This is a genomic window from Empedobacter falsenii (assembly GCF_019308355.1).
Classification (GTDB): domain Bacteria; phylum Bacteroidota; class Bacteroidia; order Flavobacteriales; family Weeksellaceae; genus Empedobacter; species Empedobacter falsenii_B.
In genome coordinates, this window is sequence record NZ_JAAGKM010000013.1 from 1 (window position 1) to 57,671 (window position 57,671).

At 32.0% G+C, this 57,671-nt stretch carries 55 protein-coding genes (1 of these 55 running past the window's edge); 24 read left to right on the plus strand and 31 right to left on the minus strand.

The features are described 5' to 3' along the window. Window positions 1-167: 167 nt before the first annotated feature. The gene (gene proS, locus G0Q09_RS07070) at window positions 168-1,646 is read right to left on the minus strand and encodes a proline--tRNA ligase (RefSeq protein WP_219034389.1); all 1,479 of its coding nucleotides are present in this window, start codon (window positions 1,644-1,646) and stop codon (window positions 168-170) included. 103 nt (window positions 1,647-1,749) lie between these two features. Between proS and G0Q09_RS07075 the strand changes: the two genes are divergently transcribed. Both G0Q09_RS07075 and G0Q09_RS07080 read left to right on the plus strand, forming a co-directional pair. Next, on the plus strand, window positions 1,750-2,952 hold the full coding sequence (locus G0Q09_RS07075) for a hypothetical protein (RefSeq protein ID WP_219034390.1): 1,203 nt from the start codon (window positions 1,750-1,752) through the stop codon (window positions 2,950-2,952). A 21-nt stretch (window positions 2,953-2,973) separates the two neighbouring features. Next, window positions 2,974-4,368 (plus strand): OmpP1/FadL family transporter, encoded by a 1,395-nt coding sequence (locus G0Q09_RS07080; RefSeq protein WP_219034391.1) that lies wholly within the window; start codon window positions 2,974-2,976, stop codon window positions 4,366-4,368. A 91-nt stretch (window positions 4,369-4,459) separates the two neighbouring features. On the opposite strand, the gene G0Q09_RS07085 is transcribed toward G0Q09_RS07080, so the two are convergent. Then, window positions 4,460-5,215, minus strand: a complete 756-nt coding sequence (locus tag G0Q09_RS07085) for a head GIN domain-containing protein (RefSeq protein ID WP_125349660.1) — start codon at window positions 5,213-5,215, stop codon at window positions 4,460-4,462. Between the two features lie 113 nt (window positions 5,216-5,328). Between G0Q09_RS07085 and G0Q09_RS07090 the strand changes: the two genes are divergently transcribed. The 3 genes from G0Q09_RS07090 to G0Q09_RS07100 all read left to right on the plus strand — a co-directional run bounded on the left by G0Q09_RS07090 (window position 5,329) and on the right by G0Q09_RS07100 (window position 7,191). Beyond that, a complete protein-coding gene (locus G0Q09_RS07090; protein WP_038332724.1) occupies window positions 5,329-6,093 on the plus strand; it encodes an exodeoxyribonuclease III in 765 nt (254 codons plus the stop codon). A 10-nt stretch (window positions 6,094-6,103) separates the two neighbouring features. Further along, on the plus strand, window positions 6,104-6,637 hold the full coding sequence (locus G0Q09_RS07095) for a hypothetical protein (RefSeq protein ID WP_038332722.1): 534 nt from the start codon (window positions 6,104-6,106) through the stop codon (window positions 6,635-6,637). Between the two features lie 80 nt (window positions 6,638-6,717). Continuing rightward, complete coding sequence (locus G0Q09_RS07100) at window positions 6,718-7,191, plus strand: GNAT family N-acetyltransferase (RefSeq protein ID WP_115001811.1); 474 nt, start codon at window positions 6,718-6,720, stop codon at window positions 7,189-7,191. 44 nt (window positions 7,192-7,235) lie between these two features. Here G0Q09_RS07100 and G0Q09_RS07105 read toward each other — a convergent pair whose 3' ends face one another. From G0Q09_RS07105 to kdsB, 9 genes are all read right to left on the minus strand, one after another. Continuing rightward, window positions 7,236-7,760: a DUF4136 domain-containing protein gene (locus tag G0Q09_RS07105; protein ID WP_219034392.1), complete on the minus strand. Its 525-nt coding sequence runs from the start codon at window positions 7,758-7,760 to the stop codon at window positions 7,236-7,238. 88 nt (window positions 7,761-7,848) lie between these two features. Next, complete coding sequence (locus tag G0Q09_RS07110; protein WP_125349765.1) at window positions 7,849-8,364, minus strand: NUDIX hydrolase; 516 nt, start codon at window positions 8,362-8,364, stop codon at window positions 7,849-7,851. A 19-nt stretch (window positions 8,365-8,383) separates the two neighbouring features. Beyond that, window positions 8,384-9,271 (minus strand): site-specific tyrosine recombinase XerD, encoded by an 888-nt coding sequence (xerD, locus tag G0Q09_RS07115; RefSeq protein ID WP_180905186.1) that lies wholly within the window; start codon window positions 9,269-9,271, stop codon window positions 8,384-8,386. Continuing rightward, a complete protein-coding gene (locus G0Q09_RS07120; RefSeq protein WP_115001817.1) occupies window positions 9,272-10,855 on the minus strand; it encodes a S41 family peptidase in 1,584 nt (527 codons plus the stop codon). A 7-nt stretch (window positions 10,856-10,862) separates the two neighbouring features. Beyond that, a complete protein-coding gene (locus G0Q09_RS07125) occupies window positions 10,863-11,306 on the minus strand; it encodes a deoxycytidylate deaminase (RefSeq protein ID WP_219034393.1) in 444 nt (147 codons plus the stop codon). A 6-nt stretch (window positions 11,307-11,312) separates the two neighbouring features. Then, the gene (locus G0Q09_RS07130; protein WP_219034394.1) at window positions 11,313-13,274 is read right to left on the minus strand and encodes a transporter-like protein; all 1,962 of its coding nucleotides are present in this window, start codon (window positions 13,272-13,274) and stop codon (window positions 11,313-11,315) included. 108 nt (window positions 13,275-13,382) lie between these two features. Further along, window positions 13,383-14,051, minus strand: coding sequence for a LolA family protein (locus tag G0Q09_RS07135; protein WP_221627915.1), 669 nt, complete (start codon window positions 14,049-14,051; stop codon window positions 13,383-13,385). Between the two features lie 79 nt (window positions 14,052-14,130). Then, entirely contained in the window at window positions 14,131-14,682 is a 552-nt protein-coding gene (locus G0Q09_RS07140; protein ID WP_038332702.1) for an HNH endonuclease, read from the minus strand. 144 nt (window positions 14,683-14,826) lie between these two features. After that, on the minus strand, window positions 14,827-15,570 hold the full coding sequence (gene kdsB / locus G0Q09_RS07145; protein ID WP_219034395.1) for a 3-deoxy-manno-octulosonate cytidylyltransferase: 744 nt from the start codon (window positions 15,568-15,570) through the stop codon (window positions 14,827-14,829). A gap of 200 nt (window positions 15,571-15,770) precedes the next feature. Here kdsB and G0Q09_RS07150 point away from each other — a divergent pair, with 200 nt between their 5' ends. From G0Q09_RS07150 to G0Q09_RS07165, 4 genes are all read left to right on the plus strand, one after another. Continuing rightward, window positions 15,771-16,562, plus strand: a complete 792-nt coding sequence (locus G0Q09_RS07150; RefSeq protein WP_219034396.1) for a DUF3822 family protein — start codon at window positions 15,771-15,773, stop codon at window positions 16,560-16,562. Further along, the gene (locus G0Q09_RS07155) at window positions 16,538-17,080 is read left to right on the plus strand and encodes an RsmD family RNA methyltransferase (RefSeq protein WP_219034397.1); all 543 of its coding nucleotides are present in this window, start codon (window positions 16,538-16,540) and stop codon (window positions 17,078-17,080) included. Before G0Q09_RS07150 ends, G0Q09_RS07155 begins: the two co-directional genes overlap by 25 nt. A 134-nt stretch (window positions 17,081-17,214) precedes the next feature. Continuing rightward, window positions 17,215-19,383: a TonB-dependent siderophore receptor gene (locus G0Q09_RS07160; RefSeq protein ID WP_219034398.1), complete on the plus strand. Its 2,169-nt coding sequence runs from the start codon at window positions 17,215-17,217 to the stop codon at window positions 19,381-19,383. A 118-nt stretch (window positions 19,384-19,501) separates the two neighbouring features. After that, the gene (locus G0Q09_RS07165; protein WP_219034399.1) at window positions 19,502-19,990 is read left to right on the plus strand and encodes a TlpA family protein disulfide reductase; all 489 of its coding nucleotides are present in this window, start codon (window positions 19,502-19,504) and stop codon (window positions 19,988-19,990) included. 68 nt (window positions 19,991-20,058) lie between these two features. Here G0Q09_RS07165 and G0Q09_RS07170 read toward each other — a convergent pair whose 3' ends face one another. The 5 genes from G0Q09_RS07170 to G0Q09_RS07190 form a co-directional block, all read right to left on the minus strand. Continuing rightward, window positions 20,059-21,009, minus strand: a complete 951-nt coding sequence (locus G0Q09_RS07170; RefSeq protein ID WP_125349774.1) for an FKBP-type peptidyl-prolyl cis-trans isomerase — start codon at window positions 21,007-21,009, stop codon at window positions 20,059-20,061. Window positions 21,010-21,050: 41 nt separating this feature from the next. Then, window positions 21,051-21,482 carry a DUF8439 domain-containing protein gene (locus tag G0Q09_RS07175; protein WP_115001825.1) on the minus strand — a complete coding sequence of 144 codons (432 nt, stop codon included), beginning with the start codon at window positions 21,480-21,482 and terminating at the stop codon, window positions 21,051-21,053. A 209-nt stretch (window positions 21,483-21,691) separates the two neighbouring features. Beyond that, the gene (gene dnaX, locus G0Q09_RS07180; protein WP_115001827.1) at window positions 21,692-22,780 is read right to left on the minus strand and encodes a DNA polymerase III subunit gamma/tau; all 1,089 of its coding nucleotides are present in this window, start codon (window positions 22,778-22,780) and stop codon (window positions 21,692-21,694) included. Between the two features lie 41 nt (window positions 22,781-22,821). Continuing rightward, window positions 22,822-23,175, minus strand: a complete 354-nt coding sequence (locus tag G0Q09_RS07185) for an SdpI family protein (protein WP_219034400.1) — start codon at window positions 23,173-23,175, stop codon at window positions 22,822-22,824. A 61-nt stretch (window positions 23,176-23,236) separates the two neighbouring features. Further along, window positions 23,237-24,115 carry an IS982 family transposase gene (locus tag G0Q09_RS07190; RefSeq protein ID WP_219034401.1) on the minus strand — a complete coding sequence of 293 codons (879 nt, stop codon included), beginning with the start codon at window positions 24,113-24,115 and terminating at the stop codon, window positions 23,237-23,239. 161 nt (window positions 24,116-24,276) lie between these two features. Between G0Q09_RS07190 and G0Q09_RS07195 the strand changes: the two genes are divergently transcribed. From G0Q09_RS07195 to G0Q09_RS07215, 5 genes are all read left to right on the plus strand, one after another. Continuing rightward, on the plus strand, window positions 24,277-26,841 hold the full coding sequence (locus tag G0Q09_RS07195; protein WP_219034402.1) for an FtsK/SpoIIIE family DNA translocase: 2,565 nt from the start codon (window positions 24,277-24,279) through the stop codon (window positions 26,839-26,841). Between the two features lie 33 nt (window positions 26,842-26,874). Further along, window positions 26,875-27,504, plus strand: a complete 630-nt coding sequence (gene lolA1, locus G0Q09_RS07200; protein WP_115001837.1) for an outer membrane lipoprotein periplasmic chaperone LolA1 — start codon at window positions 26,875-26,877, stop codon at window positions 27,502-27,504. 3 nt (window positions 27,505-27,507) lie between these two features. After that, entirely contained in the window at window positions 27,508-28,968 is a 1,461-nt protein-coding gene (locus G0Q09_RS07205; protein ID WP_219034403.1) for an LptF/LptG family permease, read from the plus strand. Window positions 28,969-28,977: 9 nt separating this feature from the next. Further along, the gene (ribB, locus tag G0Q09_RS07210) at window positions 28,978-30,102 is read left to right on the plus strand and encodes a 3,4-dihydroxy-2-butanone-4-phosphate synthase (protein ID WP_115001841.1); all 1,125 of its coding nucleotides are present in this window, start codon (window positions 28,978-28,980) and stop codon (window positions 30,100-30,102) included. Window positions 30,103-30,211: 109 nt separating this feature from the next. Then, entirely contained in the window at window positions 30,212-31,525 is a 1,314-nt protein-coding gene (locus G0Q09_RS07215; protein ID WP_219034404.1) for a gliding motility protein GldB-related protein, read from the plus strand. Window positions 31,526-31,581: 56 nt separating this feature from the next. Here the strand turns inward: G0Q09_RS07215 and G0Q09_RS07220 are convergent, their stop codons facing one another. The 3 genes from G0Q09_RS07220 to rpsA all read right to left on the minus strand — a co-directional run bounded on the left by G0Q09_RS07220 (window position 31,582) and on the right by rpsA (window position 35,103). Further along, window positions 31,582-32,541, minus strand: coding sequence for an EamA family transporter (locus G0Q09_RS07220; protein ID WP_291047227.1), 960 nt, complete (start codon window positions 32,539-32,541; stop codon window positions 31,582-31,584). A gap of 62 nt (window positions 32,542-32,603) precedes the next feature. Beyond that, window positions 32,604-33,080: an Lrp/AsnC family transcriptional regulator gene (locus tag G0Q09_RS07225; protein ID WP_038332665.1), complete on the minus strand. Its 477-nt coding sequence runs from the start codon at window positions 33,078-33,080 to the stop codon at window positions 32,604-32,606. Window positions 33,081-33,273: 193 nt separating this feature from the next. Next, entirely contained in the window at window positions 33,274-35,103 is a 1,830-nt protein-coding gene (gene rpsA, locus G0Q09_RS07230) for a 30S ribosomal protein S1 (RefSeq protein ID WP_219034405.1), read from the minus strand. Between the two features lie 241 nt (window positions 35,104-35,344). On the opposite strand from rpsA, the gene G0Q09_RS07235 reads away from it, so the two are divergent. Then, a complete protein-coding gene (locus G0Q09_RS07235; RefSeq protein ID WP_115001849.1) occupies window positions 35,345-36,976 on the plus strand; it encodes an ABC1 kinase family protein in 1,632 nt (543 codons plus the stop codon). Window positions 36,977-37,053: 77 nt separating this feature from the next. Here G0Q09_RS07235 and G0Q09_RS07240 read toward each other — a convergent pair whose 3' ends face one another. Continuing rightward, on the minus strand, window positions 37,054-38,535 hold the full coding sequence (locus tag G0Q09_RS07240; protein ID WP_219034406.1) for an OmpA family protein: 1,482 nt from the start codon (window positions 38,533-38,535) through the stop codon (window positions 37,054-37,056). A gap of 66 nt (window positions 38,536-38,601) precedes the next feature. Further along, window positions 38,602-39,054, minus strand: a complete 453-nt coding sequence (gene smpB / locus G0Q09_RS07245) for an SsrA-binding protein SmpB (RefSeq protein ID WP_038332657.1) — start codon at window positions 39,052-39,054, stop codon at window positions 38,602-38,604. A gap of 66 nt (window positions 39,055-39,120) precedes the next feature. On the opposite strand from smpB, the gene G0Q09_RS07250 reads away from it, so the two are divergent. From G0Q09_RS07250 to G0Q09_RS07265, 4 genes are all read left to right on the plus strand, one after another. Then, window positions 39,121-40,743, plus strand: coding sequence for an ABC-F family ATP-binding cassette domain-containing protein (locus tag G0Q09_RS07250; protein ID WP_038332655.1), 1,623 nt, complete (start codon window positions 39,121-39,123; stop codon window positions 40,741-40,743). A 159-nt stretch (window positions 40,744-40,902) separates the two neighbouring features. After that, on the plus strand, window positions 40,903-41,598 hold the full coding sequence (locus tag G0Q09_RS07255; RefSeq protein ID WP_084106856.1) for a sensor histidine kinase: 696 nt from the start codon (window positions 40,903-40,905) through the stop codon (window positions 41,596-41,598). A 31-nt stretch (window positions 41,599-41,629) separates the two neighbouring features. Beyond that, window positions 41,630-42,289: a LytR/AlgR family response regulator transcription factor gene (locus tag G0Q09_RS07260; RefSeq protein ID WP_257468105.1), complete on the plus strand. Its 660-nt coding sequence runs from the start codon at window positions 41,630-41,632 to the stop codon at window positions 42,287-42,289. A 98-nt stretch (window positions 42,290-42,387) separates the two neighbouring features. Further along, the gene (locus G0Q09_RS07265; RefSeq protein WP_219034408.1) at window positions 42,388-44,664 is read left to right on the plus strand and encodes a cation:proton antiporter; all 2,277 of its coding nucleotides are present in this window, start codon (window positions 42,388-42,390) and stop codon (window positions 44,662-44,664) included. A 90-nt stretch (window positions 44,665-44,754) separates the two neighbouring features. Here G0Q09_RS07265 and gyrB read toward each other — a convergent pair whose 3' ends face one another. From gyrB to G0Q09_RS07285, 4 genes are all read right to left on the minus strand, one after another. Then, window positions 44,755-46,698 (minus strand): DNA topoisomerase (ATP-hydrolyzing) subunit B, encoded by a 1,944-nt coding sequence (gene gyrB / locus G0Q09_RS07270; protein ID WP_125349786.1) that lies wholly within the window; start codon window positions 46,696-46,698, stop codon window positions 44,755-44,757. A gap of 228 nt (window positions 46,699-46,926) precedes the next feature. Then, window positions 46,927-47,193, minus strand: a complete 267-nt coding sequence (locus G0Q09_RS07275; protein WP_219034409.1) for a hypothetical protein — start codon at window positions 47,191-47,193, stop codon at window positions 46,927-46,929. A gap of 205 nt (window positions 47,194-47,398) precedes the next feature. Continuing rightward, window positions 47,399-48,025, minus strand: a complete 627-nt coding sequence (rsmG, locus tag G0Q09_RS07280; RefSeq protein WP_125349806.1) for a 16S rRNA (guanine(527)-N(7))-methyltransferase RsmG — start codon at window positions 48,023-48,025, stop codon at window positions 47,399-47,401. A 6-nt stretch (window positions 48,026-48,031) separates the two neighbouring features. Beyond that, entirely contained in the window at window positions 48,032-48,478 is a 447-nt protein-coding gene (locus tag G0Q09_RS07285; protein WP_038332644.1) for an XrtF-associated fRMsr-like GAF protein, read from the minus strand. A gap of 95 nt (window positions 48,479-48,573) precedes the next feature. Here G0Q09_RS07285 and xrtF point away from each other — a divergent pair, with 95 nt between their 5' ends. Together xrtF and G0Q09_RS07295 are read left to right on the plus strand one after the other, a co-directional pair. Beyond that, window positions 48,574-49,116: an exosortase family protein XrtF gene (gene xrtF, locus G0Q09_RS07290; RefSeq protein ID WP_219034410.1), complete on the plus strand. Its 543-nt coding sequence runs from the start codon at window positions 48,574-48,576 to the stop codon at window positions 49,114-49,116. After that, entirely contained in the window at window positions 49,106-49,552 is a 447-nt protein-coding gene (locus G0Q09_RS07295; protein WP_125349788.1) for an exosortase F system-associated membrane protein, read from the plus strand. Before xrtF ends, G0Q09_RS07295 begins: the two co-directional genes overlap by 11 nt. 14 nt (window positions 49,553-49,566) lie before the next feature. On the opposite strand, the gene G0Q09_RS07300 is transcribed toward G0Q09_RS07295, so the two are convergent. The 3 genes from G0Q09_RS07300 to rlmB all read right to left on the minus strand — a co-directional run bounded on the left by G0Q09_RS07300 (window position 49,567) and on the right by rlmB (window position 51,183). After that, entirely contained in the window at window positions 49,567-49,905 is a 339-nt protein-coding gene (locus G0Q09_RS07300) for a hypothetical protein (RefSeq protein WP_219034411.1), read from the minus strand. A 201-nt stretch (window positions 49,906-50,106) separates the two neighbouring features. Continuing rightward, a complete protein-coding gene (locus G0Q09_RS07305; RefSeq protein ID WP_219034412.1) occupies window positions 50,107-50,421 on the minus strand; it encodes a hypothetical protein in 315 nt (104 codons plus the stop codon). Window positions 50,422-50,433: 12 nt separating this feature from the next. Continuing rightward, the gene (rlmB, locus tag G0Q09_RS07310) at window positions 50,434-51,183 is read right to left on the minus strand and encodes a 23S rRNA (guanosine(2251)-2'-O)-methyltransferase RlmB (RefSeq protein ID WP_219034413.1); all 750 of its coding nucleotides are present in this window, start codon (window positions 51,181-51,183) and stop codon (window positions 50,434-50,436) included. Between the two features lie 335 nt (window positions 51,184-51,518). On the opposite strand from rlmB, the gene G0Q09_RS07315 reads away from it, so the two are divergent. From G0Q09_RS07315 to G0Q09_RS07325, 3 genes are all read left to right on the plus strand, one after another. Further along, window positions 51,519-52,313: a thymidylate synthase gene (locus tag G0Q09_RS07315; RefSeq protein ID WP_180905207.1), complete on the plus strand. Its 795-nt coding sequence runs from the start codon at window positions 51,519-51,521 to the stop codon at window positions 52,311-52,313. A gap of 89 nt (window positions 52,314-52,402) precedes the next feature. Next, window positions 52,403-54,937, plus strand: coding sequence for a M1 family metallopeptidase (locus tag G0Q09_RS07320; protein ID WP_219034414.1), 2,535 nt, complete (start codon window positions 52,403-52,405; stop codon window positions 54,935-54,937). Between the two features lie 67 nt (window positions 54,938-55,004). Next, window positions 55,005-55,493, plus strand: a complete 489-nt coding sequence (locus tag G0Q09_RS07325; protein ID WP_115001867.1) for a dihydrofolate reductase — start codon at window positions 55,005-55,007, stop codon at window positions 55,491-55,493. A 59-nt stretch (window positions 55,494-55,552) separates the two neighbouring features. On the opposite strand, the gene G0Q09_RS07330 is transcribed toward G0Q09_RS07325, so the two are convergent. From G0Q09_RS07330 to G0Q09_RS07340, 3 genes are all read right to left on the minus strand, one after another. Then, window positions 55,553-56,887 (minus strand): MFS transporter, encoded by a 1,335-nt coding sequence (locus G0Q09_RS07330; RefSeq protein ID WP_219034415.1) that lies wholly within the window; start codon window positions 56,885-56,887, stop codon window positions 55,553-55,555. A gap of 18 nt (window positions 56,888-56,905) precedes the next feature. Continuing rightward, the gene (locus G0Q09_RS07335; RefSeq protein WP_219034416.1) at window positions 56,906-57,538 is read right to left on the minus strand and encodes a bifunctional nuclease family protein; all 633 of its coding nucleotides are present in this window, start codon (window positions 57,536-57,538) and stop codon (window positions 56,906-56,908) included. A 108-nt stretch (window positions 57,539-57,646) separates the two neighbouring features. Next, window positions 57,647-57,671, minus strand: partial view of an electron transfer flavoprotein subunit alpha/FixB family protein gene (locus G0Q09_RS07340; RefSeq protein ID WP_115001872.1) — the 3' portion only. 932 nt of this gene lie beyond the right edge of the window; only the last 25 of its 957 coding nucleotides appear in the window; its start codon lies off the right edge, out of view — the gene reads right to left on this strand; its stop codon occupies window positions 57,647-57,649.

Consider the following 57,671-nt stretch of genomic DNA (forward strand, 5'->3'; position numbering starts at 1 on the left):
ACGCTTTAGCACACAATCTAAGAAAGAAAGTTGCCTAAAGAGGACAACTTTTTCTATTTTCCAAAATAATATACATTTTACCGAAATAAAAAATCCGCCTCAAATTTTGTTGTGAGACGGATTCTTTTATTTTGGAAAGTTTTTTTCACTAATTATTATTTAGCAAATTAATATGCTTTTGCATATAAAACTCTGTATTTTGCTGGTTTTCCAGAGAAAACATCTACTCCTTCAGTAGGCATTTCAAAAGCTTGAGGAATACAACGAATTGTTGCTTTCGTCGCATTTTTTATAGCTTCTTCTGTTTCTTCAGTTCCATCCCATAAAGCTGAAACAAAACCACCTTTATTTTCGATAATATCTTTGAATTCTTCAAAAGTTGTTGCTTCTGTTGTATGAGTATCTCTAAAATCTGACGCTTTTTGGAATAAATTTGTTTGAATATCTTCTAATAATTTCTCTACCTCAGTTGACACATTATCCAACGCAATAAATTGTTTTTCTAATGTATCACGACGAGCAACCTCAACATGACCTTTTTCTAAATCTTTTGGTCCAATTGCAATTCGTACAGGAACACCTTTCAATTCGTATTCAGCAAATTTCCAACCTGGTTTCGTTTTATCATCATCATCAAATTTGATCGAAATTCCTTTCGCTTTCAATTCAGACGAAAATTTATCCACCACTTGACGAATTTCTTCTAATTGTTCTTCTGTTTTATAAATTGGAACAACAACAACCTGAATTGGCGCTAACTTTGGAGGTAAAACTAATCCTAAATCGTCAGAATGCGTCATAATTAATGCACCCATCAAACGAGTAGAAACTCCCCAAGAAGTTGCCCAAACATATTCTTGTTTTCCTTCTTTGCTTGCGAATTTAACATCAAAAGCTTTTGCAAAGTTTTGCCCTAAAAAGTGAGAAGTTCCCGCTTGTAAAGCTTTACCATCTTGCATCAACGCTTCGATTGTATATGTATCATCAGCACCCGCAAAACGCTCAGAATCTGACTTTCTTCCTTTTACAACTGGAATTGCCATAAAATTCTCTACAACATCCGCATATACTTCTTGCATTTGTTGCGCTTCCGCAATTGCTTCTTCTTTTGTTTCGTGAGCTGTATGCCCTTCTTGCCATAAAAACTCGGCAGTTCTCAAAAACAAACGCGTACGCATTTCCCAACGCACAACATTTGCCCATTGATTAATCAAAATTGGTAAATCGCGGTACGACTGAATCCAACCTTTGTATGTACTCCAAATAATTGCTTCTGAAGTTGGACGAACAATTAATTCTTCTTCTAATTTTGCTTCTGGATCTACAATCAACTTTCCTTTGTTATCAGGATCATTTTTCAATCGATAATGCGTTACAACCGCACACTCTTTTGCAAAACCTTCTGCGTTTTTTTCTTCGGCTTCGAATAAACTTTTAGGAACAAATAAGGGGAAATAAGCATTTTGATGACCTGTTTCTTTAAATCTTTTGTCTAATTCTGCTTGTAGTTTTTCCCAAATAGCATAGCCATATGGTTTGATCACCATACACCCTCTAACCTTCGAATTCTCAGCTAAATTTGCTTTTACAACAAGCTCATTGTACCACTTAGAATAATCCTCAGCACGAGTTGTTAATTTTGCCATAATCTTTTATATTTGTTGATAAGTTTCGTATCTTTACTTGGCATAAAAATTGCATTTAAATTTATGCAAATTTAATTATTACAAACGATGTAAATTTATAATTATGAACAAAGTTTATAAAATTTCTAATAAAATTTCTGCAACTACATTAATTCTTGTGGCTGCATTAGGAATTTCATCTTGTTCGACTTATCAACCAAGTGGTTACGAAAGCGACGGAGTTTACTATAATCCGAAAACAGATAAAACCTATCAACAAGCTCAACTACAACATGGTAACGAGCAAGGAGAACAAGAAAATAAAGGGGAAATAAAAATTGGTAGTCCATACTTCGATGCAGAAGGAAATGGTGCTGAACAATTTTATTACCAAGATGATGTTGATAGCACAAATGATAATACTCAATCTAAATCAGCAACCAAAGTTAAAATTAACGGATATGGTTTAGGTGGTTACAATTATTTTGGAAACAACGACTATACATTAACTTATAACGGATCGAGTAATTATGACTGGGGACGTAATGATGGTGTAGAAATTAATATCTGGAACAACTATCCTTGGTACAGCTACGGATGGGGAGGTTTCTATAATCCATATCGTTGGGGATATTACAATCCTTGGTATGGTGGATATTACGGAGGTTACTACGGATGGAACAATTGGTACGGATATCCTGGTTATTATGGATATTATGGTTGGGGTTGGTATAGACCTTACTACGGAGGATATTACGGAGGTTACTACGGATGGAACAATTGGTACGGATATCCTGGTTATTATGGATATTATGGTTGGGGTTGGTATAGACCTTACTACGGAGGATATTACGGAGGTTACTACGGATGGTACAATTGGTACGGATATCCTGGTTATTATGGATATGGATATGGATACAATCGTCCAAGAGGAATTTATTCTCAACCAGGTTACAGAAATGGTGGTCGTTTAAATAACACGATTAATTCTACTCGTCCTGTTGGAAGTTTAAATGGTAGAAACAACCAAATCTCTACAGGTTTAAGACCAACTCGTGATAATACAATTAACAATACAACACGTCCAACTCGCGAAGTAAGACCGGCACAAACACAACAGCCTACTTACAACACAAGACCGACTCGAGAAGCGCAACAATATCAACAACCAACGAGAAGCTATGACAGAACAAATAGCATGAACAATTCTCGCCCATCATATTCTACACCTTCTCCAAGTAGAGGTAGTAGTATGAGTAGCGGAAGCATGGGAGGTGGTTCTCGAGGAAGTAGCACAGGAGGAGGCTCTCGTGGAGGAAGAAGATAACTAGATTTAGATCATATAAAAATGAAAAAAATATTATTAAGCCTTTGTACCTTAGCTGGTACATTGGCTTTTGCACAACAGAACAAAGGATACGAAACTCAGTATTCTACAAATGCTATAAATTTATATTCGCAAGATATTAACAGCGGAAATGCTAAATATATTGGTGTTGGTGGAGCTGTTGGTGCATTAGGAAGTGACATTACTTCTGTCGAGCAAAACCCTGCTGGATTAGGAGTAGCAATTAACTCTGATGTCCAAGTAACAGCTGGTGTTTCTACTTTTAGCAACAAAACTAATTTCGGAACAAATATCAAAGAATCTGAAAGCAATTTTGATTTCCAACAATTTGGAGGAACATTTGTTTTTGCAAATGAAGCTTCAAAATGGAATCGTTTCACAGTTGGTGTCGCTTATCTTAATCAGCGTTTAGACAATTATTCATCAATTGGAACAAATGAAGGAATTAAATTTGATAATCCAAATGGAACTTTCAATGGTTACATTAAAGATATAGATGGATACAAATCTAAATTCTCTGTTAATTTAGGAACTAGCTATGACGACAAAGTCTACTTAGGATTTGGATTAAACTTCCACGAAACTAACTATTCGGGATACGAACAATATGCAGAGCGTGATGACGACAATGGAAAAACTTATGTATACAATGCAGATGGAGCTCCATATAGTGAAATTGGGCAAGGATTTTCTTTCTCTTTAGGTGCTATTTACAAAGTGAATCACAATGTACGTTTAGGAGCGGCTTATCATTCTCCTGTTTGGTACAATGTTTCGGAAGATTATTATGCAGCAAACTTCATCAATAACGGAACTGCTGTAGTTTCTTATTATATGTATTCTTCTGATTACGATATGACACGTGGTGGTCGCCTTGTAGGAAGTTTAGGTTTTGTTGTTGGTAAAAATTTATCACTTGGTGCTGATTATACGTACCACATGAACAATGATACAAAATTAAAACCATCACAATATTTTAATTCTTCTAATAATTTTATCAATGATTTTGTAAAAAATTCAAGTGAAGTTAGAGTTGGTGCAGAATACCGTGTAGATCGTTTCAAAGTAAGAGCGGGTTATAATTATGTAACTTCTCCTTACAAAGATTTTACAATGGATATTGCAAACGAAAACAATGTTGTAACAAATGCAGCTGTTTTATCGAAAGCATTTCAAGGAGATATTAATCGTGCAAGTTTTGGTTTAGGATATGATTTTGGTGGATTCTATATAGATGCGGCTTATCAATATCAAACTCAAAAATATCAACAATTGATTGGTGGAACAGATTATATTAATACTAATAATGAATTTGTTTCTTTACCTAACACTTATGCTCCAAAAGTTAAATTAAACAACAATTTATTCTTATTGACATTAGGTTGGCAATTCTAATAAAGAAAATAGATATAAAAAATCGGATGAAATTCATCCGATTTTTTTGTAGTACTAAATATTAACTTATCATAGTTTTAAACAAAAACTATTAGTTTATTCTTTTGATAGAAGACATTCCAGAAGTGCTCACTTTCGTTTTCAAACTATTTTCGTCTACATAACGAACAGAACTCGCTCCAGAACTATCAGCAGTCAAATTATTCACAGCCCAAACTGTTGTAGAACTTGCTCCTGAACAATCAACAACTACATTCGCAGCTTTCAATTCTTTTCCAACAAATGAAGAAGCTCCCGAAACTGAAATGTTTAAATCCTGTACATTTCCAGAAATTTTCATACTTGATGCACCAGAATTATCAACCGAAATAGAATTAGAAACTACATCTAATTTCAAATTACTTGCTCCTGATAAATCAACCGCCATTTTTTCTACTTTTTGTGTTGGTAAAACGGTTACATTCGTTGCACCAGAAAGATTAAATGAACGTAATTTTTGATGAGGGAATTTAATTTTAATAGAAGAATTTTTCAAGTTTATGGTTCCATTAATTTTCATCACCAAAACACCATTTTTCACTTCAGTCGTGATTCTATTCATAATATTATCTGGCGCTTCAACCGAAATTTGACCATTATAATTACCATCCTCGACTGTAACACTTATTGCGCTACTTACGTCAATTCCTTCAAAAGAAGCAACTTTACGCGTTTCCGTTACTGTATTACTACTCGCTTCTACTCGATCTAAATAATTAGAAGCTGGTGATTTAGAATTTAAATCGACCGAACAACTCGCAAATCCTAACGAACTGAATATTAAAATTGGAAGAAAAATGTATTTCATATAGATGTCTTTTATTATATAGACGCATTAACTTCTAAAAAGTTACAAAAAATATTCACTTTATTTATCATTCTAAATCAATCCGTCATAAATATTTAGTAATTTCGCTAACTATGAAAATCATCAGTTACAATGTAAATGGAATTCGCGCTGCGATGACGAAAGGTTTGGTTGAATGGTTAGAGGCTGCACAACCAGATGTTTTATGTATTCAAGAAACAAAAGCAATGCAAGAACAAGTGGACACAAAACCGTTTGAGGAATTGGGTTATCACATTTATTGGCATGCAGCAGAGAAAAAAGGATACAGCGGAGTGGCTATTTTCTCGAAAATAAAACCAAATCATGTACAAATAGGAACTGGAATAGATTATATTGACAGAGAAGGTCGCGTTTTGCGACTTGATTTTGACAATGTTTCGGTAATTAGTTTGTATTTGCCAAGTGGAACAAATATTGATCGATTAGACTTTAAATTACAATTTTGCGAAGATTTTAAAGATTACATCAAAGAACTTAAAATCTCTCATCCAAACATTGTGATTTGTGGCGATTATAACATTTGTCACGAAGCAATTGATATTCACGATCCTGTTCGTAATGCAAAAGTTTCTGGTTTTTTACCTGTCGAAAGAGAATGGATGACTGCTTTTCTTGATGAATGTAATATGATTGATTCTTTTCGTTATTTTGTAAAAGAACCTCATCATTATTCGTGGTGGTCTTACCGTGCAAATGCGCGCAATAATAACAAAGGTTGGAGAATCGATTACAATATGGTGAGTAATACATTAGAAAAAAATATGACGCGTGCCACGATTTTACCAGAAGCAAAGCACTCAGATCATTGTCCTGTTTTATTAGAATTAGACGTTTAAGATTATATAAATGAAAAAAATTGTACTTTGTTGTTTAACACTTTTTGCAATTGCAAGTTGCGTTCCTCAGAAACAACACCAAGAATTGGAAGCTAATTATTACAGAGCTTTAGACGATCAATCAAATACATCTAAAGATTTGACATTAGCTAATTTGAAAATCGAAACTCTTGAAAAAGATTTAGCAAAAGCTAAAAGCGAATTATACATTAAAGATACAGCTTTGACAAATGCACAAGCTATGATTAGAATGGCTCAAAAAGAACATGATACTAATTTGCAAGAATTGTATTCTGCATTGAATAGTTCTGGAGAAAAATCAAAACTTTTCTATACTCAATTAAACGAAAAAGAAAAGCAAGTTGCAGAATTAACGCAAAAAGTAAAAGATTTAGATGCTAAGATTGATCAAAAAGATACAGAAATCTTCAATCTAAAAAGACAAATCTTAACACAAGAGATTAACCAAAAGGTTTCGGAAGCAACAGCTACGCCTCCTAAAACAACAACTCCAGCAAAACCAAAAACAACAACAAAAAAGTAAATATAAAAGTCTTATCATAATTGGTAAGACTTTTTTTATTCTCTAAATCGAAGTAACTTTGCAAGAACTAAAAAGTTTTAATGAAAGTTATTTGCGAAACAAAAAGTTTGGTATTACGAGAGTTTTTCGAAATTGATGCATTCGAATTATTTCAATTAAATTCTGACAAAGAATTGATGAAAATTGTCAACGAAAAACCATATAAATCTGAAGACGAAGCGAAGTTTTTTATCGAAAATATGGAGAAACATTACCAAGAACATGGTTTTGGTCTTTGGGGTGTTCACGAGAAAAAAAGCGGACGATTTGTTGGCTGGGGAGGTTTGCGTCAAACAAAATACGGCGCAGTTATCAACATTCGTCTGAAACGTAAATTTCAGAATAAAGGTTACGGAACAGAAGTTTTGAATACGATTGTAGATTATGCAAAAAATGAATTGAAATTAGATAAAATTGCTGCAAAAGCAAATGCAAATCAACCCGAAACGTTGAAACTTTTACAAAAATCTAAACTTCAACAATCAGAAGAAAACGAATTAATTTTTAAATTATAAAAAACAAAAAAGCCTTGAGATATTTATTTCTCAAGGCTTTTTTATTATTTCTTTTTAGGTGGAAATTTTTGTAGCAATTTCGTTACACCTTTCTGAATATTTGCTGCACGAACTTCTGGCGAAGCTTTCAAGGGCATTTGAATTTTCAAGGTTCCTTCCCAAACTAATCTTCCTTCATCCTTCATAGAAATCGTATAATTTTGATTTAGTTTTTGAGACATAATCGGAATTCCAACCGAAACTCCACCTCCAAAACCATAACCACCCGTTCCCATTCCAATTCCTACATTTGAATTTTGTTGTTTCGAAACAAACTCTTCTGGTTTAACCTCTAATGTTAAACTCCCTTCATTCGATTTCTGAAAACCTCTGTACAACATTCCTTTTTCGATCGACGAATATAATCTGACAGAATCTAAATCATTCAAACCTAAGTTTCCTGTTTGCGTAAAAGAATACGTTCTATTTGTTTCAAAATCAAAATCTCGGTCATAATCTACCGCTATATTTTGCGTGCTACATGAAACAATTGTTAAAAATAACGCGCTTAGTAAAAGTATTTTTTTCATTGTTTTAATTTTTAAGATGAGAACCTGAAACAAGTTCAGGTTGACATACAGGTCATATTGAACTCGTTTCAACATCGCATCACATTAGTTATTTCAAAGAATTAATATAAATTTCCACTACTTTTCTCAACGAATCAAAACCTATTTCATCTAAATTAATTTCGTTGATAGAAACCCACTTTACTTCTGCTATTTCATCTTTTTCAAGCGTAATTTCTTCGTCAGGAAAATCAGCAATAAACGCTAAATCACACGTTTTATATGGAACTTCTTTGTACTCGTATGTATTAGGTTGAGATAAAAAATAGTTGAAATTCTCTAATGGAATTTTAATTCCTAATTCTTCCTCAATCTCTCGTTGACACGTTCTTTCTGCCGATTCATTTGGATCTGTAAAACCTCCAGCTAAATCTAACATTCCTTTCTTTGGATCTCTATTTCGAACTGTAAAAAGGATTTTATCTTCTTTTTTTAGAATAACCGCCACAGCAGCTGCCACATTTTGATAATAAACCAAATCACAATTGTTGCACGACATTTTTCTAAAATCAAAATGATCGATAGAATGTCCACAATTTGGACAAAATTTAAACGATTTTATCATCTTTTTAGGTTAATGATTATTATTTATTTCTTGGATGAAATTTGATAATCGCATCTCGAATAAATTCTTGATCAACATGCGTATAAATTTCAGTCGTCGTAATACTTTCGTGTCCCAACATTAACTGAATTGCACGAAGATCTGCTCCATTTTTCAATAAATGAGTCGCAAAAGAATGGCGAAATGTATGCGGACTAATTGTTTTTTTAACTCCAGCAATTATCGATAATTCTTTCACGATTGTAAAAATCATCACACGTGTAAGGTTTTTACCTCGTCTATTTAAGAACAAAAAATCTTCGAAACCAGCTTGTATAGGAAGATGAATACGAATACTTTCTTTGTACAAGTTAATATATTTTATCGTATAATCGCTAATCGGAACCAGTCTTTGTTTGTTTCCTTTCCCAATGACACGAATAAAACCATCATCAAAAAAAAGATCAGAAATTTTGAGATTTATCAATTCCGAAACACGCAAACCGCATCCATAAAGCACTTCTATAATCGCACGATTGCGCTGTCCTTCTGGTTTTGATAAATCAATTACTTCAATCATTTTATCAATTTCTTTTTCAGAAAGCACATCAGGAAGTTTCATTCCTATTTTTGGAGTTTCGAGCAAAGAAGTTGGATTATCTTCTCTAAAATCTTCGAGTTGTAAGTACCCAAAAAAGCTTTTCAAGCCAGAAATCACACGCGCTTGCGAACGCACGCTATATTCACTCGATGCAAAATCGTGTACAAAATCCCTCAAATCATCTTGTGAATAATCTAAAGGTTGTTTATCAGAATAATTAATTAATTTTTGAATATCGCGTAGATAACCTTCAATTGTATTGGCAGAAACTCTTTTTTCTAATTTCAGATACATTTGATAGTCATACAAAGCATCTTTCCACAGCATTTACTTCGTTATTTTTTCAAGTTCAAAAATACGCTTTATCATTTCATCTTCGGGCATCCAAACTTGATAAAATGCACGCGAACCATATAAAGTTCCAGCAATTGTGGCTTTCATGTAGTTATCAACAGTTGTTGAAAAGACAGGGTTAAACTCATTTGAAGGAATTCCTAAAACACCTAAAAACTCATTTCTATACATTCCAGCACTGAAATATTTCAAATAAATTGCTTCGTTATGAAACATGAAAAAATCGTGAATTGAATAAATTTTCTTGAATAAAAAATCATTAAAATAATTTGTATCTTGATTATAATACAACCAATTCGAAACCGAATTTGTATCTAATGCAACAAACTCATCAGGAATAATTCCACCACCGCCGTAGACTTTTTTACCTGAAGGTGCTGTAAACTCTAAATCTTTATTGATTTTGATTGAATCTTTACTGTATAATTCACCCGACTTTAATCGTTTGTATAAATCGTCACTATATTTCGCTGTTTTTTTATCAAATGGTTTTTGAATAGATCGACCAGAAGGCGTGTAATAATTAGCAACAGTCAAACGAACTTTGGTATCATCGCCTAAATTAATCTCGCGTTGCACCAAACCTTTACCAAACGAACGACGACCAACGATAATTCCGCGTCCATAATCTTGTAACGCTCCCGCAACAATCTCACTCGAAGAAGCAGAATTTTCGTCCATTAAGACGTAAATTTTTCCTTGTTCGAAAAGACCTTTATTTGTAGCGTAAATATATTTTTTACGTTTTTGTTTGTCTTGTGTGTAAACAATCAATTCGTTTTTCGTTAAAAATTCATCGGCAATCTCTTCGGCAATATGCATGATTCCACCTGGATTTCCACGTAAATCAAACACCAAAGTTTTCATTCCTTGATCCAATAAATTTTGTAAACCTTCGTGAACTTCATTTGCAGAATTTTCGGAAAAACGAGTCAATTTAAGATAACCAATATCTTTCGTTAACATATGTTTTCCAGTAACCGTAGGAATTGGTACAATCGTACGATTTAGCGTAACAGAAATTGGTTTTTGATCGCGAATAACAGATAATTTAACTTCCGAACCCTTTTTTCCTTTCAATAAACCTTCAATCGTTTTATTATCTTTTGCAACCAAAGATTGATCATCTGCAGCAACTAATTGATCTCCAAACTCTAGTTTACCATAATTTTTCGTTCCAGGTAATGTACGTTCAACAACAATGGTGTCATTCATTGTACGAAATTGAATACCAATTCCAACAAATTCACCTTTCAATTGTTCTTCTGCCTTTTGTACAGAAGCTTTGTCGATATATGTACTATGTGGATCTAGCTTGGCAACCATATAATGAATCGCATCATCAACCAAACTATCCGAATTAACATCGTTCACATATTCATTGTCAATCAAAGAAACTAATCGACGAATTTTTTGTTCGTTATCCGAATATTGCAAACCTACAATATCCTTGTTTTCATCGAACGCAAAGTCGTATTTTTTCCCAACCATAAAACCGATTAAGAAAATAATCATCACAACTAATACGATATTAATAACCTTGAAAAAACTTCTCATTGAAATGTTAACTGTATAATTCTTCTTCCGTAATTTGTCGAATTGTAATTCCTGATTTTTCTAAAAACTCTAACCCAGAAAGATCTTTGTATTGTTGAATGTAAACGATGCGCTTTATACCTGCTTGCAAAATAAGTTTGCTACAATCTGTACAAGGCGAAAGTGTAATATACAATGTCGCTCCTTCTGCAGATTGTGTAGACGTTGCACATTTTAGAATTGCATTTGCTTCGGCGTGCAAAACATGCCATTTTGTATTCCCTGCTTCGTCCTCGCATTTGTTCTCAAAACCACTTGGCGTACCATTGTAACCATCAGAAATAATCATTCGATTTTTAACAATAATTGCACCAACTTTTTTGCGTTCACAATAGGATAGATTCGCCCATTCAAAAGCCATTTTAAGATAAGCTTTATCGTAACGTAATTGTTTTTCAAAGTTTGTTTCCATTTCTAACTAAGCTTCTTCTTTGTTTTTTGTCCATAAAGGCGGAATAAAAAATGGTAATGGGTTTCGGAAAAATGCTTTTAATGTATGTGAAATCATCGTAAAAATCTTATAAAAAGGAATATTATTAGATCGCATTGCCATTAATAATGATAAGATAAAACTAACTAAGAAGTTGCTCCAACCAACCATGAAAATTGCAATAAAACCTATAATCATTGGTCCAATATCAAAATGATAGCCCATTCCTCCAATACCAATCGCGAAGTTTCCTGAAACGAAAGTAATGTGTCGAATATCGAAAGGTTGACCTGTAAAATCGCCAATCAAAAAGGCACATCCCATCATAAAACCGAATGCAACATTACCGACAACTCCTCCCATATTTTTCTCAAACCAATTCGAAATTCTTCTTCTTCTACGTTCTGAAAATGATTTCTTCAGAATTGGATGATTATAAATACGTTCTGGAATATTATGAAAACGTTGATTATTAATTGTAATTCCAGAAATTAATCCTGAAAGGAATAAGAAGACTCCAGCAATTGCTCCGAAGTAAAAAATATGCCAATCCATTATCACTACTTCTTCCCAATAATGATACGCTTTAGAATATTTTAAAACTTCTAATCCTAAGATTTCGTTGAGTAAATAAAATATTCCTAATGAAACCACAAAACCTGCAACAACATTTCCTAAAAAAGCAATCATTTGGCTTCTTACTAATTGCGCAAATAAAGTTGTAAAATCTTTCACATTCAGTTCAGAACCAGAAGTCAGCACAAGCGAACGAGCTAAACGAGCTGCTGTCATAGAAGGCTGTTTTGTAGCAAGCGTCATATGTGTCAAATAAATCGTACAGAAACCAACAGCGTAATTAATACTAAAGAAAAATGCTTTAAACAATGGCGATGTATCATGTATATTTCCAATTCCGGTTTTGATAAAACACAAAAAAGAAACAATAAAACCACCTCCACAAGCTGTCCAAAACATCTTGTTATACTCTTTGGCTGTCTGCGTAATATATTTTTCTCCTGTCTTACCATTATGATAAGTAACTAAGAAAGTGATTAAATAAACCGTAGAACCTAACTGATTACTCATAAAATTCTTTGGTGCATAAAATTCAACCCATTTCTTTGTTGCAAGACTATAGAAAGAAATTATTCCGTGTAATCTTAGTTCATTATAACTATTTAAAATTGTTTGCAAACGAACTAATTGTTGTTGCAAACGATTGATTTTTGATGCAACTTTCAATGAAATTCCTTTGTAATCTTTTTGTGTTAAAATATCATTTAACAAATGTTTACATTTCGAAATACTTTCTTTGATTTCTAACATATCAAAGCCAGCTTGTGGATTTTCGATAATGTTACTAATCTGCATCGAAAGTTTAGAGAATGGATTATCAAGATAATTAACCTCGTTACTGTAACGCATCATTTCTTTATCCGAAAATCCTCCAGTAATACGAACCGTCAAAATAGAAATTGCTTGTAAAAGCTGATTCTGAATATTGTTAACGTTTCCTTTAAAATTATCTGGTTCGATATCTTGATACAATACTTCGAAAAATTTTCGCCAACGATCTCTTGGAATAATTCGGATTGCTGATAAGTTTTTCGAATTATAAAAAATCTCATTTACCACAGAAGTTAATTCATTATTATCTTCGATATCTGGTAAAAGAGAATCCATTATTTTCTTTCGAAAAATGGATAATAAATTATCTTCCAGATGAATTCCACTATCTACTAAATAGCTAACGAAATTGATTTTCCCGAATGTATTTTGAAGTTCTTCGCGAAAAATTAATCGATATGTAGGGTTATTTTGAAGTTTAGAAATTAGATCATCTATAAAAGAAATTGAATCTGGATAATCTTTTCTTGCTTTCTCTAATAATCTTAGAAAAAAGCTCTTCTCGTATTTTTTATTTTGATCAAATATAGAGTCTAAAGCCATATTTTAATTTCTTCATTCAGAGTACAAAAGTAAAAAACTTATACTACCTAAGCAGTATAAATCAACAGAAATAAAAAAGTGATTCTTGATGAACCACTTTTTATATATTTAGAATTTAAAATTTTTCTTATCTATTGCTGGGTTGATTTTTATGTCATTAAATTTTATCACATATTCTCCTCCATCAACTGGTTTTCCTACCACTTTTGTGGCAAAAGATAATCCGTTATACGTCTTGAAATTAGAGTAATAAAGTGTTTCGTCTTTATTTTTTTCCATTACAATTTCGTACGAATTTTTATCAAAACAATATATTGTAGAATTTGTATTTTTTGTTAATTCTATTTTGTAACAGCTATTATTTTGATCGTATTTATCTACACCTAAGTATTTTACTTTAAATCCTTTTTGTTTATATTTCAAAATATCCGAATCAAAAGAGTCTGGTTTATAATCTTTTACAGCTACATTTTTCTTAGCAACTTCACTGTATGTCCATCCCATTCTACCATCATATCCTTCGTTCAAGATTTCTTTTCCATTCATCACAAACACTACTTTTTTGTTGTAAGGGCGTTGATGATAAACAATCATTGGATAAGAATCTCCAACATTTATAATGGCTTCTCCTTTTAGGATAATACTGTTCAAATTATTCCAAGCTGCTTCACCTCCTGTTTTTTGAATATGAGTTTCGATTATTTTCTCTGCATTTTGTGCAAATGTAGTCACAGAAAATAATGAAATCATAAGCGCGCTAAACGTCAATTTCGACATAAGAACTTTTTTAATTTTTAACAATCTGTCGAACAAGATATAAAAACTAATTTAAAGTTCTGTAAAGAAATATTGTCTTTTAGTCTTTTTTAACTTCTATATGAGCCCAATTTTCACCTCTTAAAATACGGTAAACCTGACCTTGAGAAATATTAAATTGTTTTGCTAGTGTAGAAATTTTTGTTTTTCTATTTGGATCAATTAATTTCTTTTTCAGACGAATAACTTGTGCTTCTGTCAACTTACTATTTGGAATACTGTCTAAACGAGAACGTCCTTTCATCATTCTAAATAAATCCTTGTTGTGCTCTTTCCATTCGTCCAATGTTGCCCATTTCAAATTATCCATTGCGTTGTTTAATTTGTTATGATCCAAATGCACTACATATTCTTTATTGTCTTTATTTGGTAAAAAAGTTTCGGCAACCATTTTATGTACATATTTAGCTGTACGTTTTCCGTCTGCTTTTGTTACCCAAATCGCACGATAACCATTGTTAATCGCTCCTTCTAAGATTTTGTATTTATCTTGTCCTGTGTATAATTTTTTTACAAGACCATCTTTTGAAACTAAAAAGGATCTTTTTTCAATTAATCCTTCTGCTTCGTATTCTTTCCATGAATCACTCATAATCACTATTTTACTTATTTACTCCATTTTACAACAACATTCATACCGAAATATTTTTTTAAGTATTAATTAACTTAATTATTTCATTTCCACGTCAAGTATAGCTGATTTTAGGGCAAATATAAATCATAAAAAGTTTAAAGATTATTTTTTAACAATAGTGGATAAGTACTTTTTTGCACGCTCTAAATCTTCTGGTGTATCAATTCCTACTCCTATCGATTCGGTTTCAATCACTTTAATCTTCATTCCATATTCCAAATAACGTAATTGTTCTAATTTTTCTGCACGCTCATTTTGACGCATTTCAAGTGTTGAAAACTTCAACAAGGCTTCTTTTCTAAATGCATAAATCCCTAAATGACGAAAATAATTTGGTGTAAAATTAGTTTCACGTGCAAATGGAATTGATGAACGCGAAAAATAAAGCGCAAAATCATTGATATCAGTGACTACTTTTACAAAATTAGGATTGTTAATATCTTCTTCTTTTGTTATGGATTCTTTTAAAGTCGCCACATCTACAGTTTTTCCTAATTCACTATCAAAAGAGGATAAAATATCTGCCAAAGCTTTTTCGTTCACAAATGGTTCATCGCCTTGCACATTTAGGATAATATCGCATTCTATATCTTGTATAGCTTCTGCAATTCTATCACTTCCTGTTTCGTGATCTTTGATACTCATAATTGCTTTTCCATTGTGCGAAACAATTTCATCAAAAATTAAATCAGAATCTGTCACCACAAAAACATCGTCAAACAAATTGGTTGCGACAACATTTTCGTACGTCATTTTTATCACAGTTTTATCGCCCAATTGTTGCATTAATTTACCTGGAAAACGTGTTGCTGCATAACGAGCTGGAATTACGGCTATTTTTTTCACAATTTTTAATTTCAAATTTCTGTAAATTTAAAATAGATTCGGCTGAAATGCTTCTTTAATCAACAAAATAATTATAGTATCTTTGCTAAAATAAATTTTCTGTATGAAGATTGCTTTCAAAATTTTGTTATTTTTGATTTCATTAGGATTAATATATATCTTAATCAACGAGTTAAAAATTCAAGGATAAAGAAAAATTTATGTCAAAAACAACTCAACATTCGTTAGCGATTTTACTATCTCACGATATGCTTAGTTATATTACCAAAACAACCGACGGAGAAACGACTTCGTACTCGGATGTGTATGACTATTCGGTAGATTTTACAAATCTTAACAAAACGGAAATTGAGATTGAACATGAATTGCGTTCTAATTTGACTTTGCTACAAGAATATGATTATGTGCATATTTGTTTTTTGTCGACAACTGTAAATGTTGTTCCAAATCTCTTTGCGCACAAACCTTTCGAGGAATTGTTATCACTTTCTAACTATAGTCCTGTAAAATTAGCAATCGATTGTCCTTTGGAAAATGTAGATGCTTCAATTATCTACAATATTCATTATCCGCTAAAAGATATTTTGCTTTCGTTACCGAATTTGCAAAATGCACGTTTGTATCATTCGGGCAAATTCTTGGTAGATTATGGAATGATTAATTCTAAAAACGATGAAATTTATATCAATTTAATGCATCAAAAATTAGAAGTTTGCGTGTTGAGCAATGGAGAATTTATTTTTTATAATCTATTTGAAACAAAAACGAAAGAAGACTTTTTGTTTTACATTTTGTATACATTAAATCAATTAAATATTAGTCCAAATACCGTTTCGTTATATGCTTTTGGTGATATCTTAAATTCGCCAGATTTTTACGAAACTTTACAAAAATATGTGCGTCATATTTCGTTTAACGAAGCAGACAAACAACTTGGGCAATATTTTACATTATATAAATTATTCGAATGCGAATCATTTCAGGAACATTAAAAGGAAAAAGAATCACAGCACCAACTAACTTGCCGGTGCGCCCAACAACAGACTTCGCGAAAGAAGCTTTATTTAATATCTTAAACAACGAATGGTATTTCGACGAAATTACCGTTTTAGATTTATTCTCTGGAATAGGAAGTATTTCATTAGAGTTTGCTTCGCGTGGAGCAAAAAAAGTAACTTCGGTTGATAATTTCTATGGTTGTGTAAAATTTTTGGACGAAACAGCGAAACAATTAAAATTAGATGATGTTATCTCGACTGTAAAAAGTGATGTCATTAAATATTTGGACAAACAACCTATCAAAAAGTTTGATATTATTTTTGCTGATCCTCCTTACGATTTGGATGTAGAAACTTACAAAAAAATCCCAAATTTGGTTATCGATAATCAATGGTTAGAAGAAGGTGGAAATTTTGTTTTAGAACATCCTTCAAGCATTTCTTTTGAAGAGCATCCAAACTTTGTACAGCACAAAAAATACGGAAACGTACACTTCTCTTTTTTCGAGTAAACATCCATTTTCTTAAAATATTTAACAAAATCGACTGATAGATGATATCTATCAGTCGATTTCTTTTTTTTATTTATACTAAGTCTAATTAAATTTGCAGCATTAATTTTATTTAGAATAAATATACATAACATATGAAAAGGAATAAACTTTTACTAGCTACACTTACTATACTAAGTTTTTCTACTGCGTTCGCACAAGAAACAACGAAAGAAAAAAAAGATTCAATTAGCAATCTACAAGAAGTTGAAATTTTTGGAGATCGTAACAAGAATCAAAGAGGTTTAGAAACAATTACACGTTTTCCTGCAAATCCTCAAGATCAAGTTCAATCTATTTCAATTATTTCTGAAAAGTTAATTGAAGAACAAGGTGCACAAACAATCACGGATGCAACTCGTAATGTACCAGGTGTTACGTTATTTGGAAATTATGGGGGTATTCGCGAATCGATGTCTATTCGTGGATATAGAGGAGTTCCTGTCTTAAAAAATGGTGTTCGTATGGACTCTGATTTCCGTACAGGATCTGCTGTTATTGATATGGCTGGTGTAGAATCTATTCAAGTTATTCGTGGTTCTGCTGCGGTTACACAAGGAATTGGAAATGGATTAGGTTCTGCTGGTGGTGTAATTAACGTTACAACAAAAACGCCACGTTATATTAACCAAGGACATATTTCTGCACAATATGGAAGCTGGAATACTTTCCGTTCTACATATGATATTCAACGAACAGTTACAGAAGATAAAAATTTAGCTTTCCGTTTAACAGGTTCATATAACAATGGAGATAGTTATAGAGATGTTATTAACAGTAATTCTTTCTATGTAAATCCATCTATGGCTTGGAAAATTGATGATAAAACTGAATTTGTTGCTGAGTTTGATTATTACAAAGGAGATAAAACGCCAGATCGTGGAACTATCAATTTAGGAGATAATTTTACTGAAGCTTTATACGATATCGGTGATAAATTTATGGGATATGATATCGATAATACCGAAATCAAAAACTATTCTTACGCTGCTCGTATTACAAGACAGTTAACAAATAATATTAGTGCTAGAGTTGCTTACTTTAGTAACTTCTACAACAGTGACCAATTAGGAGCAACGTTAGCTTCACCAAAAGGAAGTACAGAATATAACATTCGTAATCGTGGATTAGGTCGTTCTTTTAGAGATGATAGAAACTCGACTTTACAAATTGACTTGATTGGTAAAGATATGAGATTTGGTGATTTCAAATGGAATTGGCAAGCTGGATATGATTATACAATCAACCGTTTAGAAACAAGAACTGCAGATGGTATCGGAACTATTGATCAAATTGATGTTTTCAAAGATATTAACCATTCGATCAACTTAACTCCTGAGCAAGAAGCTAAATTAGCTTGGAACAAAGACAAAACAAATCTATCAAGAGGTTATTCTTACGGATTTATGACACAACATCATTTCTCTTATAAAGATTTAATCACATTTGTTGGAGGTTTACGTTATAGCTATTTAATCGATAACCACGATGGTGTTGTAGATCCTGTTGTTGGTTTAGTTGTTTCTCCTTGGAGAAATGTAAATGCTTACATTACTTATGCAACAAACACAAGTTTACGCTCTGCTTTAAACATTATGACTGATGGAAGCAAAGCTGGACCTTCTGTTACAGATCAAGTAGAAGTTGGTGTTAAAACACAATGGTTCAACGACCGTTTACGTGCAAACGTAGTTTACTTCAACATGAACAACGATAACTTAACATTCGAAACATACGAAAATCAAACAGCAACTGGTTTATACGAAAAAGCTGGTAATTTGAGACGTAAAGGTATCGAGTTTGAAGTTGCTGGTCGTCCATTACCAAACTTACAAGTTATGTTAGGATATGCATACTTAGATGCTGGTTACCACGATTCTCCTCAATATGTAGAAGATTCAAGACCATCTAATGCGCCTTACAATACAGCAAATGCTTGGGTTCAATATAAATTTATTGAAAATAATTTCTTGAATGGTTTCACTGTTTCTGCTGGTGTTTACTACGTAGGTTCAAGACCATCTAACGAACAAAGTTTAGATCGTGATGCTCATGGTAATTTCTACGGAGGAAGCAAACCTTTCTTATTGCCAGATTATTATACATTAAATGCGCAAGTTGGATATTCTATGAAAAGATTTGACTTCCGTTTATTCTTTAATAACATTACAGATCAGTTAGGATACAATTCTTACTTCCGTGGAGGTTACATCAACCAAATCGATCCATTTAATATGGCTGCACAAGTAAATTTCAAATTCTAATTTTCTCAGAGTTAAACATATTTTTAGCATTTATTTAATAGGAAAACGACAGTTTTATAAACTGTCGTTTTTATTTTGGATAGAATTGACTAACTTTCGTCAAAATTTTTCTTAAAACATGAAAACAAAAATTACTGCTTTATTGATATTCTTTTGTTCGATTTTTACATTTGCACAAACAGAAAATACGCTAAAATCTATTCCAGAATTTTCTTTTGTAAAAATGCAATCCGAAGGAATTTTCAGTTCAAAAGATATCAAAAAAGGAAAACAAACGTTAATCGTTTTATATTCGCCAACATGTATTCACTGCCAATTAGCCTTGAATCATTTTAGCAATAATTACGAAGAACATTTAAAAAACACTCAGATTATTTTGGTTTCTGAATACGAAGCAAAAGACGCTATCCCTTTCCTAAAAGAGCACGCATCTAATTTTGTAAACAATAAAAATGTAGAATTATTATATGATTCTAATTACGAATTTGGTCCAATTTTTCAACCAACTTCTATTCCTACATTTTATTTATTCGACAAGGATAAAAATCTTGTTACAATCAAAAAAGGTTCTGTAGAAGCAAATCAAATTTTTAAATATTTGAAATAATTTAAAAATTAATCCATAAAAAAAATCCACTCAATTGAGTGGATTTTTTTGTTATATCTAATCGATGATTATTTACCTTGTTGTGCTTGAGCTTCGAATTGTTTTTGTAATTCTTTAATTTGCTCTTCAGATAAACCTTGTCCTCCTTGCGCACCTGGTTGACCTTGTGGCGCTGGTTGACCTTCTTTAAAGTCTACTAATTCTACTTCGAACTCTAATGCTTGGTTTGGTCCAATTTGTCCTCCAGGAGCTCCCATTTCACCGTAACCTAAGTTAGCTGGAATATAGAATTTGTATTTAGATCCTTTAGACATTAATTGTAAACCTTCTGACCATCCTGGAATAACTTGGTTCAAAGGAAATTCTACACCTCCTTTAGCTTCAGGGTTTTTATCTGTACTGTCAAAAGTTTTACCAGTAGCTAAAATTTTACCAGTATATTTTACTTTAACAATACTATTAATGTTTGGTTTAGCACCTGTTCCTTCTTTTTCTACAACATAAACTAATCCAGAAGCAGTTGTTTTAGCACCAGAAGTTTTTTTCTTCTCGTCTACTAATTTTTTAGACTCGTCTGCATTTTTCTTAACCAAGTTTTGTTGGTGATTTTTTGCATACGTATCTAAAATTCCCATTCCCGCTTCTTGTGTAATCAACAATTTTTTGTGACGTACAACATCCATAATCCCTTGAACAATAATATCCTTGTCCATTTGATCTAATTGTTGTTGGTTAATAACCGTCTCAATTTGCTGACCAACTTGTTGACCAATCGCGTAAGATTCTCTACCTTCTTTACCTGCTTTTAAGTAATCGCGGATCCCTTTTTCTAATTGATCGTAGTTGATACTATCAGTTTCAACTAAACGTCCTCCAAGACCTTTGATTTGCTCACCAAGACCAGTTCCGAAAGCATAAGAAGCTTTTTGATCTTCGCTTTCTAATTTGTCTACAGATTTTCCTTTGTTACAAGACACTAACGACGCAACAACAAAAATCCCTAAAAGAACTTTTTTCATTATTTATAAAAATTTATTGCAAGTTTAATAAGAAACTTTCATTAATCATACAAATCTAAACCAAATTCTTCTTTTAATTTTAACAAAATCGGGTTTTTATCTGATAATTTCTCAAATTTTTCTTTGTTTGATAAGATATGATTCGTTGCTTCCTTCTCAGAAAACTTAATTTGAATACTAAAATAGTGATTCTTAAGGAATGCTCTCAAACTATTTCTGATTCGATCACGGTATTCCTCAAATTCTTGTTCCGATGAATGAGAAGTAAATTCGAAAATAATTTCATCACCTTCCAAGCCAAGTTCAGTTGTCATCAAAGCATTATAGGACGGAATATTATGTTCGATTTTTAATCGATCCAAAAATCTTTTCCAGCCTTCTTTTACTTGATCCAATGTAAACTTTTCTCGAGGCAAATCATTTCGTAAAATCTCCTCTTGATGTTCTTCTACTTTTGCTCCAGGCAAAGCCATCTTAAGACTAAACGACGAATTACCATTTGTTCTAATTGGTTTTGAAGCACGCGTATATTCTTTGACTTCTTCTGAAATCGAAGTTTTAACGTGTTGCGTATTTACCTGTTGTGAAGTTTGCCCATTTTGAGGAATAGAATTATTTTGCTGAATTTGAGGAACTTCAATTTTAGAAGTTTGTTGTTCAGAAAAATAAAACGTTGGCGGAACTATCCTATACTTTTTTTTTTAAGCCCGTTTTCTTCTGCCGTTAACGAAGCCAATTGCATCAATGCAATTTCAACTGTTAAACGTGGATTTTTACTCGATTTGTAGTTTAAATCTGCCTCATTACAAATTTCAATTGCTCCAAATAAAAACGTTGCTGAACATTTTTGCGCATGCTCCAAATATTTTGCTTTTATACGCTCTCCTACTTCCAATAAACTTACTGTATTAGCTGTTTTCGCCATTAATAAATCACGAAAATGAGCACCCAAACCACAAATAAATAAATGTGCATCAAAACCTTTGTTCAAAATATCATTCAATTGCAACATCGCTTGCGGAATATCATTTTCCAAACACGCGTCTGTCATCTTGAAATAGTAATCGTAATCTAATACATTCAAGTTTTCTGCTACTGAAGAATAGGTCAAATTTTTATTGGTAAAAGTTGACATTCTATCAAAGATTGACAATGAATCGCGTAACGCACCATCTGCTTTTTGAGCAATCAAATGTAATGCATCATCTTCAAAAGTTACCTGTTCTTTTTCAGCAACATTTTTCAAATGTCCTTTGATATCTTCAACTCCAATTCGTTTGAAATCATAAATCTGACAACGAGAAAGAATCGTAGGAATAATTTTATGTTTTTCTGTAGTTGCCAAAATAAAAATAGCATGCGCTGGTGGCTCTTCTAACGTTTTCAGAAATGCATTAAAAGCAGCTGTTGACAACATATGAACCTCATCAATGATGTAGACACGATATTTCCCTATTTGAGGAACAATACGCACTTGATCGATTAAATTTCTGATATCGTCAACCGAATTATTAGATGCCGCATCCAACTCAAAAATATTGAAAGCAAAATCTTGATCGCCTTCTACTCCATTTTCTTCGTTGATTTTACGTGCTAAAATTCGAGCACATGTTGTTTTTCCAACACCTCTTGGTCCACAAAATAAAAGAGCTTGCGGCAATTGATTTGACTTTATCGCTTGCTCCAAAGTATTTGTAATAGACGCTTGTCCAACTACATCTTCAAAATTTAGCGGGCGATATTTTCTGGCTGAAACAACAAAATTTTCCATACTATTGGCAAATATAATGGTTATAATTTTAAGAATTAAATCTATTCATTTTTTTTAATTTTTTTTAATTTTTTTTCTGTCAAAACGAATGTTAAAAAACAAAAGGTAGTCATACAACCTAGTGAAATAATTGAAGCAAAGATGTAATTTATTTCAAATAAAAGTCCTGATAAGGCAATTAATAAAAAAATTACTCCAAAATAAAACATAATTTTTCTGGAATATTTTTGTGCAAAATTCCAATTCTCAATATTTTTCATTGATAAGTTTGACCTATAACCATATAATGGATTAATATTTTTTGCAGGAAAAATTAATTGTACAATTCCCATAATTATAAATATTAGACCAAATAATAAGGATAAAATAAAAAAAGGGCTTTCTGTATTCATCATAAAAAAAAATTAAATCATCTTAGTCTTTATCATTTTATATAAAATTAACCCGTTGTGCATTTTAAATAATTTGGGTTTTTAGATTATTAATATTTCGATTAAAGTATGTTTTATTAATGTACTGAACCACAGTAAGAGCAGTAATTTTAGCTAAAATTCTGGTTTTAAACCCTTCGAAAGTCTTTGCATAATTTCGTCTAATCATAAACTGATCACATAGTTGAGAAAATAACGTTTCAATTCTTTTTCGATACTTTTTGAATGGACAAAACTGAGGTTTATACTCTTTTTGATTGGATCTTTTCGGTGTTTCTAATCGAATATTAGCTTCATTAAATAAGTCAATTTGAATTGTTTGCGACAAATAACCTTTGTCCCCAAGTAGCAAACAATCATACATTTGAGTTTTAACATCTTTCAAAAAATGAATGTCATGAACAGATGCGGGACTGATATCAATACTCTGGAAAACACCATTTAAAGAACAAATAGCATGAAGTTTATAGCCATAAAAAGACATTTGCTGAGAAGCACAAAAACCTCTATTTGGTGCACTATACTGATGTTCTTTGCAAATTTTCGAGCGATTAATTCTTGCTATTTTACACACTTCCAACGGCATACTATCAACGATGAAACAATTTTCAAATTCATTAAATTCTTTCGCTAATTTGAGGCGAATACTATTAATTTGCTCTGATAATCTACGTTTTCTACGATTGTAAATACTACGCTCAATTTTACAACTTAACGCATTAGGAAGATTTCGAAATAAATGATTTTCACTATCAATACCCATAAATTCAGCTGTTAAGACAAGACTTATGAGTTCTAAATCAAAAAGTTTAGGTCTTCTACGTTGATAAATTAAAAGTGTATCAGTTGATATTTTTCGTAGAACTTCCAATATTCTTTCGTAATTTGCAAGTAAGTTGTTCATTGTAAATGTTTTGTAGTTAAAACAATTTACTGATTTTCAATGAAATGAACAACTTTATTATTTAGTAATCAAAATGCACAACGGGTATAAAATTAAATACTTTTCGTTAGATTCGTACTTTTAGATTTATTATTTTTGCTTCAATTACACTCAACCTTAAAATGGCTATAAAAAACACACAGGAAACACCAAAAACTCCTAAAAAACAAATCGTCAAAACAATTATAGGTATACTGTTTTTAGTAATCGGTTTATTACTATTAGCTTCGTTTATTTCTTATTTTTTTAATGGTTTTATGGATCAGAGCCAAATCTCTGATTTATTAGATAAAAGTCAAACCGCCGAAAATATTTTCGGGAAGTTTGGCGCATTATTAGGTGAAACATTCATTTTGCAAGGAATCGGAATTGTTTCATTTTTTGTCCCAGTCTTCTTTATTCTCTTAGGAGTTAAAGTTGCTACAAATTGGAAAAAAATTAAGCCTTTCACAACGCTTTATCAAAGCATTTTCTTCATGATTTGGTTGCCAATATTTTTTGGTTGTATTTTACCAACTCAACACATGTTTTCTGGCGTAATGGGATTTGAAATTAATGATTTCCTAAATAGCTTTATTGGTAAATGGGGTGTAATTTTATTGCTTTTCGTTAGTTTATTGATTTATTGTGTCATTCATTTCCGAATGACGTATCAATCTATCCAAGAAAAAATGGAAGAACGTGCGAAACAAAAAGAAATTGAGCGCATAGAAAAAGAGCAAGAAAAAATCAAGAGAGAACAGCTTGAATTAAGAAAACGTAAGGAAAAAGAAGAACAAGAAAAGATAAATAAATTCAATCAAGATGCTGAAAAGCAACAAGAAGATAGTTTATCGCAAGAATTAGAATTGATAGAACAACAAGAGAAAGAAGCAATTCAATCTCATAAAGTAAATCCAAACGAAGCATTTCATCAAGAATTTAAAATTAATCAACCAAAAGAGGAAGAAACAATCGAAGAAACTCCACTTAATATTACAGAATTAGTGGTTGAAGATTTGGCAGATGATGAGGAAGAAAATAATCAAGTAGATTTTTTATCAATTAATGATGAAGAAAATTTAGAAACAGAAATTCAACCAACTCAAAACTCTTCTGAAAATGGATTAGAATTAAAAGTTCAAAACGTTGATGAAGAAGAAGAATTTGAAGCGACTTCTGCTCGATTGGTACAAGAGCAAGGTGAATACAATCAACGTTTAGATTTACCAAATTATCAATTTCCTCCTATTTCATTGTTAAAAAAATATGACAACGGAAATACGTTAATTGATCAAAAAGAATTAGAAACGAACAAAAATAGAATTGTCGAAACCTTAGGAAATTACGGAATCGGAATCGATGAAATTTCAGCAACAATCGGTCCTACAGTTACTTTGTATGAAATTGTACCAAAAGCTGGTGTTCGTATTTCTAAAATCAAAAATCTTGAGGACGATATTGCTTTAAGTTTGGCTGCGCTTGGTATCCGTATTATTGCGCCGATTCCTGGAAAAGGAACAATTGGTATCGAGGTTCCAAATTCTAATCCTTCGATGGTTTCTATGCATTCGGTTATTGCCTCACAAAAGTTTCAAAATGCTGATATGGAATTGCCAATTGCTTTCGGAAAAACAATTACGAACGAAACCTTTGTTGCCGATTTAGCAAAAATGCCTCACTTGTTGATGGCTGGTGCAACTGGACAAGGTAAATCGGTTGGTTTGAATGCAATTATCGCTTCGTTAATCTATAAAAAACATCCATCTGAATTAAAATTTGTGATGGTCGATCCGAAAAAAGTTGAGCTTACTTTATATTCAAAAATCGAGCGTCATTATTTAGCAAAATTACCAGATTCGGAAGAAGCAATTATCACAGATAATACAAAAGTAATTAACACGTTAAATTCACTTTGTATTGAAATGGATGATCGTTACGAATTATTGAAAAATGCTTTCGTTCGAAATATCAAAGAATATAACGCGAAGTTCAAACAACGTAAATTAAATCCAGAAGCTGGTCACAGATTCTTACCATATATTGTATTAATCGTGGATGAGTTTGCAGATTTGATTATGACAGCTGGTAAAGAAGTTGAATTACCGATTGCTCGTTTAGCTCAGTTGGCTCGTGCTGTTGGTATTCACTTGATTGTTGCAACTCAACGTCCGTCTGTAAATGTGATTACAGGAACAATTAAAGCCAATTTCCCAGGACGTGTCGCTTTCCGTGTAACTTCAAAAATCGATTCGAGAACGATTTTAGATTCGCAAGGAGCCGATCAATTAATTGGTAAAGGTGATATGTTGTACACCACTGGAAACGAATTAATTCGCTTACAATGTGCGTTTGTTGATACACCAGAAGTCGATAAAATCACCGAATTTATTGGTGAACAACGTGGTTATCCAGATGCAATGCATTTACCAGAATATGTTGGTGAAGAAGGTGGATCTAATTTAGATATTGATTTATCTGATCGTGATGTACTTTTTGAAGATGCTGCACGATTAATTGTAATGAATCAACAAGGTTCCGCGTCTTTATTACAACGAAAATTAAAATTAGGATATAATCGCGCCGGACGATTAATTGATCAATTGGAAGCTGCTGGAATTGTTGGTCCTTTCGAAGGAAGTAAAGCAAGACAGGTATTGATACAAGATGACATGAGTTTGGAACAGTTGTTGAATAATTTGAACTAAAATTTATTAAAAACAGATAGAAAATTAAATTGTATGAAAAAGATTATCTATTCTTTCATACTCTTATTAGTAGGGGTTGGAACATTAAACGCTCAATCAGCAAAACAAATCTTAGACAAAGTTTACGCTAAATATACCAACGCAAACTCGTATTACATCAAATTTGATTTTAGCCATAATGCAAATGGAAAATCAACAAGTCGTTCGGGAGAAGTTTTTGCAATGAAACAAAAATTTAACTTGAATGTAGGCGATATCAACCAAATTTTCACAGGAACTAAATTATATACAATTGCAAAAGATGACAAAGAAGTAACTATTTCTGATGCATCTAACACAGATGATTTCTTAACACCAACTAAAGTTTTGAACACGTATCGTACTGATTTCAGCTACGCCTTAACAGATAAAAAAACGGTTGGAGGAAAAACAATTCAGTATATAAAATTAACGCCAACTAAAACTTCTACAATCAAATATTCGGTTTTAGGAGTCAATACAGCGAATAATGAAATCTACGATTACAAGGAATATGGTAAAAATGGTGATACAACATCAATCATTGTAAAAGATTACGTTCAAAATTTACTTATTCACAAAAGTTACTTTAACTTTGACCAAAAGAAATATAAGTCGCAAGGCTATATGATTACTCAATTATAATCAATGTTAAAAAAACTTGACTGGTATATAATCAAGACCTTTTTAGGTCCATTTTTTTTCATATTTAGTGTTCTATTTTTCATCTTTATCGTGCAATTTGCATGGCAACAAATGGAAAAATTTGTTGGAAAAGGTTTAGAATGGTACACTATTACCGAATTACTTTTTTGGTTAGGAATTAACGTTATTCAGCTTGTATTACCGCTTACAATCCTTTTGGGGTCTATCATGACCATGGGAGGTTTTGGAGAACGATACGAATTAGCTGCAATGAAAGCGTCTGGAATTTCACTTACCAGAATCCTTGCACCATTGTTTACGTTAGTTGCTTTAATGTCTGTCGGATTGTATTTTTTCGGGGACAAAGTAATGCCTTATTCCCAACAAAAAGCGCGAACAATGTACTTCAATATCTTACAAACCAAACCAACGGTAAGTATGAAAGAAGGCGTTTTTATCGAAACCGTTCCAGGATTTCAGATGAAAATAAATAAAATTTCGGGTGAAAATTCAGAAAAATTAGAAGATGTTTTTGTTCATCAAAATGCACCGTTTGGTGAAAATACGATGACAATTATTTCTAAAAGAGGAAATCTTGCGCCAGACAAAAACGATAATCATTATCTAAAAATGGAACTTTTTGATGGAATTGCTTATACCGATAATATCAAAAATAAAAACTTTGATCAACGCAAACGTCAAGAAAATCAATATACTAAATTTGATACATTAAACTATTATATTGACATTTCGGATATTTTAAATTCTGGTAAAGACGAAGACCCAGGAAACTCTTATAAATATTTGGACGGAAAAGGTTTAAGACATCTTATCGATTCATTAAATACAGATTATAAGAAGTATTACAAAGATTTGAAAACGAATATGTTTAATCAAAACTATTTCTATTCAATCAAAATAAAAGATATTGATACGGTAAAAACAAATATGATTTTTGACTTGAAAAAGCGAAATCGCCAAGAACAAGATCAAGTGCTTAATCAAGCTATACAAATGGTAAATCGTGATCAAGAAAATATGACGTTTTCTGAACAAGAAATTGTAAACAGAGAAAAATTATATTCAAAAGTAAATATTCATTACCAACGAAATTTCTCGTATGCAGTAACGTGTATTATTTTCTTTTTGATTGGATCATCATTAGGTGCAATCGTAAAAAAAGGAGGAATCGGAATGCCAGTTGTCATCTCAATTATCATTTTCGTTATTTATTTCATCCTTAATTTCTCTGCGGAAAATATGGCGAAAAACGGAAAATTAGATCCAACTTTTGCCGCTTGGGCAGCTAATATTATTGCGCTTCCGTTCTCTATTTTGTTTAGTTACAAAGCCAATCAAGATTCTGGATTATTTGACATCAGTATTTACGTTGATCCAATTGTAAGATACTTTAATAAGTTTAAGAAAACAAACAAAAACGAGGAGCATTCTCGTTATCAATAACATAAAACAATGGAAAATAGATCATCTCAATTAAACACAATTGAAGAAGCTTTAGAAGATTTAAAACAAGGAAAAGTTATCATTGTAGTTGACGATGAAGATCGTGAAAATGAAGGAGATTTCCTATGTATCGCCGAATTTGCAACGCCAGAAGTCATCAACTTTATGGTTACGCACGGACGCGGATTAGTTTGTACACCACTTACACAACAAAGATGTAAAGCATTAGGTTTAGATCTTATGGTTGGACACAATACTGCAATTTACGAAACTAATTTTACGGTTTCTGTGGATTTACAAGGTCACGGATGTACGACAGGAATTTCGGCTTCGGATCGTTCTAAAACTATTCAAGCTTTAATTGACGAAAATACAAATCCAGATGATTTAGGAAAACCAGGACATATTTTCCCTCTTATAGCAAAAGATGGTGGAGTTTTGGTTCGCATGGGACATACAGAAGCTGCTGTTGACTTAGCTCGCATGGCGGGACATTATCCTGCTGGATGTATTGTCGAAATCTTGAAAGAAGATGGAGAAATGGCTCGTTTGCCAGAATTGTTAGAGATTGCGAAGAAATTTGATCTTAAAATTGTTTCGATTGAAGATTTGATTGCTTACCGATTAGAAAATGAATCCTTGGTAAAACGTATCGAGCAATTTCCTGCAAAAACAAGATTCGGAGAATATGAATTAATCGCTTATCAACAAACAACAAATAATCAAGTTCACTTCGCTTTGAAAAAAGGAAAATGGACAAAAGATGATGTAGTTCCAGTTCGTGTAAAATCGACAAATAGCTACTATGATTTGTTTAGCGCTTTACAAAACGGCGAAACACCATTGTTAGAAAAAACAATGAACATCATCAATGAAGAAGAAAAAGGTGTTGTAATTTTTATTAATAACATTCAAAGTTCTGAGTTGATTGAACAAAAATTAGAGATTTTCAAAAGTTTTTCTGAAGGAAAATCTAAATCAGGTGTTTTACCAGCCGATGAAAAAGATCACGGAATTGGCTCTCAAATCATCAAAGATTTAGGCATCCAAAAAATGAATTTGATTACACGCACTTTAGAAGAACCACATACGACGCAATACGGTTTGGAAATTGTAAAATGCACTAAATTGTAAGAAATAATTCATCACAATATACAAAAGCAGTTCTGAGAAGAGCTGCTTTTTTTTTTTGAATCATTTTGTAACTTTTTGATTAAATTGACATCTCATATAAAAACACAATATGCAAAATAAAACTTTAGCTTTAATATTTTTTATTCTTACGAGTATTTCATTTGGACAAAATTCAATAGCTAATAAAATTTACACTTCTGATATAGATAATTTCTGGATAGCTTTTGATAGTATTCAAACTACAAATAATTATTCACAAAAAATAAAATTCATTAATACTTTATACATTGATAAAGGGACAAAAGGTTTAAAATCCTTTATGAAAGTAAGAGATTATAATGATACTCTTTATATTAAACTTATTGATAATTATCCTAAGTTTTGGAATTCTATTAGACCTAATACACTTACCATAAAAAATAAAACAAAAGAATTAACTAAAGCTGTAAAAAAACTAAAAAAACTATATCCTGAGCTAAAAGAAGGAGAAATGTATTTTACAATTGGTGGCTTGCGTTCAGGTGGAACTTTATATGAAAATATGGTTTTAGTTGGTTCTGAAATCGCTACAGGAATTCCAAAAACAGATGTTTCAGAATTTGAAAATGATTGGCTAAAAAATGTTTTTGCGAAGCAATCACTTGATAATATTATTTCACTAAATATTCATGAATATGTACACACACAACAAAAACCAAATGAAAACAACTCATTATTACACCATACCCTAAAAGAAGGTTCGTGCGATTTTATTACAGAGCTTGTTTTAGGAGAACCAATTGAAAAACAATATATTTTTTATGGAAAACAGCACTTCGATGATTTGAAAAAACAATTTAAAGAAGAGATGTTTATAGATGATTTTTCAAATTGGTTATACAATGGAGGACAAAAGGGTGAAGCTGCTGATCTGGGATATTTTATTGGATATGAAATATGTAAATCATATTACAATCAAGCTAAAAATAAAAAACAAGCGATAAAAGATATTATTGAACTGAATTATCAAGATGAAAAAGAAGTTGAAAATTTTCTAAGAAAATCTGGTTTTTACGAAGAAGGTTTTGATAAAGATCAATTAATAAAAGAATACGAAAAAAAACAACCTTATATCATAAAAATTGAGCCTTTCGAAAATGGTTCAACAAATATAGATTCATCTATCAAAGAATTTAAAATTATATTTTCTAAACCAATGAATCCAAAAGAATATTCAATAAGATTCTCAAAAAAAGGAAAAGAGTATAGTCCTAAGTTTACAAAAATCAATTTCTCTAATGATAACACTACATTCGTAATAACTATGGAATTAACTCCAACTAAAGAATATGAATTTGTAATTTCAAATGGTTTCAAATCAGAAGATGGCTACCCATTAAAATTAGACAACAATGAATTAATTATTAATTTTAAAACTCAATAATACAAAAAAAGCTTCTCGAAATCGAGAAGCTTTCTTATTAATAATCATCATAATATTTAATGCGCATAATGTTTACGAGAAACAAAATGCAGAATTTTTTGAACTAATTTCGTGTTTTTGTATAAATTCCAATTCATTAATAAAACACTGAACAAAATTACTGCCAAACCATAAATCTGCAAATGAGTTACGACATCATCTGTAAAAAAATAACTCAATGCAACGGCTACAATAGGGTTTACATACGCATATGTAGAAACTTCTACAGCTGGACGATATTGTAACAACCAAACGTAAGAACCAAAAGCAAGAATAGAGCCAAAAGTTGTTAAATAAACCATTGCCAACCAATCTTCTGTCACTACATTCGCAAAATTGAAATTAGCATATTCTCCATTGAAGATTGCAACTGTATTAAACAAAACACCAGCAGTAATCATTTGCCAAGCCGTTTTGACCATGATGTTCAAATCTTCTTTTGGCTTTGTAACTTCTTTTTTCTGCTTTTCTGTTACATATTTTGAATACAAAGAACCTAACGTCCAAGCAATCGAACAAAAGATCAGAACAATCAACCCAATCATATTTAAGAACTGCTGATCTGCATCTGCGTGCACAGTGATTGTTTGTTCATAGAATAACATCAAAACTCCAACAAAACCTAACAAAACACCTAAAATCGTAGGAATACTTGAAAAATTTTGTTTCCATTTCGGTTTATCTAACACAATAAACCAAATTGCTGCCGATGCTGCCATAATTGCAACAATTCCACTTGGTAAAAATTGTTCGGACCAAATAATCCCAGCCATATCAATAAACAACAACATAAAACCTGTAAACATACATTGTTTCACTATTTGTTTATCCCACAGCTTGTAACCTTTCAATTTACAATATCCCATCAACATTGTGCTCGCCGCAATAAAGCGAAACGAACCCAAAATAAACGGACTAAAACCATGCAAAGCCTTATCTATAAAAAAATAAGTTGATCCCCAAACTACATAAACCACGAAATACGCTGCAATAATCAGTCACTTACTTGGTTGATTCCCTTTCATTCAATCTCTATTTTTTAAATCGTTGGTATAACGATATTTTGTTCTTCTTTTATTGTTTGTAAAACTATAGTTGTACGCGTAGAAGTGATTCCGCCAATTTTACTCAAATGTTTGCGCATCAATTCCACCAAACCTTCGTTATCAGAAGTTCTCACTTTGATTAGATAACCATCTTCTCCAGCAATATCATGAACCTCTAAAACTTCTGGAATTTCGGCAAGTTGTCTTCCTACTGTTTCATCGCCGATAATATCTACGGTCTTGATAAACATATACGAAAGTAATTTTTGTCCAACTGCCACTGGATTTATTTTTGCGTGATAAGCCAAAATAACTTGCTTATTTTCAAGCTTTTTCACACGTTCTAATATTCCAGAAGGTGCCATTCCCAATTCTCTTGCGATATCTGCATTGTTAATGCGTGCATTATCTTGCATTAATCGCATGATTTTCAAATCAGTAGCATCTAAATTAAATTCTATCTTTTCCATTTCGACTGCAAAATTAAGATTATTTTGAATAATATTCAAAAAATATATTAAAAATTGTATCTTATTCTTGATATTATTTTAAACTGTAAATTAAATTCATTTTAAATTCCAGAAAAAACATCTTTATTCAAAAGAAAAGGCTGCTCAAAATTGAGCAGCCTTTCTATTATTTTAAAAAATTTCGGTTAGAGAATTAGTTTCCTCCTTCTTCCATTTTCTTTTTCAATGCAGCTAATTCATCGATATCTCCTAAAGTAGAAGTTTCGATTGTATTAGATGAATTGTTGTTGTTATTGTTGTTAGATGATCTCTCAGCTTTAACTTCTTCCTCACGGAAAGTTGCTGTATGAGAAACTACTACACGACGGAATTCTTTGTTGAACTCGATAACTTTGAAAGATGTTTCTTCACCTTTTTTGATACGAGATCCGTCTTCTTTCTCTAATGTACGAGCTGGAGCGAAAGCTTCAACGTCAGCATCTTCGAATTGAACTGTAGCACCTTTGTCAAATACATCAACTGCAACTCCTGTGTGAACTGTACCTACTGCATATTTAGCTTCGTACTGATCCCATGGGTTTTCAGTTAATTGTTTGTGACCTAAAGATAAACGACGAGCTTCTACGTCTAATTCTAAAACTACTACGTCTAAGATATCATCAACTGCACAGAATTCTGATGGGTGTTTGATTTTCTTAGTCCAAGATAAGTCAGAAATGTAGATTAATCCGTCAACACCTTCTTCTAATTCTACGAATACACCGAAGTTAGTGAAATTACGAACTTTACCTTTGTGAGTAGAACCTACTGGGTATTTAGTTGTAATATCTGTCCAAGGATCTGGAGTTAATTGTTTGATACCTAAAGACATTTTTCTTTCTTCTCTATCTAAAGTTAAAACTACTGCTTCAACCTCATCACCTACTTTTACGAAATCTTGAGCAGAACGTAAGTGAGTAGACCATGACATTTCAGAAACGTGGATTAAACCTTCTACACCTGGAGCAACCTCAACGAATGCACCGTAGTCAGCTAAAACAACTACTTTTCCTTTAACTTTATCACCAACTTTGATATCAGCATCTAAAGCATCCCATGGATGAGCTTCTAATTGTTTAATACCTAATTGGATACGAGATTTATCTTCGTCGAAATCTAAGATTACAACGTTGATTTTTTGTCCATCTTCTAAGATTTCAGATGGGTGGTTGATACGAGACCAAGATAAGTCAGTAATGTGGATTAAACCGTCAACACCTCCTAAGTCTACGAATACACCGTAAGATGTGATGTTTTTAACTTCACCTTCTAATACTTGTCCTTTCTCTAATTGAGCAACGATTTCTTTTTTCTGAACCTCGATATCAGCCTCGATTAACGCTTTGTGAGAAACTACTACGTTTTTGAATTCTGGGTTGATTTTAACAACTTTGAACTCCATAGTTTTTCCTACGAATTGTTCGTAATCACGGATTGGTTTAACATCGATTTGAGAACCTGGTAAGAAAGCTTCAATTCCGAATACGTCAACGATCATACCACCTTTAGTACGAGCTTTGATGTAACCGTTAACGATTTCTTGAGAATCGTGTGCTTTGTTAACAGCATCCCATGCATTTAATGTACGAGCTTTTTTGTGAGATAAAATTAATTGTCCATTTTTATCTTCACGTTGATCAACCATTACTTCAACGATATCCCCAACTTTCAAGTCTGAGTTGTAACGGAATTCGTTTAATGAAATAACACCTTCTGATTTGAAGTTGATGTCAACGATAGCTTCTTTATCTGTAATACGTACAACTTGTCCTTTGAATACTTCATTCTCATGTAAGTCTTCTAAAGTTGTATCGTACATTTGCTCTAATTCAGCTTTTTCTTTACGATCTTCTTCGTTTAATCCTGATTCGAAAGATTCCCAATCAAATGATTCTGGAGCTACGTTTGCATTAGCAGACGCATCTAATACTGGAGTGTTTAATACAACTTCTTGTACTTCCTCTTGTTTTGTTTCTTTAGACATAATTCTAAAAATTTGTATCTCAATCTATTTTATTTCGGAATCTTCAAATGCAAATAAATGACCGAGAGATGTTTAACTTAATAATTAATCGCTTGATTCCTAAACCATTTTAGCGAGTGCAAAGATAAACAATTATATTTTAATATTTGGAATAATTTTAGATTCAACTCAAAGAAATTTAAGATTTTATAAAGAAATTACACACTTGTTTATTCGTAACTTGTAATCGAATCTCAACTTTATGGATAGTCTAAAGAAAATAAAACGATTTTCTAAAATCGTAAAAGTCGTTTCTAAATATGGTTTTGAAGAAATTCTTTCTCGCGGAAATGATTTGTTTCATTCTGATCACAATACCGAATTTTTCAACCAATCATTCAATCAACGTTTCCGAATGGCTTTGGAAGAACTTGGTCCGACCTATATAAAATTTGGACAATTATTGAGTAATCGTAAAGATTTGGTTCCTGAATCTTTGGTTGAAGAACTAAAAAAATTACAAGATAATGTTCCGCCAGAAGAAATTGACATCAAACAAAAAATTAGAGATGAATTTGGAATAGAACCAGACGAACATTTTCTTTTTATAGAAGAACAACCTTTTGCTGCTGCAAGTATTTCGCAAGTTTATCGTGCCACTTTGTTGAATGGAGAAAAAGTTGTTTTCAAAGTAAAACGATCTAATATTCAGAAAATAATTGAATCAGATTTAGCCCTGATTCGAGACATTGTTCATTTTTTGGAAAAAAAATATGAGAAACTTCAAAAATTATTCATTTCTGAAATCGAAAAATCATTTGAAAATTCAATTCTGAAAGAACTTTCATTAACCAATGAATTTCAGAACATCGAACGTTTCAGAAAAAATTTCGAGAATAGTAAAGATGTTTATGTTCCGAAAACATATGAAGATTATTCGAACAACAATTTTCTTTGCATGGAATTCATAGTAGGTTTCAAGGTAAATGATGTTGAACAGTTAGAAGCTTTAGGAGTTGACCCGAAAAAAATCGTACAGAAAGGTTTTGATATTTATTTGAAACAATTACTTGATGATGGATTTTTTCATGCTGATCCACATCCCGGAAATATTTTTATTTTAAAAGATGGACGACTTGCTTTTATAGATTTTGGTTCGATGGGAATTTTAGCCATCAACGAAAAAGAGGCTTTAGAAAATGTTGTAATTGATTTTGGATTAAAAAATCCGAAACGAATTGTTCGTTCACTCAAAAAAATGGCGATTAAACATTATATCGAGAACGAAAAACAATTGGAACGTGACATTGCAGATATTTTTGATTATTTAGAATACAATACCGTTGATACAATAGAAGTTCAAATCATCATTAAGAAATTCAACAATATTCTACAGCGAAATCATGTTTTATTACCCGAATATGTTTATATTTTACTACGCGGAATTGCGCTTATAGAAGGAATTGGACAACAATTACACGCTGATCTTAATGTCCAACGCTCGATGCGTCCTTATGCCGTAAAATTGGCTCGACAAAAATTTCATCCTAAATATTTGAGTAAAAAAGCAATTGATAATTTTAAAGATATTCAGGATTTAATCAACGATTTACCAGAAGATACCTTGAAATTAATCGAAAAAGTAAACAATGATAAATTGGCTTTAAACTTTAAGATTGATCAAATAGGTAATATTCAGAAATTAATAAAAGACAGCATTAATAAACTGGTTTTAGCGATACTTACTTTAGCTTTTGGAATTGGAGCAAGTATGTTAGCTAATACAACTGTTCGTCCTGTGATTCTAGACATGCCACTACTTTCTTGGATTGGTTATTTATTATCTATCTTTACAGCTGGATGTATTATTATATTAGTTTTTAGAAAGAAATAATAAAATTAAAATTAATAAAAATAAAATAGCCACCTCAATGAGGTGGCTATTTCTATTGTAAGCTATTCAAAGAATTATTATTTCTTTTTTGTAGCTGTTTTTTTGATAACTTTTGTTTCAGTTACTACAGCTGTTCTAGGTAATACCTCAACACGTCTGTTTCTTTGGTAACACTCTTCAGTGTTTTCAGTACATAACAATTGAGATTTTCCTAATCCACGAGCAGTTAAACGAGACTTATCAACTCCACCTCTTTCAGCTAAAATATTAACTAATGCTTGAGCACGTTTTAAAGATAATGTTTTGTTATAAGCGTCTTTACCTCTTTGGTCAGCATGTCCGTCAATGTAGAAGCTTTTTTCTTTTAAATCATCAGAATTTAAAATTTGAGCAGCTACACGTACATCTTCGTAAGAAGAAGGAACAATTTTATCAGAGTTGTATTCGAATAAAATATTAGATAAACGTTTTGCTACGTGAACTTCAGTCCATGGACATCCGTTATTTTCTTTTGGTCCTGGTACAGTTGGACAAGCATCATCTGGATCTGGAATACCATCACCATCTGTATCTGGACAACCTTGGAATTGAGGTAAACCTGGTACATCTGGACAAGCATCGTCTTTATCAGGAACACCATCACCATCTGTATCTGGCCAAGGACAACCGTTGTTTTCAGCTGGTCCTGCAACTTCTGGACATTCGTCTAAGTTATCTGGAATACCATCACCGTCTGTATCTGGACAACCTTGGAATTCAGCTAAACCTGGTACAGTTGGACAAGCATCATCTGGATCTGGAATACCATCACCGTCTGTATCTGGACATCCATTGAATTCAGCTAAACCTGGTACATCTGGACAAGCATCTACGTCATCTGGAATACCATCTTTATCTCTATCAGGTCTTCCGAAACGGAAAGTAACACCTACAGTATGTTGGAAGAAGTTAAAGTAATCTTTTCCACCGTAAGTTGGTAACCAGTTGTAATCAGAAGCAACGTTTAAACCGAAGTTTTTAGTCAACCAAAAGTTGATACCTACTCCTAAGTTTAAAGCTAAGTGATTTTTCTCTAAATCCTCTTCTTTTTGGAATTGGTATGCATTACCATTGTTATCGTAAGCAGTTAAAGGATTAGTTAAACTAGTGTAATCATATCTGTGGTAGCTAGCACCCCCACGGATATATGGATCAAACCAAGAATCTTCTTTTAAGATATAACCATTAGCTAACTTATAACGTAAACCTAAACCAGCATTGATGAATAATTCATCTTTAACACGTAATCTGTTATTGTCAACTTCACCTACAGAAGCAGTTAAATCAACATCAAAAGATCTGTTTAAGTTACGGATGATAGATAATTTAGATAAAGGAGGAACAATATCCCAATTATCTGTTTTGAAATACTGGTTGAATGGTCCAGTGATCGAGTTGTGATCAACTGCGTGAGCACCAACTGTCATTGCCCAAGGATTCTTAGAATTCTGAGCATCTACAAAAGAATTACCCGCTAGGAATAATACTACTGCAGATAATAATAGATTAAACTTTTTCATTATCAAATATTTAGCGTTTTAAATATATTAAATTTTACTTAATTTTTATACAATTATAAGACAAATTTAAGAATTCTTTATCATTCTATCCAAATCTCTTTTCAAATCTTTTCCTTTTATTGTGTTTCTTTTGTCAAAAAGTTTCTTCCCTTTTGCCAAATATATCTTCAATTTTGCCAACCCTTTATTGTTTATAAACAGCGTGGTTGCTACAATTGTCAATCCTGTCTCTTTCGTTTTGCGTTCTAATTTTCGCAACTCAGATTTTTGTAATAAAAGTTTTCTGTCTCGTCTCGTTTTATGATTAAAGTATGTTCCCCAATCATATTCGTCAATAAACATATTAACAATATAGAGTTCTCCATCCTTCATTTGACAAAAACTTTCAGTAATCGAAGCTTTTCCCATTCGGATAGATTTTATTTCAGTCCCAAATAATTGGATGCCGGCTTCGTAAGAATCTAATAATTCATACTCAAACCTTGCACGTTTATTCTTAATCGTAACTTCTTTCTGCACTTTATTTTATTCCAATTAAAATTTGTAACTTTGCCGGAAGGTCAAACAAACATCATACCAAAAATTATGTTAAATGTTTCTAATTTATCGCTTCAATTCGGCAAGCGTGTACTTTTCGACGAAGTTAATATAAAATTTACAAATGGCAACTGTTACGGGATAATTGGTGCCAACGGAGCAGGAAAATCTACTTTCTTAAAAATATTATCAGGTGAAATCGATCCAACTTCAGGACAAGTTAGTCTTGAAAAAGGAAAACGTATGTCTGTCTTAGAACAGAATCACTTCAAATATGACGAATATACAGTATTGGATACTGTTTTACGTGGAAATAAAGTATTATACGATATTAAAGAACGTATGGATGCTTTATATGCTAAACCAGATTTTTCTGAAGAAGATGGTATCAAAGCAGGAGAATTAGGTGTTGTTTATGAAGAAATGAACGGATGGAATGCAGAATCTGATGCGGCTACATTATTATCGAATGTAGGAATTGATTCGGATATGCATTATACATTAATGGGAGATTTAGATAATAAAGCGAAAGTTCGTATTTTGATTGCGCAAGCTTTATTTGGAAATCCTGATGTGTTAATCTTAGATGAGCCTACCAACGAATTGGACGTTAATACAATTCAATGGTTAGAGGATTTCTTAGGTAATTTCGAGAATACTGTAATCGTTGTATCGCACGACCGTCACTTCTTAGACGCAGTTTGTACGCATATTTGTGATTTAGATTTCTCTAAATTAAACCTATATTCTGGTAACTATACATTCTGGTACGAGTCTTCTCAGTTAGCTGCAAAACAACGTGCGCAACAAAACAAAAAAGCAGAAGAAAAGAAAAAGGAATTACAAGATTTCATTGCTCGTTTCTCTTCTAACGTTGCTAAGGCAAAACAAACGACTTCTCGTAAAAAAATGATCGAGAAATTGAATATCGAAGATATCAAACCTTCTTCTCGTCGATATCCAGCACTTATCTGGGAACAATCTCGTGAGGCTGGTGATCAAATCTTAGAAGTAAACAATTTATCTGCTTCTGTAGATGGAGAAGTTTTATTTAAAGATGCGAACATCAACTTGAAAAAAGGTGATAAAATTGGTATTTTCTCTCGTAACTCTAAAGCAGTTTCTCAATTTTTCGAAATTCTTTCAGGAAAAGCTCAGCCAGATTCTGGAGATTTTACTTGGGGAATTACAACAACACAAGCGTATTTACCTTTAGATAATACAGATTTCTTCAAAGAAGATATCAACTTGGTTGATTGGTTACGTCAATATACAGAATCAGACGATGAACGTCACGAAGAATTTATGCGTGGTTTCTTAGGGAAAATGTTATTCTCTGGAGACGAAGCTCTTAAAAAATCTTCTGTTTTATCAGGAGGTGAAAAAATGCGTTGTATGTTCTCTCGCATGATGTTATTACGTGCAAACGTATTATTGTTAGACGAGCCAACAGGTCACTTAGACTTAGAATCGATTACAGCATTGAATAATTCTTTGGTTAATTTCAAAGGAACAATTTTAATGGGTTCTCATGACCACGAATTGATTCAAACAACTTGTAACCGTATTATCGAGTTAACTCCAAACGGAATCATCGATCGTTATATGACGTATGATGAATTCTTAGATGATCCAAAAGTAAAAGAATTAAAAGCAAAATATTACGCTTAATAATTTCTTTCACCATATTTCTAAAAATCCAGAAGGTTCTACTTTCTGGATTTTTTTATTCATAAATTATTCTATCTTTGAGTTAGAATTTTTCGCATGATTCAACTTCCTACCATATTACTTTATCTCATTATTGCATTGATTATTTTTCTAATCATTATGATTACATATTTAATCCATTCATTAAAATCTGAGAAAAAAATAAGTCATGAGCAAACGCAACGTTTAGACAATTTATCTACAAAAGTTGATGAGTTAAAATTGGAGTCATACGAAGCTAAACTGAATCCTCATTTATTCAAAAACATACTTAATTCTATTCAGTCAAATGCTTATCAAACCTATTATACGATTGATAAATTGGCAAATGTGTTGGATTATATTTTGTACGAAAGCAAAGACAATTTTGTGACGATAAAAGATGAAATAGATTTCACTAAAAACTTTATTGAAATTAATAAAGTAAAAGTTTCGCCTTTGTTTGATTTTCAAGTTAAAACGAAAATTGATGAAACTTCACCTTATTATCAAGAAAAAATTATTTTACCTTTATTAAGTATTGATTTTATTGAAAATGCTTTTAAACATACCGACTTTCAACAAGCCAATTCATTTATAAAAATTTTGCTTGAACTGAATAATAAATCATTTCAAATTCAGGTAATGAATAAAATTTCACCAAAAAATAGTTTAAAAAAAGAAACTGGCGGACATGGAAGTCAATCCTTAGAACATCGCTTGAAAATGGTTTACGACGACGATTTTTCACTATCTAAAACTATTGAACAAGATATTTTTGTAGCCAACTTAAAAATAAATCTACATGAGTTTTACACTAAAATGCATACTAATTGACGATGAAATTCTTGGGTTAAAATACCTGAAAATGTTGTGCGAACAAATGGAGGACATAGAAGTTGTGAAAGCTTATGTTGATCCTGAATTATTCATTAACGAAATCGAAAATCTTGATTTTGACTTTTGTATTTTAGACATCGAAATGCCTAAAATAAATGGTTTACAAATCGCTAATTTATTAAAAGAAAAACCGTTTATTTTTTCTACTGCTTATAAGGAATATGCTGTTGATGCTTTTGATTTAGATGCGACAGATTATATTCAAAAACCAATCAAAAAAGAGCGTTTACAACAAGCCGTTGACAAAGTAAAAAAACGTTTACAAAATAATTTTTCGACACCAAATAATTTTGTACAATTAAATTCGGATAAAGGAAAAATTTTGTTGCAGTTTAATCAAATTTTGTACATTACAACTTCTAGTGTTGACAGCCGTGATAAAGTGGTTTATTATCAAGATTTATCGTTCTTGATTTTGAAAAACATTACACTTGATTCATTGTCAGAAATGTTACCCGAAAAAGATTTTGTTCGCATCAATAAACGAGAAATAATTAGCTTACATCATATTAAATATTTTCACTCAGACAATGTTACTTTAGATGTTTTATCAAAAGAAAATAAAGAAATTAATTTGGTGTTAAGTGAAGTTTACAAAGCTAATTTTATTGCTCAAATTTCAATTTGATTACAAAAAAAATCCATTTCATTACATTTTACTCAAGTTTAAAAAATATTGATATTTTTCTGTAAATTAATTTCTGACTTTTGTTGAAAATTAACGCCATGAAAAAATCGACAAGAAATTCTATTTTTTATATAATAACCATTCTACTTTGTTCAATCATGATGTATTTTATTGTGATTAAAGCAGAAGAAATGGAAGCTGGAAAACATGTTGTTCATGCTGCAAATGGAAGCAATTACTTCAATGATTTCATCAACAGTATTACACACAATATTGGACACCCTCTTGCTATTTTATTAGCACAAATTGTGACCATTATATTTACCGCAAGAGTTTTTGGATGGATATTTAATAAAATTGGACAACCAACTGTAATTGGAGAAATTATTGCAGGTATTTTCCTTGGTCCTTCTTTCATTGGAATGCATTTCCCAGAATTTTTCGGAGATCTTTTCCCAAAAGAATCATTAGGAAACTTAGAATTTATCAGTCAAATCGGTTTGATTCTATTCATGTATGTCATCGGAATGGAGTTAGACCTTAAAGTGCTAAAGAAAAATGCACAAGACGCCATAGTTATTAGTCACGCGAGTATCATTATTCCATTTACACTTGGTTTAGCTCTAGCTGGATTAATTTATATGGAATTTGCTCCAGAAGGAATTAACTTTCTATCATTTGCCCTTTTTATCGGAATTTCGATGAGTATTACAGCCTTTCCCGTTCTGGCTCGTATTGTACAAGAACGCGGGATTAGCAAAACTCGTTTAGGTTCTATTGTAATTACTTGCGCTGCAGCCGACGATATCACGGCTTGGTGTTTATTAGCCGCGGTTATCGCCATTGTAAAAGCTGGCTCATTCATCAGTTCATTGTATGTTATTTTACTCGCAATTGTTTACGTTATCGCGATGGTTCGTTTCGTTCGTCCTTTCCTAAAGAGAATTGCAGACGTACATTCGAGCAAAACAACGCTTACAAAACCTATCATTGGAATCTTTTTCTTGGTCTTAATTATTTCTTCATACTTAAGTGAAATCATAGGAATTCATGCATTATTTGGAGCTTTTTTAGCTGGAACAATTATGCCTGAAAATGTGAAATTTAGAAATTTATTCATCGAAAAAATAGAAGATGTTTCATTGGTTTTATTACTTCCGCTGTTCTTTGTTTTTACAGGTTTAAGAACACAAATTGGATTATTAGATAGTCCACATTTATGGCAAACTGCGGGAATGATTATTTTGGTAGCTGTAACAGGAAAATTTGTTGGAAGTGCAGTAGCCGCTAAATTTGTTGGACAAAACTGGAGAGACAGTTTGACCATTGGTGCCTTAATGAATACACGAGGTTTGATGGAATTAGTCGTGCTAAACATTGGATATGATTTAGGAGTTTTAACACCAGAAGTTTTCGCTATGATGGTGATAATGGCTTTGGTCACAACTTTTATGACAGGTCCAGCTTTGGATTTAATCAATTGGATTTTCCGCAAACAAAAAACAGAAAATGAACTTTCTGAAATTAGTCAAAGTCAGAAATATAAAATTTTAATTGATTTTCAAACACCTGAAAAAGGTGCTGAATTGTTACGAATAGCTAATAGCTTTATCAAAAAACAAGACGAAAACTCACTTGTTTCGGCAATTCATGTGATGAAAAGTAGCGAAGTGCAACATTTCAATCTTGAAGATAGAGAAGCAGAAATTTTCGAACCGATTATTGAGGTTTCCAAAGAATTACATCAAGATGTAACGACAATGTTCAAAGTTTCTACAGATATGGTTTTTGAGACAATTGATATTGCACAAAAAGGTGATTACGATTTAATGTTGATGGGTGTTAGAAATTCTATTTATTCGGGTTCGTTATTAGGAAATATTTTAGGATTTACGACAAAAATTATCGATCCAGATATTTTGATTGGTCAAGTTACTGGAAAAGAAAACATGTTTGATCATTCAATTTTCAACGAAAGAACGAAACAATTATTGAACAAATCAACAGTTCCTGTTGGAATTGTTTTGGACAAAAATTTTACTAAAGCAGAAAAAGTTTTTCTACCTCTTTTCGGAAATAAAGATGCCGATTTACTGAAATATGCTCAACGATTAATCTCGAATAGCGAATCGCAAATTATTATTGTAGATGTAAGCGGTTACACAAAACGTCATTCAGAAGTAAAAGAAATTATTCGTAGTATCGAGAATATTGCACCAAATCATATTAGTCTTTCGTATAAACAACAATTGGATAAAGAGTTTTTAAATGAAATGGATTTAATGATGATTAGTATGGAAAGTTGGAAAAACTTAATCGAAACAAAAAGCATTTGGATTTCCAATGTACCAACAACTTTAATTATTTCGGAGTAAATCTTCTTCATTCAAGATTTATATATTCAATTACAAAAAATAAATCCAGCCTTAAAGGCTGGATTTATTACTTTATATTATTCAAATCGATTAAACATCAATTTTTGCATAATGTGCATTCTTCTCGATAAATTCACGACGAGGCGGTACATCATCACCCATCAACATAGAGAACACGCGATCTGCTTCTGTAGCATTGTCAATCGTTACTTTACGCAACGTTCTGTGCTCTGGATTAAGAGTTGTATCCCATAATTGCTCTGCGTTCATTTCCCCAAGACCTTTGTATCGTTGAATTGTAACTCCTTTACCAGAACCATCTGTAGAAAATTCTGCAGTTAAACGTTCACGATCTTTTTCATCCCAAGCATATTCTGCTTTCGCTCCTTTTTTGATTAAATATAAAGGTGGCGTTGCAATATAAATATGTCCTTGCTCAATCAATTCTTTCATGTAACGGAAGAAGAATGTCAAAATTAATGTCGCGATGTGAGAACCGTCGACATCGGCATCGGTCATAATCACAACTTTATGATAACGCAATTTCGAAATATTAAGCGCTTTCGAATCTTCTTCAGTTCCAATTGTTACACCTAAAGCTGTATATATATTTTTAATCTCTTCGTTATCCAAAACTTTGTGCGCCATCGCTTTTTCAACATTTAAGATTTTACCACGTAATGGTAAAATTGCTTGAAAATGACGATCACGACCTTGTTTTGCCGTTCCTCCGGCAGAATCTCCCTCGACTAAGAATAACTCAGACTCTTCTGGTTTACGAGAAGAACAATCCGCTAATTTTCCTGGCAATCCACTTCCTCCCATTGGGTTTTTGCGTTGTACCATTTCACGAGCTTTCTTCGCTGCCTGACGAGCTTTTGCTGCTAAAATTACTTTATCAACAATTTGTTTTGCTTCTGTTGGATTTTCTTCTAAGAAATTCGTTAACATTTCTGCTACGATTTTATCAACCGCAGGAGAAACTTCAGAGTTTCCTAATTTCGTTTTCGTTTGTCCTTCAAATTGAGGCTCCATTACTTTTACCGAAATTACCGCTGTTAATCCTTCACGGAAATCATCACCAACGATTTCAACTTTTTCTTTTGCAAGATTAAAGTTTTCTTCTGCATATTTTTTCAATGTACGTGTCAACGCACGACGGAAACCAGATAAATGTGTTCCACCTTCGTGTGTATTGATGTTATTTACGTATGAATGTACATTTTCGTTATACGACGTATTGTATCGCATTGCAACCTCAACCGGAATTCCATCACGTTCACCTTCCATGAAGATTACTTTGTCCATGATAGATTCGCGGCTACCGTCAATAAACTCAACAAATTCTTTTAATCCTTCTTCAGAATGAAAAGTTTCTGTTACAGGATTTCCATCAGCATCTTTTTCGCGCTCGTCAACCAATACAATATTGATTCCTTTGTTCAAGAAAGCTAACTCACGCAAACGGTTTGCTAAAGTAGAATAATTATATGTTTGTACTTCTTGGAAAATTGTATCATCGGGCGTAAAAGTTACTGTTGTACCACTTTTATCAGTCGTTCCAACTTCTTTTACATCATACAAAGGTTTCCCTTTCGAATATTCCTGAATATATTGTTTTCCGTTCTTGAAAACTTCTGCCGATAAATGGTTAGAAAGTGCATTAACACACGAAACTCCAACACCGTGCAAACCTCCAGAAACTTTGTACGTATCTTTATCAAACTTACCACCTGCACCAATTTTCGTCATTACAACTTCTAATGCAGATTTTCCTTCTTTTTTATGTAAGTCGACAGGAATACCACGTCCGTTATCTTCGACACGAATCGAGTTTCCTTCTAAAATTGTTACCTTGATTGTATCACAGTATCCTGCTAAAGCTTCATCAATAGAGTTATCAACAACCTCGTAAACTAAGTGGTGTAATCCTCTAACTCCGACGTCACCAATGTACATCGATGGACGAAGACGTACGTGCTCCATTCCTTCTAACGCTTGGATATTATCCGCCGTATATGTGTTATTACTCATAATATGTCTCTAACTTTTTAAAACAAACAAATATAGTGAATTTTGACGAGAAAACCTCTTAAAAAGAACTTAAAGTATTGGATAAAATAACGTTTTAAGCATCATTTTTTGGATTAATTCAATAATTGTTAAAATAAAAAACCGAAATCAAATTGATTTCGGTTTTCTGATCTATAATTTCTATAAATTAAATATCTTTCTTTTCTAAAATACTATATTGTACAATGTTTATTTTAAATGATATACAATACCCCATTTATTAGATTTAGAATTCTTCAAAATTTCATTTTCATCTAACTTAATCAATTGATTATTAGAAAAAATAATAATTTCTTTGACATTCGTTTTTTTATTAACAGCGTTATCAATTTTCGTAATTGAATTTTTAGGAAGAATAACAGAAATCGTGTTTTCGTCAATTTTTGTATATTCTAACTTTATTTTATTGATATCATTATTAAAATTTTTAACATTACTCGTAAAAAGTATAGGCATATTTTTAGATATATTCTCATCAATAATTATGATCGAATTTAATATCAATTTTTACATCCTCATTTTTATAGTTCTGGACGAAGAAAAACGACACATAACTACAACTATTTAAAATAAATAAAATGAAAATTGATATTATAATTTTAAAATATTTTTCCATTAATAAAAAGATTTAATAAATGTTATCAATTTATTTTTCAATTATTTAAATATCTTTCTTTTCTAAGTAAACGACTTTTTTCGTTTCGAAAAAATCTTCGTCAAAAAAGTTTTGAATATCAAATAAAACTGCATTTGGAAAACCTGCTAATTCTTCTGTCAAATCGCCTCCTTTTAGGTATAACAAACCATTTGGAAAAGGATTAATCGCTTCTTTTTTGAATTTCCCGCGAATCCATTCCGCAAATCTTGGCATTGCTGTTACCGCACGAGAAACAACAAAATCATATTTATCTGTCAACTCTTCGGCACGCTTCTGTTCAGCTTTTACATTCGTCAAACCTAAACCATCAGCCACACCTTTTACAACCTTGATTTTTTTCCCGATAGAATCTACCAAATGAAACTGAACATTCGGAAACAAAATTGCCAACGGAATTCCTGGTAAACCTCCGCCAGTTCCTACATCCAGAACAGAAGAACCATCTGCAAACTCCATTACTTTTGCAATCGCTAACGAATGTAAAATATGATTCGTATAAATTTCGTCGATATCTTTTCGAGAAACAACATTGATTTGATCGTTCCATTCTTTGTACAAATCACCAACTTTCGAAAATTGCTCGATTTGTTTTTCCGTTAAATCAGGAAAATATTTTAAAATTAAATCAATCATTGCTTAAATAATTTCTGAAACTCGCTGACAAACGTAATCTAACAACTTTGTATCGTCTTCTGTAAACGGATTAATTTTATGCGAATCGATATCAATTTGACCAATATTTTCTCCATTTTTGAAAATTGGAACAACAATTTCAGCTTTCGTTTCTATTGAACAAGCCAAATAATTATCTTGTGCATAAACGTCTGGCACAACAAAAGTTTCGTTAGATTCTGCCACTTGCCCACAAATTCCTTTACCATAAGGAATTATTGTATGATCGGTAGCTGCACCAACATAAGGTCCAAGTTTTAGTTCATTTTTATCTCCATTCTTGAAATAAAATCCCACCCAATTATAGTATTCAACTTCATCACTCAACAATTGACAAATCTTTTGTAATCTATCTTCCGTAGAAATTGCGCTATCAATTATGACATCCACGCGTTTATGTAAATCTTGCATTTTGTTACTTCTAAAAAAGCAAATTTATTGATTAATCATAACTTAATCAAAAGTTGACGTTTTTCATTTATATTTGTTCAAGATTTTTTAACCTAATGAAAGAATTTAAACCTTTATTGTTATTCCTTGCACGTTTTTTAGGAACTTACATTATTTTAAGTTTAGCTTATAAATTATATTTGGATCAATATTTACCGCACAATAACCCTGATCCGTTTACAAAATTAACATCAGATATAACAGCTTTTGGCTTGAACAAATGTGGTTTTTTCTCATTTTCTAATATTGCCGAAAATCACCCTTGGGTGCGTTTGGTTGTAGATGGACAAGTTGCATCTATTGTAAATGAAGGTTGTAATGCGATTTCTATTCTGATCATTTTCGTTTCGTTTATCGTTGCTTTTTACACGAATTTCAAACAAACTTTTTTGTTTATTTTGTCTGGTTTAGCAATTCTTTTTGTGATGAATATTTCGAGAATTATGTTGTTAAATTATATTTTTAGATACCACGCAGAATATGGTAAAATGGCGCACGATTATCTATTCCCTGCAATTATTTATGGTTCAATCGTGATTCTTTGGATTGTTTGGATCAAATTTTTTGTAACAAAATACAATAAGCAAAATGCTAAATAAATATTTACGTTATGCAATTGCAGTTTTACTTGTTTTTGGATTAATATTAGTCCGAAAATTTGAAGATATTTTATTTTATGATCCTTTCTTAGAATACTTTCATTTTGTTGGACATTCAAAATTTCCTGAAATTGATTTACCAAAATTAAACGCAAGTCTGATGGTTCGCTATCTAATTAATACATTATTAACGGTATTAATTGTTTGGTTTATTTTCTGGAAAAAAAGTTACGTTAAATTCTCTATCATTATTATGATTATCGGATTAATCGTTCTTTTACCAATCTATAATTATTTGATTTCAACACATTTTTCATCAGGCGAAATGGTTTTATTTTATGTGAGAAGATTTCTCATTCAGCCCATGTTTTTATTAATTTTAGTTCCTTGTTTTTATTACCAAGAAATACAACATAAAAAAACGGTCGAAAATTAATTTTCGACCGTTTTTTATTTTTTATTTTGACTTTGAAAAATATCTTCCAAAAATTTTATTTTTTCTTCTTCAGACATCGGTTTTTCTCCATTATCATTTAAAGTAATCCCTGTTAATTTATTATTACGAACCGAAAATAATAAATATGAATTTAAATCTATATTTCCTTTTACTTTCTCCTTAAATATTCTCCAAATTATATAATTAGAGTTTCTCTTTAATTCTGATACTAATACTTTTTCTCCGGTTTTCCAATAATCAGTCTCCCATTTATAATATTTCTCTAAAAGTTCACTTTCAGACAAACCTGTTTCATAAAATTCATATTTTTCTGGTTTCGCTACGACAATCATTAAGCTAACATCGGTTTTCTTATTAACAAAATGATATTGACTTGAACTTTTAAGTTGTCCTTTATGTTCCCATTTTCCAGGGAATTCAAAATATTCTTCATTAATGATATAATGAGAAACTTTTTGAGCATTAACAAAATTTGAAAAAAATAATATTACAAAAAGAAATGTAATTTTTACAAAAACTATTTGCTTTCATAATTACAATCCCGATTCTTCTTTTTCTTGTTGCGCATCTAACTTTGCTTGCTCTTTTGCAGCTGCTTCTTGTGCTTTTTGTTCTGCAACTTTACGTTTTTCTTCGTTTGCAATTTCTGCATTCGCTTTGTTCACTGCTTTGTATTTGTACAACCAACCTAAGAATCCACCAAGTATAAATCCAACTCCAGCACCTCCTGTTATTCCGACTAAAAATTCTTTGTCCGCAAATAATCTTGAGATATCTAAATTTGTAAAATAGTACATTGCAACGCTAATCGCAATCAACAAAAATCCAATAAAAGTAGAATAGGTCATCGTTATATGTTTTTAAAATAAATCTTGTAACATTCTTTGGCGAACAGCTTCGTACAAAATCGCTCCAGCCGCAACCGAAACATTCAGTGAAGCAGTTTGTCCAGCCATAGGCAATTTAATAATTTTATCCGAAATTTTAATAATAGAATCCGAAACTCCATCTTCCTCACTTCCCATCACAATAGCTGCAGGAACAGAGAAATCTGCATCATAAATAAATTCTGCTGATTTTTCAGAAGCACTAAAAATTGAGATTCCAGCCGATTGTAAATATTTAATAACATTCACTAAATTTCCTTCTTTACAAACCGGAATATTATACAACGCTCCTGTAGAAGTTTTGATTGCATCTGCATTTACAGAAGCCGAACCTTTTGCTGGAATAATAATTGCATCAACACCAACACATTCTGCAGTACGAGCGATTGCACCAAAATTACGAACATCAGAAACACGATCTAAAATCAAAATAAAAGGCGTTTTTCCTTGTTCCCAAATTTGAGGTAATACATTTTCGATTGAATCAAATTCGATTGGCGAAATAAATGCATAGACTCCTTGGTGATTTTTTCCTGTAAAACGATTTAGTTTTTCTACAGGTACATAACTTACAGGAATTTCATATTCAGTGATTAATTTTCTCAATTCAGAAAAAATTTCACCTTGTAAACCTTTTTGAATAAAAATTTTGTCGATTGTTTTCCCTGCTTCAATCGCTTCTATTACTGGTCTTAAACCAAAAATTCCCGCTTCGTTTTTCATAAGTGCAAAGATAAAAAATTATACGTAACTATTTACCTATCCTTCTCTTCAATTGTTGTAAATAATTTGGAAAGCTCATATACAACATGCAACCAATAACAATTAGCGAAATCATTGAGATTAAATTTAGTTTGATATGAACAATTTTTGACACAAAAACAACCACCAAAACAACATTAAATAAAGTTTGGAAATAAAAATGTTGCGCAATTTTTCGTCCAAAATCTGATTTGCTATACGAAGCAAAAAACATAAAAAGCACTAAAATTGTAAAAATTAAACTAATTTTCATTCTAAAAAAAATCACTAAATTTGAAAGGTTAAATATACTCAAAATGCAACAATATCACGATTTATGTAAAAAGGTTTTAGCAGAAGGCGCTTTTAAAGAAGACAGAACGGGAACAGGAACTAAAAGTATTTTTGGTTACCAAATGCGTTTCGATTTGTCGAAAGGTTTCCCTTTGGTGACGACTAAAAAATTACATTTAAAATCGATTATCTACGAATTGTTGTGGTTTTTGAAAGGTGATACGAATATCAAATATTTAACAGATAATGGTGTAAGAATATGGAACGAATGGGCTGACGAAAATGGTGATTTAGGTCCTATTTATGGTCATCAATGGCGTTCATGGGGGAAACCAAATGGAGAAGTTGTTGACCAAATTAAAGTTGCGATTGATCAAATAAAAAATAATCCTGATTCACGTAGAATTATAGTTTCTGCTTGGAATGTTGGAGAATTAGATCAAATGGCTTTAGCTCCATGTCATGCATTTTTTCAGTTTTATGTGAATGATGGAAAATTATCGTTGCAATTGTATCAACGTAGTGCAGATATTTTCTTAGGTGTTCCATTCAATATTGCGTCATATGCGTTATTACAAATGATGGTTGCACAAGTTTGTGATTTAGAAGTCGGCGATTTTGTGCATACTTTTGGAGATGCACATATTTACAAAAATCATTTTGAACAAGTTGAACTACAATTAACACGCGAACCTTTTCCTCTTCCAACAATGAAAATCAATCCGAATGTAAAGGATATTTTTGATTTTACATACGAAGATTTCGAATTAGAAAATTATCAAGCTCATCCTCACATCAAAGGAATTGTAGCAGTTTAATCATAAAAAAACACTTAAAGTCTCCAAATTGGAGGCTTTTTTTGTAACTTTTCGAGAAAATTATCAACCAATAGAAATAAATTTTTACGATGAAAAAACGAATCCTTTGGCTTTCATCAGCCTTTATTATATCAAGTCTTACTTATGCGCAAGTAATGACGCCACCGCCGAGTTATAACGAAAACCAAACGAACAAATTAGATATTTATCGTGCAGAAGCAGAACGAATTAATAATCTTGTTCATACCAAATTGGATCTTAAATTTGATTATGCAAAAGAGCACGTTTTAGGTGAAGCTTGGGTAACATTGAAACCACATTTCTATGCTACAAACAAAGTTACATTAGACGCAAAAGCAATGTTGATTAGCGAAGTTGCTTTGGTAAATGGTGCAACAAAAAAGAAATTAAATTATAAATATGATGATTTACAATTAGTCATCGATTTAGATAAAGAATACAAAAAAGATCAAGAATATACACTTTACATCAAGTATACAGCGCGTCCAAACGAAGTAAAACAAGAAGGAAGTGCGGCCATAAACGATGCAAAAGGTGTTTATTTTATCAATGCAAAAGGTGAACGACCAAATTATCCTACTCAAATTTGGACACAAGGCGAAACAGAATCTTCTTCTTGTTGGTTCCCGACAATTGATAAAACGAATCAAAAAACTTCACAAGAAATCACGTTAACATATCCTGATAAATATGTTTCATTATCAAATGGAACGATGAAATCTTCGAAGAAAAATTCAGATGGAACAAAAACTGATTATTGGAAATTCGATAAAAAACATGCACCATATTTATTCTTTTTCGGGATTGGAGATTACGCAGTCATCAATGATAAATGGAAAAATATCAATGTTGATTATTACGTAGAACCAGAATATAAAGATGTTGCAAAGCAAATTTTTGGTAATACACCAGAAATGATTCAGTTCTTTTCTGATAAATTAAACTATCCTTATCCTTGGGACAAATACGCGCAAATGACAGCTCGTGAATATGTTTCTGGAGCAATGGAAAATACAACAGCTTCTTTATTTCATGATGGTGTTCAGCAGAAAGCTGGTCAATTAGTCGATGAAAACACTGCTGAATATGTTATTGCGCACGAATTATTTCACCATTGGTTTGGAGATTTAGTTACGGCAGAAAGTTGGGGAAATTTAACAGTGAATGAATCTTTTGCAAACTATTCCGAATATTTATGGTTTGAGCATAAATACGGAAAAGAGAAAGCGGACGAGCATCGTTACAACGAAATGTTTGGCTACAAACAAGGTGATGGACCAACGAAAAATTTGGTTCGAGTTCATTACAATTCTCGCGAAGATATGTTTGATGGTGTTTCATATAACAAGGGTGGAATCATCTTACATATGTTGAGAAATTTCTTGGGAGATGATGCTTTCTTCAAAGGTTTGAACAAATATCTGAAAGATAACGAATACGGAAAAGCTGAATCTGCACAATTACGCTTAGCTTTGGAAGAAGTTTCTGGTCGTGATTTGAACTGGTTTTTTAACCAATGGTATTACGAAAATGGTCATCCAAAATTAACTGTTGTTTCAGATTATTCTTCAGCGAATAAAAAAGTAAAAGTTGTTGTTCGTCAAGATGCTTCAAAATTATTTGAATTCCCTTTTGCAATTGATATTGTCGAAAATGGAAAAACAACACGTCAACAAGTTTGGGTTCCAAAACAAGCCGAAACTGTTTTCGAATTTGCTTCAAACCAAAAACCTGATGTCGTTATTCCAAATGCGGATCAAGTTTTATTAGCAGATATTGATGATAAAAAACCTGTTGAAGATTTTATTGCGCAATACAAAGCTGGAAAAGGAAATTACACGACACGTTTATTAGCGATTGAAGCAATGGCAAATGCGCAAGCAACTAATCCAAAAGCGGCTGATGCATTGGTTAATGCGTTAGATGATTCATTTGATGGATTAAGAATTTATGCAATTCATAAATTAGATACAAAATCAAAAACGATTGTAGATAAAGCTTCATCAAAATTAAAACAATTAGCTTCTAACGATCCTAAAACATTGGTTCAAGCGGCAGCTTTAAGTGCTTTGAATGATGCCAATATTTATGATGTAGCAATTTTCGAGAAAGCTTCAAAAAGCCCTTCATTTAGTGTTCAAGGAGCCTCGTTAACTGGAATCTTAAAAAATAATCCTTCAAAAATTAATGATTTAACAACTAATCTTGATAATGAAGTGATTAAAGGTTCACCAGATTTAGCAATGGCATTAGTTCCGACTTGGATCAAAAATAATCAATTGGATAAAGCTGCTTTAATTTCGGAATCTGCTGCGATGTATGAATTCGTAAAATTCCAAGATCCAGAAAAAGGAAAAATTGCTGAACAAGCTTTCAATTGGATTATGAACAATGACACACCAGATGCAACGGCTGAAATTGCTAAAACATATTCGCGTTATTATCCATATTTGAAAGAACAAAATCCACAAGCAGGACAAGCTGTGAAAATGATGGCTGAAAAAGCATTGCAAGTAAAAACGAATGCTGCAAAAACAATTAAATCAGCAACTATTGCAAAACAAGTGGAGCAATTACAAGATGCTATAAATAAAATGAAATAATTCACTAAAATTATTATATTTGTTAAGCTATCCTTGCAAGAGGATAGCTTTTTTTACCTTATAACTTATGATAAACATTGTAGTAGCAAAAGCAAGCAACAACGTAATTGGTGCAAAAAATGATTTGATTTGGCATTTACCAAATGATCTGAAACATTTCAAAAGTATAACTTCTGGGCATCCTATTATTATGGGACGAAAAACGTTCGAATCATTGGGTAGACCTTTACCAAATCGTACCAATATTGTTGTGACAAGAGATCAGAATTGGAATACAGAAGGTATCGAAATTGCGTCTTCTTTACCAAAAGCAATAGAAGTTGCGAAAAAAATTGACGATGATATTTACATTATCGGTGGTGGAAATATTTACAAACAAGCGATGGAATTTACTGATATTTTGTACATCACAGAAGTTCATCACGAATTTGATGGAGACACTTATTTCCCAGAAATAGACTTGGACGAATGGGAAGAAGTAGAACGAGAAGATTTCAAAAAAGATGAAAAACATCCATATGCTTACTCGTTTGTGACGTATAAAAGAATAGATTAGAAACTTTCGTGCATAAAAAAAGCAAGAATTTTGATTCTTGCTTTTATATTTTTTACACCTTAATGTTTTACATCTTGTACTTCGTCTGGATTGTGTTTGTATTTGAACACAATTGCGAACAATACCGTAACAACTAATGCGTAGCCTGCGAAAATAAACCAAGAATGTCTCCATCCTTCTAGCTGCAATGTCAAATCAGTTTGACTATACACTAAATGATTCACGATGTATTGTGCAATTAACATTCCGATTGTTGCTCCAAAACCATTGGTCATCATCATAAAAACTCCTTGTGCAGAAGAACGAATTTCTTCGTTTGTTTCTTTGTCTACATACAACGAACCTGATACATTGAAAAAATCGAAAGCGATTCCGTAAACAATCATTGATAAGATAAACATCCAAACACCAGATCCTGGATCTCCTAATCCAAATAATCCGAAACGTAAGACCCAACCTACCATTGCCATCAACATCACGATTTTGATTCCGAATCGTTTTAGCACGAAAGGAATTAATAAAATACACAATGTTTCAGAAACTTGAGACAACGAAATTAAAGCATTTGCATTACTTGCTCCCCACGTATTGGCATAATCTGGAATATCTTTAAACGTTGTGATAAATGGATTTGCATATCCATTCGTAATTTGCAAAGAAACGCCTAAAAGCATCGAAAAGATAAAGAAAATTGCCATTTTTCTATCTTTGAATAATGCAAAAGCTTTTAAACCAAATGCATCAGAAATAGATTGTTTTTCAGAACTTTTATTAACTGGACAATTAGGTAGTAAGAAACTGTATAAAAACAATATAACTCCTAAAAACCCAGATACAAAGAACTGATAATAATTGGATTGAAAACTTACGAATGTTGGATCACTTGAAAAGTTAAATCCAAAAACACCATCTTTAAATCCAGAGAAATTAACAAATAACATCGCTACAATAAAACCAACTGTTCCAAACGTTCTGATTGGAGGAAAAGCTTTGATTGTGTCTAAATTATTTTGTTTTAAAATTGTGTAGGCTGTTGAGTTAGAAAGGGCTATTGTTGGCATAAAGAACGCCACACTAACCGAATAAAGTGCGAAGATTATTGTAAAATCTACATTGTTTCCAGCTGTCATTCCATAATAACCTGCTGCAAACATAAAAAGTGCAGCTAATAAATGATTCAATCCCAACAAACGTTGTACAGGAATCCATCTATCCGCTACAATACCCATTATCGCGGGCATAAAAATCGACACAATACCTTGCATCGCGTAAAAAAGACCAATTTTTGGACCTAAGCCAACTGATCCTAAGTAATTTCCCATAGAGGTTAGGTATGCTCCCCATACCGCAAACTCAAGGAAACTCATGATTGTAAGTCTAAGCTTTACAGACATAATTATTTGAAATAGTTATTAGTTTCCCATGTTATCGATTTGATCACGAAGGCGAGCTGCCAATTCGTAATCTTCATTCTTCACAGCTTTTTCCATCTCAGTTTCAAGTTCAGATTTTGTCCAACCTTCATATTCATTGATATCAGACAAATCATTTTCCAAACCAGCCAAGATATCCAAATCATCTTCAAAGTTATTTGCTGCGCGACGTATATTTTCTTCTTCTTCAATAACGTCCAAATGAATTCCAGCTTTTTCTACAACATTATCATAGGCATAGATAGGTGCATTGAAACGAACAGCCAACGCAATTGCATCAGAAGTTCTCGAATCAATTTCGGCACGTTGTCCATCATTATTCACAAAAACAATATTCGAATAGAAAACGCCATCTTCTAATTTATAAATATAAATAGAATCAACATTCAATTGAAATTCTTTTCCTAATGAAATAAACAAATCATGTGTTAATGGACGAGGTGGATTAATATCTTTCTCTAAAGCTAATGCGATTGATTGTGCCTCAAAGCTCCCAATAATAATTGGCAACTTTCTTCCTCCTACATTTTCCTCTAGAATCAACGCATATGCGCCAGTCTGAGTTTGACTGTAAGATATTCCTTTAATATTTAATCTAATTAAATTGTCCATTTGGGCGTAAATCTATGAAAAACTGATGAATATTTAATCTTTTTTTAATGAATAAAAAAAATCCGAACCACCTAAATGATTCGGATTGAATTTATAAGCTTAAAATGATTAAGCTTGACCTTTATATTTTTTT

What these genes read in the sequence shown, in the direction of transcription:
- G0Q09_RS07275 (WP_219034409.1), bottom strand. Translation starts at nt 47,193, where the DNA reads ATGCCTATACTTTTTACGAGTAATGTTAAAAATTTTAATAATGATATC.
- G0Q09_RS07155 (WP_219034397.1), top strand. Translation starts at nt 16,538, where the DNA reads ATGCGAATCATTTCAGGAACATTAAAAGGAAAAAGAATCACAGCACCA.
- xrtF (WP_219034410.1), top strand. Translation starts at nt 48,574, where the DNA reads ATGAAAGAATTTAAACCTTTATTGTTATTCCTTGCACGTTTTTTAGGA.
- G0Q09_RS07195 (WP_219034402.1), top strand. Translation starts at nt 24,277, where the DNA reads ATGGCTATAAAAAACACACAGGAAACACCAAAAACTCCTAAAAAACAA.
- G0Q09_RS07170 (WP_125349774.1), bottom strand. Translation starts at nt 21,009, where the DNA reads ATGAAAAAAGTTCTTTTAGGGATTTTTGTTGTTGCGTCGTTAGTGTCT.
- G0Q09_RS07110 (WP_125349765.1), bottom strand. Translation starts at nt 8,364, where the DNA reads ATGATAAAATCGTTTAAATTTTGTCCAAATTGTGGACATTCTATCGAT.
- G0Q09_RS07320 (WP_219034414.1), top strand. Translation starts at nt 52,403, where the DNA reads ATGAAAAAACGAATCCTTTGGCTTTCATCAGCCTTTATTATATCAAGT.
- G0Q09_RS07135 (WP_221627915.1), bottom strand. Translation starts at nt 14,051, where the DNA reads ATGTCGAAATTGACGTTTAGCGCGCTTATGATTTCATTATTTTCTGTG.
- G0Q09_RS07080 (WP_219034391.1), top strand. Translation starts at nt 2,974, where the DNA reads ATGAAAAAAATATTATTAAGCCTTTGTACCTTAGCTGGTACATTGGCT.
- G0Q09_RS07140 (WP_038332702.1), bottom strand. Translation starts at nt 14,682, where the DNA reads ATGAGTGATTCATGGAAAGAATACGAAGCAGAAGGATTAATTGAAAAA.
- G0Q09_RS07095 (WP_038332722.1), top strand. Translation starts at nt 6,104, where the DNA reads ATGAAAAAAATTGTACTTTGTTGTTTAACACTTTTTGCAATTGCAAGT.
- G0Q09_RS07190 (WP_219034401.1), bottom strand. Translation starts at nt 24,115, where the DNA reads ATGAACAACTTACTTGCAAATTACGAAAGAATATTGGAAGTTCTACGA.
- G0Q09_RS07075 (WP_219034390.1), top strand. Translation starts at nt 1,750, where the DNA reads ATGAACAAAGTTTATAAAATTTCTAATAAAATTTCTGCAACTACATTA.
- G0Q09_RS07315 (WP_180905207.1), top strand. Translation starts at nt 51,519, where the DNA reads ATGCAACAATATCACGATTTATGTAAAAAGGTTTTAGCAGAAGGCGCT.
- G0Q09_RS07305 (WP_219034412.1), bottom strand. Translation starts at nt 50,421, where the DNA reads ATGACCTATTCTACTTTTATTGGATTTTTGTTGATTGCGATTAGCGTT.
- xerD (WP_180905186.1), bottom strand. Translation starts at nt 9,271, where the DNA reads ATGCTGTGGAAAGATGCTTTGTATGACTATCAAATGTATCTGAAATTA.
- G0Q09_RS07150 (WP_219034396.1), top strand. Translation starts at nt 15,771, where the DNA reads ATGTCAAAAACAACTCAACATTCGTTAGCGATTTTACTATCTCACGAT.
- gyrB (WP_125349786.1), bottom strand. Translation starts at nt 46,698, where the DNA reads ATGAGTAATAACACATATACGGCGGATAATATCCAAGCGTTAGAAGGA.
- G0Q09_RS07205 (WP_219034403.1), top strand. Translation starts at nt 27,508, where the DNA reads ATGTTAAAAAAACTTGACTGGTATATAATCAAGACCTTTTTAGGTCCA.
- G0Q09_RS07175 (WP_115001825.1), bottom strand. Translation starts at nt 21,482, where the DNA reads ATGGCTTTGCCTGGAGCAAAAGTAGAAGAACATCAAGAGGAGATTTTA.
- G0Q09_RS07335 (WP_219034416.1), bottom strand. Translation starts at nt 57,538, where the DNA reads ATGGACAATTTAATTAGATTAAATATTAAAGGAATATCTTACAGTCAA.
- G0Q09_RS07125 (WP_219034393.1), bottom strand. Translation starts at nt 11,306, where the DNA reads ATGGAAACAAACTTTGAAAAACAATTACGTTACGATAAAGCTTATCTT.
- G0Q09_RS07090 (WP_038332724.1), top strand. Translation starts at nt 5,329, where the DNA reads ATGAAAATCATCAGTTACAATGTAAATGGAATTCGCGCTGCGATGACG.
- G0Q09_RS07260 (WP_257468105.1), top strand. Translation starts at nt 41,630, where the DNA reads ATGTTGTGCGAACAAATGGAGGACATAGAAGTTGTGAAAGCTTATGTT.
- G0Q09_RS07325 (WP_115001867.1), top strand. Translation starts at nt 55,005, where the DNA reads ATGATAAACATTGTAGTAGCAAAAGCAAGCAACAACGTAATTGGTGCA.
- G0Q09_RS07100 (WP_115001811.1), top strand. Translation starts at nt 6,718, where the DNA reads ATGAAAGTTATTTGCGAAACAAAAAGTTTGGTATTACGAGAGTTTTTC.
- G0Q09_RS07160 (WP_219034398.1), top strand. Translation starts at nt 17,215, where the DNA reads ATGAAAAGGAATAAACTTTTACTAGCTACACTTACTATACTAAGTTTT.
- lolA1 (WP_115001837.1), top strand. Translation starts at nt 26,875, where the DNA reads ATGAAAAAGATTATCTATTCTTTCATACTCTTATTAGTAGGGGTTGGA.
- G0Q09_RS07085 (WP_125349660.1), bottom strand. Translation starts at nt 5,215, where the DNA reads ATGAAATACATTTTTCTTCCAATTTTAATATTCAGTTCGTTAGGATTT.
- G0Q09_RS07285 (WP_038332644.1), bottom strand. Translation starts at nt 48,478, where the DNA reads ATGCAAGATTTACATAAACGCGTGGATGTCATAATTGATAGCGCAATT.
- G0Q09_RS07225 (WP_038332665.1), bottom strand. Translation starts at nt 33,080, where the DNA reads ATGGAAAAGATAGAATTTAATTTAGATGCTACTGATTTGAAAATCATG.
- ribB (WP_115001841.1), top strand. Translation starts at nt 28,978, where the DNA reads ATGGAAAATAGATCATCTCAATTAAACACAATTGAAGAAGCTTTAGAA.
- G0Q09_RS07215 (WP_219034404.1), top strand. Translation starts at nt 30,212, where the DNA reads ATGCAAAATAAAACTTTAGCTTTAATATTTTTTATTCTTACGAGTATT.
- G0Q09_RS07300 (WP_219034411.1), bottom strand. Translation starts at nt 49,905, where the DNA reads ATGATTGTCGTAGCGAAACCAGAAAAATATGAATTTTATGAAACAGGT.
- G0Q09_RS07185 (WP_219034400.1), bottom strand. Translation starts at nt 23,175, where the DNA reads ATGATGAATACAGAAAGCCCTTTTTTTATTTTATCCTTATTATTTGGT.
- G0Q09_RS07295 (WP_125349788.1), top strand. Translation starts at nt 49,106, where the DNA reads ATGCTAAATAAATATTTACGTTATGCAATTGCAGTTTTACTTGTTTTT.
- G0Q09_RS07250 (WP_038332655.1), top strand. Translation starts at nt 39,121, where the DNA reads ATGTTAAATGTTTCTAATTTATCGCTTCAATTCGGCAAGCGTGTACTT.
- G0Q09_RS07105 (WP_219034392.1), bottom strand. Translation starts at nt 7,760, where the DNA reads ATGAAAAAAATACTTTTACTAAGCGCGTTATTTTTAACAATTGTTTCA.
- rpsA (WP_219034405.1), bottom strand. Translation starts at nt 35,103, where the DNA reads ATGTCTAAAGAAACAAAACAAGAGGAAGTACAAGAAGTTGTATTAAAC.
- proS (WP_219034389.1), bottom strand. Translation starts at nt 1,646, where the DNA reads ATGGCAAAATTAACAACTCGTGCTGAGGATTATTCTAAGTGGTACAAT.
- G0Q09_RS07240 (WP_219034406.1), bottom strand. Translation starts at nt 38,535, where the DNA reads ATGAAAAAGTTTAATCTATTATTATCTGCAGTAGTATTATTCCTAGCG.
- G0Q09_RS07165 (WP_219034399.1), top strand. Translation starts at nt 19,502, where the DNA reads ATGAAAACAAAAATTACTGCTTTATTGATATTCTTTTGTTCGATTTTT.
- G0Q09_RS07330 (WP_219034415.1), bottom strand. Translation starts at nt 56,887, where the DNA reads ATGTCTGTAAAGCTTAGACTTACAATCATGAGTTTCCTTGAGTTTGCG.
- G0Q09_RS07265 (WP_219034408.1), top strand. Translation starts at nt 42,388, where the DNA reads ATGAAAAAATCGACAAGAAATTCTATTTTTTATATAATAACCATTCTA.
- G0Q09_RS07235 (WP_115001849.1), top strand. Translation starts at nt 35,345, where the DNA reads ATGGATAGTCTAAAGAAAATAAAACGATTTTCTAAAATCGTAAAAGTC.
- G0Q09_RS07255 (WP_084106856.1), top strand. Translation starts at nt 40,903, where the DNA reads ATGATTACATATTTAATCCATTCATTAAAATCTGAGAAAAAAATAAGT.
- dnaX (WP_115001827.1), bottom strand. Translation starts at nt 22,780, where the DNA reads ATGGAAAATTTTGTTGTTTCAGCCAGAAAATATCGCCCGCTAAATTTT.
- G0Q09_RS07130 (WP_219034394.1), bottom strand. Translation starts at nt 13,274, where the DNA reads ATGGCTTTAGACTCTATATTTGATCAAAATAAAAAATACGAGAAGAGC.
- rlmB (WP_219034413.1), bottom strand. Translation starts at nt 51,183, where the DNA reads ATGAAAAACGAAGCGGGAATTTTTGGTTTAAGACCAGTAATAGAAGCG.
- G0Q09_RS07120 (WP_115001817.1), bottom strand. Translation starts at nt 10,855, where the DNA reads ATGAGAAGTTTTTTCAAGGTTATTAATATCGTATTAGTTGTGATGATT.